The 55,427-nt window shown below is 60.0% G+C and carries 57 protein-coding genes (1 of these 57 only partly in view); 24 read left to right on the forward strand and 33 right to left on the reverse strand.

The window, feature by feature from the left end:
- Positions 1 to 248: 248 nt before the first annotated feature.
- Positions 249 to 704, reverse strand: coding sequence for a GNAT family N-acetyltransferase (locus AGR7B_RS08345; RefSeq protein WP_080856451.1), 456 nt, complete (start codon positions 702 to 704; stop codon positions 249 to 251).
- 105 nt (positions 705 to 809) lie between these two features.
- Here AGR7B_RS08345 and AGR7B_RS08350 point away from each other — a divergent pair, with 105 nt between their 5' ends.
- Positions 810 to 1,229 carry a hypothetical protein gene (locus tag AGR7B_RS08350; protein WP_078052701.1) on the forward strand — a complete coding sequence of 140 codons (420 nt, stop codon included), beginning with the start codon at positions 810 to 812 and terminating at the stop codon, positions 1,227 to 1,229.
- A 223-nt stretch (positions 1,230 to 1,452) separates the two neighbouring features.
- Here AGR7B_RS08350 and AGR7B_RS08355 read toward each other — a convergent pair whose 3' ends face one another.
- The 3 genes from AGR7B_RS08355 to AGR7B_RS08365 form a co-directional block, all read right to left on the reverse strand.
- Positions 1,453 to 2,643 carry a DUF2336 domain-containing protein gene (locus AGR7B_RS08355; RefSeq protein WP_080856452.1) on the reverse strand — a complete coding sequence of 397 codons (1,191 nt, stop codon included), beginning with the start codon at positions 2,641 to 2,643 and terminating at the stop codon, positions 1,453 to 1,455.
- A gap of 69 nt (positions 2,644 to 2,712) precedes the next feature.
- Positions 2,713 to 3,330 carry a flavin reductase family protein gene (locus AGR7B_RS08360; protein WP_080856453.1) on the reverse strand — a complete coding sequence of 206 codons (618 nt, stop codon included), beginning with the start codon at positions 3,328 to 3,330 and terminating at the stop codon, positions 2,713 to 2,715.
- The gene (locus AGR7B_RS08365) at positions 3,330 to 3,911 is read right to left on the reverse strand and encodes a nitroreductase family protein (RefSeq protein ID WP_059760236.1); all 582 of its coding nucleotides are present in this window, start codon (positions 3,909 to 3,911) and stop codon (positions 3,330 to 3,332) included. Before AGR7B_RS08365 ends, AGR7B_RS08360 begins: the two co-directional genes overlap by 1 nt.
- Positions 3,912 to 4,021: 110 nt before the next feature.
- On the opposite strand from AGR7B_RS08365, the gene AGR7B_RS08370 reads away from it, so the two are divergent.
- On the forward strand, positions 4,022 to 5,002 hold the full coding sequence (locus AGR7B_RS08370) for an RgsD C-terminal domain-containing protein (protein WP_003523389.1): 981 nt from the start codon (positions 4,022 to 4,024) through the stop codon (positions 5,000 to 5,002).
- A gap of 215 nt (positions 5,003 to 5,217) precedes the next feature.
- Here the strand turns inward: AGR7B_RS08370 and thrS are convergent, their stop codons facing one another.
- From thrS to AGR7B_RS08390, 4 genes are all read right to left on the reverse strand, one after another.
- The gene (gene thrS / locus AGR7B_RS08375; RefSeq protein WP_080856454.1) at positions 5,218 to 7,221 is read right to left on the reverse strand and encodes a threonine--tRNA ligase; all 2,004 of its coding nucleotides are present in this window, start codon (positions 7,219 to 7,221) and stop codon (positions 5,218 to 5,220) included.
- A 125-nt stretch (positions 7,222 to 7,346) separates the two neighbouring features.
- Positions 7,347 to 7,871 carry a DUF1697 domain-containing protein gene (locus AGR7B_RS08380; RefSeq protein ID WP_065655143.1) on the reverse strand — a complete coding sequence of 175 codons (525 nt, stop codon included), beginning with the start codon at positions 7,869 to 7,871 and terminating at the stop codon, positions 7,347 to 7,349.
- Positions 7,868 to 8,227: a membrane protein insertion efficiency factor YidD gene (yidD, locus tag AGR7B_RS08385; protein ID WP_065655144.1), complete on the reverse strand. Its 360-nt coding sequence runs from the start codon at positions 8,225 to 8,227 to the stop codon at positions 7,868 to 7,870. Before yidD ends, AGR7B_RS08380 begins: the two co-directional genes overlap by 4 nt.
- Positions 8,228 to 8,230: 3 nt before the next feature.
- Entirely contained in the window at positions 8,231 to 8,677 is a 447-nt protein-coding gene (locus AGR7B_RS08390) for an iron-sulfur cluster assembly scaffold protein (RefSeq protein WP_065655145.1), read from the reverse strand.
- 282 nt (positions 8,678 to 8,959) lie between these two features.
- On the opposite strand from AGR7B_RS08390, the gene folE reads away from it, so the two are divergent.
- The 3 genes from folE (at position 8,960) to AGR7B_RS08405 (ending at position 11,200) form a co-directional block, all read left to right on the forward strand.
- On the forward strand, positions 8,960 to 9,586 hold the full coding sequence (gene folE / locus AGR7B_RS08395) for a GTP cyclohydrolase I FolE (protein ID WP_003495569.1): 627 nt from the start codon (positions 8,960 to 8,962) through the stop codon (positions 9,584 to 9,586).
- Positions 9,587 to 9,711: 125 nt separating this feature from the next.
- Positions 9,712 to 10,164 carry a phosphoribosyl-AMP cyclohydrolase gene (hisI, locus tag AGR7B_RS08400; protein WP_065655146.1) on the forward strand — a complete coding sequence of 151 codons (453 nt, stop codon included), beginning with the start codon at positions 9,712 to 9,714 and terminating at the stop codon, positions 10,162 to 10,164.
- A gap of 94 nt (positions 10,165 to 10,258) precedes the next feature.
- Positions 10,259 to 11,200 (forward strand): patatin-like phospholipase family protein, encoded by a 942-nt coding sequence (locus AGR7B_RS08405; RefSeq protein WP_065655147.1) that lies wholly within the window; start codon positions 10,259 to 10,261, stop codon positions 11,198 to 11,200.
- 71 nt (positions 11,201 to 11,271) lie between these two features.
- Here AGR7B_RS08405 and AGR7B_RS08410 read toward each other — a convergent pair whose 3' ends face one another.
- Both AGR7B_RS08410 and AGR7B_RS08415 read right to left on the reverse strand, forming a co-directional pair.
- On the reverse strand, positions 11,272 to 11,706 hold the full coding sequence (locus AGR7B_RS08410) for a CBS domain-containing protein (RefSeq protein WP_003523399.1): 435 nt from the start codon (positions 11,704 to 11,706) through the stop codon (positions 11,272 to 11,274).
- Positions 11,707 to 11,860: 154 nt separating this feature from the next.
- Positions 11,861 to 12,598, reverse strand: coding sequence for a rhomboid family intramembrane serine protease (locus AGR7B_RS08415; RefSeq protein WP_080856455.1), 738 nt, complete (start codon positions 12,596 to 12,598; stop codon positions 11,861 to 11,863).
- Positions 12,599 to 12,952: 354 nt separating this feature from the next.
- Here AGR7B_RS08415 and AGR7B_RS08420 point away from each other — a divergent pair, with 354 nt between their 5' ends.
- The 3 genes from AGR7B_RS08420 to AGR7B_RS08435 all read left to right on the forward strand — a co-directional run bounded on the left by AGR7B_RS08420 (position 12,953) and on the right by AGR7B_RS08435 (position 15,618).
- Positions 12,953 to 13,510, forward strand: coding sequence for a PAS domain-containing protein (locus AGR7B_RS08420; protein WP_162934086.1), 558 nt, complete (start codon positions 12,953 to 12,955; stop codon positions 13,508 to 13,510).
- Between the two features lie 182 nt (positions 13,511 to 13,692).
- On the forward strand, positions 13,693 to 14,310 hold the full coding sequence (locus AGR7B_RS08425) for a PilZ domain-containing protein (RefSeq protein ID WP_080856456.1): 618 nt from the start codon (positions 13,693 to 13,695) through the stop codon (positions 14,308 to 14,310).
- Between the two features lie 699 nt (positions 14,311 to 15,009).
- On the forward strand, positions 15,010 to 15,618 hold the full coding sequence (locus AGR7B_RS08435) for a transglutaminase-like cysteine peptidase (protein ID WP_003523403.1): 609 nt from the start codon (positions 15,010 to 15,012) through the stop codon (positions 15,616 to 15,618).
- A gap of 85 nt (positions 15,619 to 15,703) precedes the next feature.
- On the opposite strand, the gene AGR7B_RS08440 is transcribed toward AGR7B_RS08435, so the two are convergent.
- Together AGR7B_RS08440 and AGR7B_RS08445 are read right to left on the reverse strand one after the other, a co-directional pair.
- Positions 15,704 to 16,138: a DUF1489 family protein gene (locus tag AGR7B_RS08440; RefSeq protein WP_035260632.1), complete on the reverse strand. Its 435-nt coding sequence runs from the start codon at positions 16,136 to 16,138 to the stop codon at positions 15,704 to 15,706.
- Between the two features lie 65 nt (positions 16,139 to 16,203).
- Positions 16,204 to 17,607 (reverse strand): L-serine ammonia-lyase, encoded by a 1,404-nt coding sequence (locus AGR7B_RS08445; RefSeq protein ID WP_080856457.1) that lies wholly within the window; start codon positions 17,605 to 17,607, stop codon positions 16,204 to 16,206.
- On the opposite strand from AGR7B_RS08445, the gene AGR7B_RS25845 reads away from it, so the two are divergent.
- Positions 17,606 to 17,872: a hypothetical protein gene (locus AGR7B_RS25845; protein ID WP_162934087.1), complete on the forward strand. Its 267-nt coding sequence runs from the start codon at positions 17,606 to 17,608 to the stop codon at positions 17,870 to 17,872. The genes AGR7B_RS08445 and AGR7B_RS25845 overlap by 2 nt on opposite strands.
- A gap of 392 nt (positions 17,873 to 18,264) precedes the next feature.
- The gene (locus tag AGR7B_RS08455) at positions 18,265 to 18,615 is read left to right on the forward strand and encodes a hypothetical protein (protein WP_065655212.1); all 351 of its coding nucleotides are present in this window, start codon (positions 18,265 to 18,267) and stop codon (positions 18,613 to 18,615) included.
- A 9-nt stretch (positions 18,616 to 18,624) separates the two neighbouring features.
- Here the strand turns inward: AGR7B_RS08455 and AGR7B_RS08460 are convergent, their stop codons facing one another.
- A complete protein-coding gene (locus tag AGR7B_RS08460) occupies positions 18,625 to 19,389 on the reverse strand; it encodes a phosphodiester glycosidase family protein (RefSeq protein WP_080856458.1) in 765 nt (254 codons plus the stop codon).
- Between the two features lie 106 nt (positions 19,390 to 19,495).
- Complete coding sequence (locus AGR7B_RS08465; protein ID WP_003495552.1) at positions 19,496 to 19,657, reverse strand: entericidin domain-containing protein; 162 nt, start codon at positions 19,655 to 19,657, stop codon at positions 19,496 to 19,498.
- A gap of 192 nt (positions 19,658 to 19,849) precedes the next feature.
- Here AGR7B_RS08465 and AGR7B_RS08470 point away from each other — a divergent pair, with 192 nt between their 5' ends.
- Entirely contained in the window at positions 19,850 to 20,626 is a 777-nt protein-coding gene (locus tag AGR7B_RS08470; RefSeq protein ID WP_080856459.1) for a formyl transferase, read from the forward strand.
- A gap of 91 nt (positions 20,627 to 20,717) precedes the next feature.
- On the forward strand, positions 20,718 to 21,638 hold the full coding sequence (locus AGR7B_RS08475) for a methylenetetrahydrofolate reductase (protein WP_080856460.1): 921 nt from the start codon (positions 20,718 to 20,720) through the stop codon (positions 21,636 to 21,638).
- 53 nt (positions 21,639 to 21,691) lie between these two features.
- On the opposite strand, the gene AGR7B_RS08480 is transcribed toward AGR7B_RS08475, so the two are convergent.
- Positions 21,692 to 22,630, reverse strand: coding sequence for a LysR family transcriptional regulator (locus AGR7B_RS08480; protein WP_020810641.1), 939 nt, complete (start codon positions 22,628 to 22,630; stop codon positions 21,692 to 21,694).
- 126 nt (positions 22,631 to 22,756) lie between these two features.
- On the opposite strand from AGR7B_RS08480, the gene AGR7B_RS26470 reads away from it, so the two are divergent.
- Both AGR7B_RS26470 and AGR7B_RS08490 read left to right on the forward strand, forming a co-directional pair.
- The gene (locus AGR7B_RS26470; protein WP_080856461.1) at positions 22,757 to 22,975 is read left to right on the forward strand and encodes a hypothetical protein; all 219 of its coding nucleotides are present in this window, start codon (positions 22,757 to 22,759) and stop codon (positions 22,973 to 22,975) included.
- Between the two features lie 271 nt (positions 22,976 to 23,246).
- Positions 23,247 to 24,287, forward strand: a complete 1,041-nt coding sequence (locus AGR7B_RS08490; protein WP_065655157.1) for a GlxA family transcriptional regulator — start codon at positions 23,247 to 23,249, stop codon at positions 24,285 to 24,287.
- Between the two features lie 258 nt (positions 24,288 to 24,545).
- On the opposite strand, the gene AGR7B_RS08495 is transcribed toward AGR7B_RS08490, so the two are convergent.
- Positions 24,546 to 26,021 (reverse strand): NAD(P)H-hydrate dehydratase, encoded by a 1,476-nt coding sequence (locus AGR7B_RS08495; protein ID WP_078052689.1) that lies wholly within the window; start codon positions 26,019 to 26,021, stop codon positions 24,546 to 24,548.
- 358 nt (positions 26,022 to 26,379) lie between these two features.
- Here AGR7B_RS08495 and AGR7B_RS08500 point away from each other — a divergent pair, with 358 nt between their 5' ends.
- From AGR7B_RS08500 to hspQ, 4 genes are all read left to right on the forward strand, one after another.
- On the forward strand, positions 26,380 to 26,718 hold the full coding sequence (locus AGR7B_RS08500) for a P-II family nitrogen regulator (protein WP_003515720.1): 339 nt from the start codon (positions 26,380 to 26,382) through the stop codon (positions 26,716 to 26,718).
- 71 nt (positions 26,719 to 26,789) lie between these two features.
- Entirely contained in the window at positions 26,790 to 28,199 is a 1,410-nt protein-coding gene (gene glnA / locus AGR7B_RS08505) for a type I glutamate--ammonia ligase (RefSeq protein WP_003523416.1), read from the forward strand.
- A 100-nt stretch (positions 28,200 to 28,299) separates the two neighbouring features.
- The gene (locus AGR7B_RS08510; protein ID WP_080856462.1) at positions 28,300 to 29,220 is read left to right on the forward strand and encodes a DMT family transporter; all 921 of its coding nucleotides are present in this window, start codon (positions 28,300 to 28,302) and stop codon (positions 29,218 to 29,220) included.
- A gap of 88 nt (positions 29,221 to 29,308) precedes the next feature.
- Positions 29,309 to 29,638, forward strand: a complete 330-nt coding sequence (hspQ, locus tag AGR7B_RS08515) for a heat shock protein HspQ (RefSeq protein WP_003523419.1) — start codon at positions 29,309 to 29,311, stop codon at positions 29,636 to 29,638.
- A gap of 92 nt (positions 29,639 to 29,730) precedes the next feature.
- On the opposite strand, the gene AGR7B_RS08520 is transcribed toward hspQ, so the two are convergent.
- The gene (locus AGR7B_RS08520; protein WP_003523420.1) at positions 29,731 to 30,387 is read right to left on the reverse strand and encodes an invasion associated locus B family protein; all 657 of its coding nucleotides are present in this window, start codon (positions 30,385 to 30,387) and stop codon (positions 29,731 to 29,733) included.
- 307 nt (positions 30,388 to 30,694) lie between these two features.
- On the opposite strand from AGR7B_RS08520, the gene AGR7B_RS08525 reads away from it, so the two are divergent.
- The 3 genes from AGR7B_RS08525 to AGR7B_RS08535 are packed head-to-tail and all read left to right on the forward strand — an operon-like array spanning position 30,695 to position 34,240.
- On the forward strand, positions 30,695 to 32,542 hold the full coding sequence (locus tag AGR7B_RS08525) for an extracellular solute-binding protein (protein WP_080856463.1): 1,848 nt from the start codon (positions 30,695 to 30,697) through the stop codon (positions 32,540 to 32,542).
- Between the two features lie 45 nt (positions 32,543 to 32,587).
- On the forward strand, positions 32,588 to 33,256 hold the full coding sequence (locus tag AGR7B_RS08530; protein ID WP_065655161.1) for a DsbA family oxidoreductase: 669 nt from the start codon (positions 32,588 to 32,590) through the stop codon (positions 33,254 to 33,256).
- A gap of 51 nt (positions 33,257 to 33,307) precedes the next feature.
- A complete protein-coding gene (locus tag AGR7B_RS08535) occupies positions 33,308 to 34,240 on the forward strand; it encodes a DMT family transporter (protein WP_080856464.1) in 933 nt (310 codons plus the stop codon).
- A 58-nt stretch (positions 34,241 to 34,298) separates the two neighbouring features.
- On the opposite strand, the gene AGR7B_RS08540 is transcribed toward AGR7B_RS08535, so the two are convergent.
- From AGR7B_RS08540 to AGR7B_RS08555, 3 genes are all read right to left on the reverse strand, one after another.
- Positions 34,299 to 34,643, reverse strand: a complete 345-nt coding sequence (locus AGR7B_RS08540) for a hypothetical protein (protein WP_078052684.1) — start codon at positions 34,641 to 34,643, stop codon at positions 34,299 to 34,301.
- Between the two features lie 369 nt (positions 34,644 to 35,012).
- Positions 35,013 to 38,510 carry a transcription-repair coupling factor gene (mfd, locus tag AGR7B_RS08550; protein WP_080856465.1) on the reverse strand — a complete coding sequence of 1,166 codons (3,498 nt, stop codon included), beginning with the start codon at positions 38,508 to 38,510 and terminating at the stop codon, positions 35,013 to 35,015.
- 4 nt (positions 38,511 to 38,514) lie between these two features.
- Positions 38,515 to 38,826, reverse strand: a complete 312-nt coding sequence (locus AGR7B_RS08555; protein WP_077982075.1) for an FAD assembly factor SdhE — start codon at positions 38,824 to 38,826, stop codon at positions 38,515 to 38,517.
- A 396-nt stretch (positions 38,827 to 39,222) separates the two neighbouring features.
- Here AGR7B_RS08555 and recG point away from each other — a divergent pair, with 396 nt between their 5' ends.
- Entirely contained in the window at positions 39,223 to 41,328 is a 2,106-nt protein-coding gene (recG, locus tag AGR7B_RS08560) for an ATP-dependent DNA helicase RecG (protein WP_080856466.1), read from the forward strand.
- A 12-nt stretch (positions 41,329 to 41,340) separates the two neighbouring features.
- Positions 41,341 to 41,613, forward strand: coding sequence for a hypothetical protein (locus tag AGR7B_RS08565; RefSeq protein ID WP_065655167.1), 273 nt, complete (start codon positions 41,341 to 41,343; stop codon positions 41,611 to 41,613).
- Positions 41,614 to 41,637: 24 nt separating this feature from the next.
- Here AGR7B_RS08565 and AGR7B_RS08570 read toward each other — a convergent pair whose 3' ends face one another.
- The 12 genes from AGR7B_RS08570 to pcsA form a co-directional block, all read right to left on the reverse strand.
- Entirely contained in the window at positions 41,638 to 41,928 is a 291-nt protein-coding gene (locus AGR7B_RS08570; RefSeq protein WP_065655168.1) for a type II toxin-antitoxin system RelE/ParE family toxin, read from the reverse strand.
- Positions 41,925 to 42,173, reverse strand: coding sequence for a CopG family ribbon-helix-helix protein (locus AGR7B_RS08575; RefSeq protein ID WP_161987887.1), 249 nt, complete (start codon positions 42,171 to 42,173; stop codon positions 41,925 to 41,927). Before AGR7B_RS08575 ends, AGR7B_RS08570 begins: the two co-directional genes overlap by 4 nt.
- A gap of 115 nt (positions 42,174 to 42,288) precedes the next feature.
- Positions 42,289 to 42,957, reverse strand: coding sequence for a DUF502 domain-containing protein (locus AGR7B_RS08580; RefSeq protein WP_059760288.1), 669 nt, complete (start codon positions 42,955 to 42,957; stop codon positions 42,289 to 42,291).
- Positions 42,958 to 42,970: 13 nt separating this feature from the next.
- Positions 42,971 to 43,474, reverse strand: coding sequence for a GNAT family N-acetyltransferase (locus AGR7B_RS08585; protein WP_080856467.1), 504 nt, complete (start codon positions 43,472 to 43,474; stop codon positions 42,971 to 42,973).
- Complete coding sequence (glmS, locus tag AGR7B_RS08590) at positions 43,471 to 45,297, reverse strand: glutamine--fructose-6-phosphate transaminase (isomerizing) (RefSeq protein WP_080856468.1); 1,827 nt, start codon at positions 45,295 to 45,297, stop codon at positions 43,471 to 43,473. The genes AGR7B_RS08585 and glmS overlap by 4 nt, the downstream gene beginning before the upstream one ends.
- A 101-nt stretch (positions 45,298 to 45,398) precedes the next feature.
- A complete protein-coding gene (glmU, locus tag AGR7B_RS08595; protein WP_080856469.1) occupies positions 45,399 to 46,760 on the reverse strand; it encodes a bifunctional UDP-N-acetylglucosamine diphosphorylase/glucosamine-1-phosphate N-acetyltransferase GlmU in 1,362 nt (453 codons plus the stop codon).
- A 223-nt stretch (positions 46,761 to 46,983) separates the two neighbouring features.
- Complete coding sequence (locus AGR7B_RS08600; protein WP_031233913.1) at positions 46,984 to 47,721, reverse strand: FadR/GntR family transcriptional regulator; 738 nt, start codon at positions 47,719 to 47,721, stop codon at positions 46,984 to 46,986.
- 381 nt (positions 47,722 to 48,102) lie between these two features.
- Positions 48,103 to 49,176 (reverse strand): BMP family ABC transporter substrate-binding protein, encoded by a 1,074-nt coding sequence (locus tag AGR7B_RS08605; protein WP_003523439.1) that lies wholly within the window; start codon positions 49,174 to 49,176, stop codon positions 48,103 to 48,105.
- A 35-nt stretch (positions 49,177 to 49,211) separates the two neighbouring features.
- Complete coding sequence (locus AGR7B_RS08610; RefSeq protein WP_162934154.1) at positions 49,212 to 50,132, reverse strand: ABC transporter permease; 921 nt, start codon at positions 50,130 to 50,132, stop codon at positions 49,212 to 49,214.
- The gene (locus AGR7B_RS08615; RefSeq protein ID WP_003523441.1) at positions 50,132 to 51,223 is read right to left on the reverse strand and encodes an ABC transporter permease; all 1,092 of its coding nucleotides are present in this window, start codon (positions 51,221 to 51,223) and stop codon (positions 50,132 to 50,134) included. The genes AGR7B_RS08610 and AGR7B_RS08615 overlap by 1 nt, the downstream gene beginning before the upstream one ends.
- Positions 51,213 to 52,772 (reverse strand): ABC transporter ATP-binding protein, encoded by a 1,560-nt coding sequence (locus AGR7B_RS08620; protein WP_065655174.1) that lies wholly within the window; start codon positions 52,770 to 52,772, stop codon positions 51,213 to 51,215. Before AGR7B_RS08620 ends, AGR7B_RS08615 begins: the two co-directional genes overlap by 11 nt.
- 211 nt (positions 52,773 to 52,983) lie before the next feature.
- Positions 52,984 to 53,709, reverse strand: a complete 726-nt coding sequence (pcsA, locus tag AGR7B_RS08625) for a phosphatidylcholine synthase (RefSeq protein ID WP_035263562.1) — start codon at positions 53,707 to 53,709, stop codon at positions 52,984 to 52,986.
- A 209-nt stretch (positions 53,710 to 53,918) separates the two neighbouring features.
- Here pcsA and AGR7B_RS08630 point away from each other — a divergent pair, with 209 nt between their 5' ends.
- On the forward strand, positions 53,919 to 55,127 hold the full coding sequence (locus tag AGR7B_RS08630; protein WP_080856471.1) for a UbiH/UbiF family hydroxylase: 1,209 nt from the start codon (positions 53,919 to 53,921) through the stop codon (positions 55,125 to 55,127).
- Here AGR7B_RS08630 and AGR7B_RS08635 read toward each other — a convergent pair.
- Positions 55,111 to 55,427, reverse strand: the 3' end of a protein-coding gene (locus tag AGR7B_RS08635) for an AEC family transporter (RefSeq protein WP_065655176.1). It continues 622 nt past the right edge of the window; only the last 317 of its 939 coding nucleotides appear in the window; its start codon lies beyond the right edge, outside the window — the gene reads right to left on this strand; the stop codon is at positions 55,111 to 55,113. The two genes, AGR7B_RS08630 and AGR7B_RS08635, sit on opposite strands and share 17 nt — an antisense overlap.

The raw sequence follows: 55,427 nt of genomic DNA on the forward strand, positions 1-55,427 counted from the left end.
CTTCAAAGATCATGAAAGACGCTATTCTTGTGCCGCACGGTGTTGCTCCTCTTTCGTGTCCGAGATCGTCGCCAAACGCTCGAATACGAGTAGAATCAACACCGTGCGCCATGTCCACCAAATTTAAACCGGACAGCAGTGGGCCTGTCCCGAGCATCTGCCACCGATTGATTCTACGATACGTGATTGGATCCTCGGCACAGGGCCGAGGGATGACGTGCAGGATACGGCAAACTCGCGCCGTAGGCCTAAAGCACCTTCTCCATGAACAGGCTGAGCGGATCCGGCCTGTAGGGTGCAAAGGCCTCGATCTCTACAAACCCCGCCTTGCGGTAAAGACCGATCGCCTCCGGCTGGCTGATGCCGGTTTCGAGGCGGATGGCGGAAAGGCCAAGCTCGGCGCCGCGCGCAACAAGCGTATCCATGATCAGCCTGCCGATCCGCAATCCCCGCGCCTCGGGATCGACGAACATGCGCTTCACCTCCGCCGTGCCGTCACCCGCCTCCACTAGCGCGCCGCAGCCGACGACGCGGCCGTCATGCCGGGCCACGAAAAACGAGACATTGTCCTGCTCGAGCGCGCCGATATCGACCAGATGATTGCTCTCGGCGGGGTAAAGCGAGGCCATATAGGCATTGGAAAGGTCGATGAGGCGCAGAACCGCATCCTGCCGGGGTGTTTCAAGCTTGATTTCGGTGGCCAATGCGATGCCTGCCTTCTCTATAAAATGCGTATTTCGTCGTAATGTCACTGCAATCGGGATAGATGAGTTTCTAGAGCATAATTCCCGACAGAGGCAACACACACCATGAAAACAGCCCTCGTTCTCATGACCTTCCTTGGCTGCGACGACAGCGCCACCGATTGCCATTACCTCGCCACCTCCCAGCAGCGCTGGACGAGCATCGAACTGTGCGACGCCGTGTCGGAAAAGGAGCTGGAGCGTTACGCCAACGCGCCTTACCCAGTAGTAGTAGCCGTATGCCAGACACCGGGCGAACAGGCTCCGCAGACGGCCGGCACGCAACCTCCCGCCTCGGCGCCTGCTACTGCACCGCAGGCAACGGTGGCTGTTACGCCGAAGGAAGAGGAAAGCCTCACCAAACAGGCAATCAGCCGCGTCAGCCGTATCCTGCCTTCCACCGAAGGCATAAAGCATCTTTTGGGGACACCGGTGAGGATGGTTGAAAACAGCTATTCGTGGATCGCCAAGCGGTTCGATAAGTGATTGCGGGAAATGTCACGCCCGCTTTCTTTCCCGCTGCAATGAAGAGGTTTCCTGTGAGAGGAAAGCGCACACTACCCTCATTCCTGTGCTTGTCACAGGAATCCAGTCGACGCACGTCCGCGCGGCGGGAGGAGTCCTTTCAGCCCAAGGACTTGGGCTAGCTGGATTCCTGTGACAAGCACAGGAATGAGGGTGAGAGGATGCACCCGCGGAAACCCGGACGCTACGCCGCCTCGACCGTCAGCGCTTCCGCATAATACCGCGCCTTCTGCCGCTCTTCGGCGATGGCGAGCTTGCGTACGGCATGCAGCAGTTCGAACAGCGTTTCGGAACCGTTGACGTCGCGGAAATGCGCCAGCAGTTCCGCCGAGACGGAGGCCGCCACATCAGAGAGCTGCGAGCGGGCGGCACGGCGCCACATCAGCGTCGCCTCGATGAAGACGTCGACAACATCGCCGAAAAGACCGACCGACTGGAACAGCGCCTTCAAGGCATGCGGCCGCCCCGTCGCCAGAATGGCGCGCACCTTGCGGTCATCGAGACCGGAGAGATTGACCATGGCCGCCGTGAAAAATTCCAGCCGGCCCGAACAGACGGCATGGATGAGCAGCGCCGGCGTCAGTTCCAGCCGCTGGCGCAAATGCTCCACCAGCGCCGGCAGCTCCGGCGAGGAGACACTGGCGGCGATAAGGATGGTGGCGGAATCTTCCGCCTCGCGGAAAAGACTGTCGGCACGGTTGCGTGCGATCATTGCGTGAACCAACGCGGAGCCCGCGAGAGCTTCGCTGATGCGGCCCACCAACAGGTGACGTGCATCGGCGGGCAGCGCCTCGCGGCGGAGCAGGAGGTCGCGAATATCGGCGTCCGAGCCATGGCGCTCGGCGATGCGCCTGAGCGAAAACGGCGTGATGAAAGCATCGTCGTTTTCGAGCAGGATGATGGTTTCCGGCAGGTCGCCGACTTCGGCAAGCGCTGCGCAGACACCGCGCGGCAGGCCCGGCCTTGCGGCGATAAGCGCGCGCGTCAGGCTTTCGCCGCGCCCGGCGAGATCGACCAGATCGGCCTCGCCGAGAACCGGTGAGCGTGCAATGACGGTGCAGGCAATTTCCGGCTGGTCTTCGGCGAGTGAAACGAGAATGGCGCGCGGTGCATCATGGGCATCTGCCAGCGCTTCGGCAAGCGCCAGCCGCACACGCGGCGAAGGATCGTCGAGCAGATAGGTCATCGCCATATAGGCGGCATCGCGGTTCTCGCGCGCCATGTCGGACTGAAGATAGGCACGGCCGAGAGCATTGGCAGCTTTCGCCCGCTCGGTCGATCCAGCCTTTTCAGACCAGCGAAGAAATGCCTGTACGATCACCTGAGCCTCGAAAACATTCGCAACAATGGATGGCGGCATCATCGCCGCCACCATGTATAAAACTCTAGGCGCAAATGGTTTACGTTTGGTTCACCATAAAAATTAACCGCCGCCGAACAAGGACTATATTGACGGCGCAGTAGAGGGGCGCTGCAGCTGGAATACATCGCTGCCGCCATCGCAGTAATCCATATAGCCCATGCGCGCCACGGGTCGCGACAGCCCCATATCGATGCGCCCGTCGCGAATGATCGTTTCATCGATATGGATCGCCATGACCTGTCCGATCACCATCCACGAATCCGCCGGCTGGCCATCCACGTCCTTAAGCTGCTGTATCTGGGTCACGCGGCACTCCAGAACCGCCAGCGCCTCGCCCACGAAAGGCGCATCCACCACCCGCCCGTCAACGGCGGTGAGGCCGGCAAGGGCGAACTCGTCGACATCATAGCCGACGGGTGCCGAAGACGCATTCATCCGCTCCACCAGATGGCGGCTGACGAGATTGGCGGTGAAGACGCCGGTTTCCTCAACATTGCGCAGGCTGTCCTTCCTGCCGCTGGAGGAAAACATCACAAGCTTTGGCCGGTCCGAAATCGCATTGAAGAAGGAATAGGGCGAGAGGTTGAGGGAACCATCCCTGCCCTTCGAGCCGATCCAGCCGATCGGACGCGGTGCGACGATGGCCTTGAACGGATCATGCGGCAGGCCATGCTGGTTGGTGTCCGTGGTGTAGAACATCAAACGTCCCCGACCCAAGTGACGACATCGGCAAGCTCCGGCCGCGGCCGCTCCACCGGCGGGAATGTCGTCGAGCCGATATGAATGAACCCGGCCACCTTCTCTTCCGCACCGACCTCGATTTCCGCGAGAAATGCGGAATCGAAAGCAAACCACTCGGTCAGCCAGTTCGCTGCAAAACCGCTGGCATTGGCGGCGAAGATGAGGTTGAGGCACACCGCACCGGCGGACATGACCTGTTCCCATTCCGGAATCTTGAAATGCGGCTTTGCGGTGCTGATGACGGCGATGACGACGGGCGCGCGGGTGAAGCGGGTGCGTTCCGCTTCCTGCTGCTGCAGGTCCAGTTCCGGGTTCTTTTCAAGCGCAATCCTCAGCGCCGTCTCACCGAGACGCACGCGCTCCTCGCCGCGATAGACGACGAAGCGCCAGGGGGCGAGCTTGCCATGGTCAGGCACACGCACGGCAAGGCGCAGGATGTCCTCGATTTGCCCCTTCGAAGGCCCCGGCTCGGCAAGTTGCAGGGCGGGCGTGGAACGGCGAACCTTGAGATAATCGAGGAGCTTGATATCATTTGTCATGATCAAAAATCTTCCATTCTGCTGTCATCGCAAAAACATGGGCCTTGAAATAGCCACGGCATTGGTTTTGAAGTGATCCGGGAAAATCAAGAAGTCAATCGGTATCGAAAATGTCGGCAATCAAAATCGCGGCACGTCTGACCATTGCATGTGCCGTGCTTGGTCTTTTATCGCAAGCCGCTTTTTCACAGGACGCCTTCAAAGACTTCAAGCAGCTCGGCGGCACGCCGAAAATGCCGAAGCTGAACGCTTTCACCGCCCCTTCCGCGCCCAATGCCCCGGAAAGCACCGCCCGCGATATCAACATGGAAGCCAAGCTGACCAGCGAAGGCGAAGCGGTGAAGGAAGGCCTGTCCTGGCGCGTCTTCAGCCCCATTCCCGGCGCGGACGGCAAGTTGCCGATGCTGGCAAGTTCGGAAGGCGGCTCGGCGGAATTCCATCTGGTGCCGGGCGAATATTTCGTCAACGTCGCCTTCGGCCGCGCGGGCGTTACCAAGAAACTCAATGTCCCGACCTCCGGCAATGTGCAGAAACAGGTGCTGATTCTCGATGCCGGCGGCTTCGTGCTGAATGCGGTTGCGGGCTCCGACAAGCAGATTTCCGGCAACCAGCTCAAATTTTCCGTCTATTCGTCAGACGCCCGCCCCGATGGCGAACGCGGCCTCGTTATGGCCGATATCAAGCCCAACACCATCGTGCGCCTGAATGCCGGCACCTATCACGTGGTTTCCGAATATGGCAACGTCAACGCGGTGGTGCGCGCCGACATCCAGGTGGAAGCCGGCAAGCTGACGGAAGCGACGCTCCAGCACCAGGCTGCCCAGATCACCCTCAAGCTCGTTTCCGAAGAGGGCGGCGAAGCCATTGCCGATACGGCCTGGTCGGTGCTCAACGGCGGCGGCGATGTGGTGAACGAAAGCGTCAGCGCCTTTTCGACCATGGTGCTGGCGGAAGGCGAATATACCGCCATCGCCCGTAACAAGGACAAGGTGTACCAGCGTAACTTCAAGGTCACGTCGGGACGTGATTCCGATGTGGAAGTGCTGATGAAGGATCAGGCGCCGGAAGATATGACCGGGGATTTCGAGTAGGCGTCGCCTACATCTCATACGTCATGCCGGACTTGATCCGGCATCCAGCCACGACGCGTCTGCGTCGTGAAAAGAGTCTTTCGCGATCAAGGACTTGATCGCGCTGGCCCCCGGATCCAGTCCGGGGTGACGGAGGTGAATGCGTCGCCTTTGCCAGTGAAATTACCCGCACATCCCCAAAAACAAAACGGCCCCCTAAGGGGCCGTAACTGTTATTAAGCAACCTGCTTTTTCGCCGCTAGCTTGCGCTTCACATCTGGCGGCGTCGCCTCGTCCACGAGGCTCGTAATCGCATCTTCCAGCGACATCGGCGTCTGGTTCTGCGAACCGAGACGGCGGATGTTGACGGTGCGCTCTTCCGCCTCTTTCCGTCCGCAGACGATGATGACCGGAACCTTGGTCACCGAATGCTCGCGGATCTTGTAGTTGATCTTCTCGTTGCGGAAGTCGGTCTCGACCGCCATGCCCGCTTCGCGCAGCGCTTCGGCGACTTCGCGGCCGTAATCATCGGCATCAGAAGTGATCGTCGCGACCACGACCTGAAGCGGCGCAAACCACAGCGGCATATGGCCGGCGAAGTTCTCGATGAGAATGCCGAGGAAACGCTCCATCGAGCCGCAGATGGCTCGGTGGATCATCACCGGCTGCGTCTTTTCGGAGTTCTGGTCGATGTAGAAGGCACCAAAACGTTCCGGCAGGTTGAAGTCCACCTGCGTCGTGCCGCACTGCCATTCACGGCCGATGGCGTCCTTCAGCGTATATTCGAACTTCGGCCCGTAGAACGCTCCCTCGCCCGGCAGGATGCCGGTCTTGATGCGGCCTTCGGACTGTTCCTCGATGGTCTTCAGAACATCCATCATCACGCTTTCGGCGCGATCCCACAGATCGTCGGAACCGACGCGCTTCTCCGGACGCGTGGAGAGCTTGACGACGACTTCGCTGAAACCGAAATCCTCGTAGACGGACAGGATGAGGTCGTTGATGCGCAGGCATTCCGCCGCCATCTGCTCTTCCGTGCAGAAGACGTGCGCATCGTCCTGCGTGAAGCCGCGAACGCGCATCAGGCCGTGCAAAGCGCCTGAAGCCTCGTAACGATGCACGGTGCCGAATTCCGCAAGGCGGACAGGCATTTCGCGGTAAGACTTCAAGCCATGCTTGAAGATCTGAACGTGACCGGGGCAGTTCATCGGCTTCAAGGCGAAGACGCGCTGATCGGCTTCCTCGTCATCGGGATGGGTGAAGGCATGGGCGGATTTCACCGCGAACATGTTTTCCTGATACCAGCCCCAGTGACCGGAGGTTTCCCAGAGCGACTTGTCCAGCACCTGCGGTGCATTGACTTCCTGATAGGTATTGTCGAGCCGGCGGCGCATATAGGCCGTCAGCGTCTGGAACATGCGCCAGCCCTTGCCGTGCCAGAACACGACGCCCGGGCCTTCTTCCTGGAAATGGAACAGGTCCATTTCGCGGCCGAGGCGGCGGTGGTCGCGCTTTTCGGCTTCCGCCAGCACGTGGAGATAATTGTCCAGCTCTTCCTGCGTCGCCCAGGCGGTGCCGTAGATGCGCGACAGCATCGCATTGTTGCTGTCACCGCGCCAATAGGCCCCGGCCACCTTCATCAGCTTGAAGGCCGTGCCGATCTGCCCCGTGGACGCCATATGCGGACCACGGCAGAGATCGAACCAGTCACCCTGATAATAGATCTTCAGGTCCTGACCTTCCGGAATGGCATCAACCAGCTCGACCTTGTAGTTCTCGCCCTTTGCGGCGAACACTTCCTTGGCCTTCTCGCGCGACCAGACCTCGCGGGTAAACGGCTTGTTGCGCAGAATGATTTCCTTCATGCGCTTTTCGATCTTCGGCAGATCTTCCGGCGTGAAGGGTTCGTTCTTGGCGAAGTCGTAATAAAAGCCGTTCTCGATGACAGGGCCGATCGTCACCTGCGTGCCGGGCCACAGTTCCTGCACGGCTTCGGCCATGACGTGGGCGGCATCGTGGCGGATGAGTTCCAGCGCACGACCGTCTTCACGCGTGACGATCTCGATTTTGCCATCGGTGATGGTCTCGGACAAATCGCGCACGGTGCCGTCAAGCGCAATGGCGACGGCTTTCTTGGCAAGCGATTTGGAAATGGATTCGGCAACCTCGCGGCCGGTCGTACCGGCGGGGTAGCTGCGCACGGATCCATCTGGAAATGTAAGGGAAACAGCTTCAGACATTGTCTAATCTCCTGTCCAGTCCCGCCAACGAATGCGGGTGGTGTTGGAATAATGATTTGCCCGCGACGAGCGGACAGGCAGGCTGATAAAGGCTTTTGCCATTGCAGTCAAAGGCGAAGGATAGCTTAGCGAAGCATTTGCGCGAGACCATTGACCGTATTGGCGTTGCGGGTCGTGCCGATACCGAGCCTTTTGGTGGTCAGCACGGACAGCAGCCTGCTCTCGCTCGGCTTGCCGCAAAAATCGATCCATAGATCGCCGCCGGCAAGAGCGATCTTTTCTCTTTCACGGTATTTCTCCAGCAATTCGAGGACGCCGTTGTCCAGCGGCGCCCGCATCACCCGAACGCAGACATCCGGCGGATTGCCTTGGGCGAAGGGATTGTCCGCCGCCAATTTCAGCCAGTCGCCGCCCGAACGAACGAGAATATCGACATGTTTGCCGAAGCGGTCTTCGAAGGCGCGCTCCAGCCTGTCCTCAATCTCACGAACAGGTGCCGCCCCGGCGCGAAAAACCAGATTTCCAGTCGCGACCAGCGTTCTGCATTCGGCAAATCCCAGCTCTTCCCCCAAGGCCCTGAGATCGGCCATGACGAGCCGCTTGCCCACGCCGAGCACGATGCTGTGCAGCAGGGCCACATAGTCATTCATCGATGCAGGCTCCAGTAACGCCAGGGCATCCACCAGCGCCTGCCGCCATCGAGCGCTTCCGGCACCGGGTCCAGCCCGCTGGTGCCGCCCGGCCCGCAGCGCGCGACGCGAAATAGCGTCATCCACCCGCCGGCCCACAGCCCGTGTCGGGCAATGGCTTCATAGCCATATTCGGAACAGGTGGGGATATGGCGGCAGGAATTCCCGATGAAGCCGGATAGCGTCAGCTGATAAAACCGGATGAAACCGACGCCCAGAAGCCGTCCGGGCGTTTTGGCAAAGCTGCCCGTCCAGTTGCGGGATCGGCCCGCTTTTTCCGCCGTCTGCTGGTGCCGGCAGCCCGGTTCGCCGCACATCGCCTAACCCGCGGCGTTGAGAGCCGGCCGCCCCTCGATCTGGTCGAGCGCATCGACCACCGCTTCGAAGGTCAGCATGGTGGAGGCGTGGCGCGCCTTGAAATCGCGGACGGGCTGAAGCACCCGCATATCCTCGAAACGGCCCGCCGGCCCCTCACCGTCCTGTTTCAGCATGGCGAGCATGTCTTCCCGCGCCTGCCGGATTTCGCCGCTGGAAGCCCCGATGATGTGGTGCGCCATGATGGAGGCGGAGGCCTGGCCGAGCGCGCAGGCGCGAACCTCATGCGAAAACGCCGTCACGATGCCGCCTTCGACCTTCAGATAGACCTTGAGCTTAGAGCCGCACAGCCGGGAGTGTTTCTCGGCGCTGGCGTCGGCATCCTCAAGAACGCCGATGAGCGGAATATTCCCGGCAAAGTCCAGAATGCGATTATTATAGATATCGTCCATCGTCGGTGCCCGGCGCGCTCGAGATTGCCCAAAAACAGGACAGGTCAAATTTTTCAAACACAGCGTTTGTCGCAGTGAAGCTTTCCTGCCCTCCATTCTCATTATATGCTAACGAGCTTTCTGGACATCAAGCCGTGATGAAATTAACGGCTCCGATACCGAAATAACAGCATCGGTCTTGCCAAAATGCTGTAAAACAACCAGATAGCAGCAACTGCGAACATGAGTTCGCGATGAAAAACGAATTCAGGTGCGGCCTTTACCCGCATCGGGAGAGACGGAATGGATGCGATCGTGAAGAATTTCCCCGGCGCTGGCGCAAAACCCGACGTGGCAGAAGCTCGCCCAAGCCAGGCCGAAGCGGAAGAAGCAGTGCGCGTTCTTCTGCGCTGGGCAGGAGAAAATCCCGCCCGCGAAGGACTTCTGGATACGCCGAAGCGCGTCGCCAAGGCCTATCGCGAGCTTTTTGCCGGTTATGAGCTGAACGTTCAGGACGTGCTCGGCACGACCTTCGAGGAAGTCGGCGGTTATGACGATGTTGTGCTGGTGCGCGACATCCCCTTCTTCTCCCATTGCGAACACCATATGGTGCCGATCGTCGGCAAGGCCCATGTCGCCTATCTTCCGGCCGGCCGCGTGCTCGGCCTGTCGAAGATCGCCCGCGTCGTCGAAATCTTCGGCCGCCGCCTGCAGACGCAGGAAAACATGACCGCGCAGATCGCCAGATCGATCGAGGAAACCCTGAAACCGCGCGGCGTGGCCGTCATGATCGACGCCGAACATATGTGCATGTCCATGCGCGGCGTAAACAAGCAGGGGTCGACGACGCTGACCACCAGCTTCACCGGCACGTTCAAGAACGATCCGGCCGAACAGGTGCGCTTCATGACCATGGTGCGGAACCGCTAAGCGCTGGACCGAAAAGTGTAGCGCGGGTTTCCGAGAAGCCCGATGCCCAGACAAATTTTGGAGTGGCGGACTGATTCCATTGCCTCCGCCGCTCTGAAACCTTCCGCTTTTCTCCCGGGGTAGCCATGTCCATTTCGTTTCCGTCCGCACCTGCGGACAAGGAAGTGCTCGAAAACGCAGGTCTTTTTTCGCCGAAATTCGATGCTCACGGCCTCGTCACCGCCGTGGTCACCGATGCCCGTGACGGCGAGTTGCTGATGGTCGCCCATATGAATGCGGAAGCTCTGTCGCTGACGCTGGAGACCGGCATCGCCCACTATTACAGCCGTTCGCGCGACAAGATCTGGAAGAAGGGCGAAACGTCAGGCAATCTGCAGACGGTGAAGGAATTCCGCACCGATTGCGATCAGGACGCCGTGTGGCTGAAGGTCTCCGTCGCCGGCCATGACGCGACCTGCCATACCGGCCGCCGCTCGTGCTTTTATCGCACTGTCGAGCTCTCCAACGGCGATGCGGTGACGAAGATCACCGACGACACCCGCCATTTCGATCCGGCCACAACCTATTCGGACACATAAACGGCCACCTTCCATCGGCCGCACCAATTTGCTACCAATATAGCGGGCTTCAGGGATTTGAGGGGAGCCTGAGGAACTGGCAGGGAGTGCGGTCATGTTGGGATGGGGAAATCGTCACAATCAACTTGCGGCTGGAAATCCCGAAGCCACCGGCAATGAGCCGCCCGTCACCCAGATCGTCGACAAACACCGGATAGCGCTCGCCCTTGGCGGCGGCGCAGCTCGCGGCTGGGCCCATATCGGCGTCCTGCGGGCACTGGACGAGGCTGGCGTGAAGATCGGCATGATTGCGGGCACGTCGATCGGCGCGCTGGTCGGCGGTTGTTATCTCGCCGGCAAGCTCGATGAGCTGGAGGAGTTCGCCCGTTCGCTGACGATGCGCCGCATTGCCGGCCTGCTCGACCTCACCATCGGCGGCGGTGGGCTCTTCGGCGGCATGCGGCTGACCAAACGCATGCAGGAACATCTGGAAGGCCTGCGCGTCGAAAACCTCGACCATCCCTTCATCGCCGTCGCGACGGAACTGCGCACCGGCCACGAGGTGTGGATTCACCAGGGTGATCTCGTCACCGCGCTGCGCTCTTCCTATGCCCTGCCCGGCATCTTCGAACCCGTGCAGTGCAACGGCCGCACGCTGATAGACGGCGCGCTCGTCAACCCCGTGCCGGTTTCGGTCTGCCGGGCCTATGAGCAGGCGCTGGTCGTCGCCGTCAATCTGAATTACGACCTTTTCGGCCGTTCCGCCGTGGTCAAGCACGCCGCCTCGCCATCGCATGGCGGCGCAGCACCGGCGGTGGAAAGCCCGCCGCGTCCCGGCCTGCCGGGCGTCATGGTGCAGGCGTTTAACATTATTCAGGACCGGATTTCGCGCTCGCGCCTGGCGGGCGATCCTCCCGACCTGATGATGCATCCCCGCATCAACGATATCGGCCTCTCGGAATTCCATCGCGCCAGCGAAGCGATCGACCGGGGATATGAGGAAACGCGCTCCCGCATTCCGGAGCTTGAACGCATGCAGCAGGCATTCCGCCGCTGATGCGCGAGACCCTCGCCTCATTCCTGTGCTTGTAACAGGAATGAGGGAAGTAATACGCTTCGCGAACTAACTCACCCGGCAATATAGGCCTTGATGTGCTCCGCTTCGGCTTCGATCTCGCCGATCCGCGCCTTCACCACGTCACCGATGGAAATGATGCCGGCAAGGCGGCCATTCTCTTCAACCGGCACATGCCTGAAGCGTCCGCCCGTCATGATTTCCATCAGCTCATCGGTGGTGGAATTGTGATGACAGCGTATGACATTCTTGGTCATGGCCACCGACACGGATTGCTGGAGGGAAGCGGCACCTTGGCCCGCCACGGCCTTTACGAGATCACGCTCCGTGAAGATGCCGAGAACGACGCCATCGGCGTCGGTCACGACGACGGAACCGATCTTATGCGCGTGCAGCGTTCCCGCCGCCTCACCGATGCTGACCTCCGGACCGACAGTCACGACGTCCCGGCCCTTGCGGTCGAGAAGATCCTTTACGAATGTTGGCATACCTTCCTCCTCTTTTCAGCGATACGCAGCGCCGCGGTCTCCCCCGACGGTTGCAAATCATGGGATATCGTGCGCTGAGGTCCGCATGAATGCAATCCCGGATGGGACGCACGAACGCAAATTTGCGCCACGGCCGACAAGGAGCGTGATCGGCTCAGGCCAGTCGTCGATCGAAAAGCCCGAAGAACAGGAAGCCGAGCAGAAAGCCGAAAACATGCGCATCCCAGGCGATTTCACCGCCGACATCGCCGAACAGCGGCACACCGACAGCGATCAGCACATTGCCGAACAGCCACATCAGCGTGAAGATCAGCACGGTGCGGTTGGAAAGCGCCCCAAGAATGCTCTGCCGCGGCATCAGATGGCCGAAGGAGGCGCTATATCCGCCACGTGCCGGGAAAGCGAAGCGGCAGGCTGCCCCCATCAGCGCCGAAACGACACCCGACGCCCCGATCAGCACCGTCACATCGCCCCAGTTCAGCGCCGCATGGCCGAAGGCGGAAACGGCGGCGGAAATGCACCATAACAGCACGAAGCGCACTGTTCCGATCCGGCGCAGAACCGGCGCGCCGAAGGCCATCAGCCACAATCCGTTAAAGAGAATGTGCTCGATGCCGCCATGCAGGAAAGAATAGGTCACCGGCGTCCAGAGCCATTCCAGCCCCTGCTGGGAAAACGGCACCGCATAACGCAGCGGAATGAAGCCGAAGGTGAAGATGAACCAGCCATTGCCTTCCTCTGACAGAAGATAGGCGGGAACGACATAAGCGACGATCAGCGCGGCCAGAATGCCGACCAGCAGCGATGGCAGGTTGAAGACGGGATTGTTCGTGTCGTCTTTCGGCTCCGGCGTTTCCGAAACCGGCGGCTGTTCGCCGTCCCCATAGGACATGATCCCATCCCTGTCTTGGTCGAATTTTGCGTTCCCCGAGCAATATAGGAAGCCCGAACGAAAAAAAAGCCGTCCCGCCCTTGAAGCGCTCGACGCCCAAACCGCAATCGGCAAGGACGCCGGGCCGCGGGCGGTCCGGCTTGCGGGTCCGCCTTAAAATAACAGGCGACGCCATCGAATTGTGCTGACGGAGCTTTCCCCGACATGGCCGCTCCGATGCCACGACTATCGCCATCGCGCAATATCAACCCTTTGTTAACCTTAATAAATCCACTTGGCACGAAAATCGCTACACCTCCAGATACAGACGTTCGGATGGACATGATGTCCCAAAAACGAACATGGAGAGATGCTATGAAGAGCATGGCCGGACTGGACATATATGCCTATTGGGATGAACTGCGCGGCAAGCGATCGGCCCCGCGACGCGAGGACCTCGATCCAGCGAAGCTGAAACATCACCTTGGCGATCTTTTTATCCTCACGGACAAGGGAGAGAACACGCCGTTCTTCCGCCTTGCCGGTACTCGTCTTTGCGATCTGTTCGGGCGGGAATTGCGGGATCGCCCGTTTTCGGAATTGTGGCAGCCGGCAAATGCCGTCTTCCCCTGCCGCGTCGCGCGCGGCATCCTGCACCACCAGTTACCCGTGGTCTTCGATGTCGAGGCGGAGGACGGCCATGGCGCCGCACCGCTGGCATTCGAAATGCTGCTCCTGCCGCTTCGCACCGATCCCGACGCCGCCCCAAGGTTGCTCGGGGCGCTGCTTGCAGAGCGGCCAAGACACGAATTCGCCGCGCCAATCCAGTGCCTGTCCATAAAAAGCAGCCGCCTGCTGCGCCTGGACATCGCCCCGGCAGGGTTTCCGGTGAACAAGGGGGCCGAGGATACACCGCGCGCCGAAAGCTGCTGACGGACCTGTTCCAACGCTCCCGCCCCTCCGGGAGAGGTCCGACAGCGCCGGAATCTCAAAAAAATACGTCAGAACTGCAACAATATTGCCGATCAGAAAAATTGTAGAGGTTAAACAATACAGTCTGTTAACTCGCGCACGGTAGAAATTTACCGTCATCATTCATTACAATTGCGCTGCCCATGTTTTCGTCCCGCTCGGTCAACACCGCCCAAATCCTGCGTCCGGTTGAGGAAGCTCATCTCGACGACGCCGTCCGTGTGTCCTTCACCGGCCGCCTGATGTTGCCCGACCATGAAGAATATGATTGCACCGCGACCGAGATGACCGCCGAAAGGGCGCAGTTCACCTGCTCGGGCATTGCCCGCCGCGGTGACCGCGTCATCGCCTATCTCCAGCATATCGGCCGGATCGAAGGCACGGTGACATCGCTCACCGCATCGGGCTTCCTCATCGCCATCAACGCGCCGGAGCGCAAGCGGGAAAAACTCACAGCGCAGCTCGCCTGGATCGCCAAGCGTCAATTGCTCGGCCTGCCGGAGGACCGCCGCCACGACCGCCTGACGCCGCGCAATGCGAGAGCCCAGCTCGTTCTGGAAGATGGCGTGCTCGTCGCCTGCCGGCTGATCGACCTTTCCCTGTCGGGTGCCGCAATCGAGATCGAAAACCGGCCGCCGCTCGGAAGCCGGGTCCAGCTCGGCAAGAACATGAGCGGCAAGATCGTGCGCCACTTCATGGAAGGCGTTGCCGTCGAATTCGACCGCGTCCAGTCGCCCGACGCACTGATCGAGTTTCTCTAACTCATTCCACCCGGACACGGCAGGTTTTGCGCCCGTAAGAATGCGTGCAGCATTTTTGGCGCGTTTTGCGCTCGCCCCAATCGCATAATTGCGAAGATTCCCGGACGGCGCCTTGACGGGCTATGTTCTGTCTTCGGCTATATCGGGCCGCTCCTGTCGTCAGGTTCTTCATTCTCATTTCTCGTTACCGAACTTCCATTTTCACGCCCTGACGCCTACGGCAGACCGGCCTGGATCCATCATAGTCGGTAAAAGGGATGAGCGCGGCGGAACATGTTGCGCCATTGGCCAGCTCATCCACGGCGCGAAAACCGCTCCGCAAAACTTTTTTCCAGAAAAAATGCAGTTTTTTTGAAGTTTTTTTGTCGCTTTTTCCGGCCTGTATCAGCCTGAAACAGCCATCCCAAAACGGGAAATCCAGCTCTTCGCCACGCGCCGCAAGCCGGCCGCACACGATCACGGAAACCGCAGCACGCGGAAAATGGCTTTCAATACAGCGGTCTAGATGGCTACCAAAAACCTAAAGCCACGATGCGTAAAATTGTAATAAAATTTGCTTCAAAGACGCATAAAAACTAGTTCGAATACAGTTCAAAACAACGGCTAATTTGCTGAAATTTAAGCTCAAATTGCGCTTCGCAAATTTCCGCCGGGTCAAAATATACCTGCGAATGTCTTCTCACCACGGGGAGACAAGCAATGAACAAGAACAACCGTTTCGTTTTCACTCTGATCGCATTCATCGTCAGCGCCTTCGCGCATCAGGCAAGCGCCTCGCCGGCCGCCGTCATGCGCGTCATCGGCAAGGCCAACCCGCCGATCGGCCACTATGAATTCTGCCAGACCTATCAGAGCGAATGCCAGCCGACCTCGCTGGACAACGGCCCGATGAAGCTGACCGAAGAGCGCTGGAAGACGATGCTCGACGTCAACTACACCGTCAACACCACCATCACGCCGATGACCGACATGGAAATCTATGGCGTTGAAGAACGCTGGGCCTATCCCACCACGGTCGGCGATTGCGAAGACTTCGTGCTCTTGAAGCGCAAGATGCTGATGAACAAGGGCTTCTCCGCCTCCAACCTGTTGATCACCGTGGTTCTGCAGCCGAATGGCGAAGGCCACGCCGTTCTGACCGTCCGCACCGATCGTGGCGATTTCGTTCTCGACAACATGCGCAACAAGGTCATGAACTGGTCTGAAACCGAATATACCTACCTGAAGCGCCAGGACACCGCCAATCCCGGCCGCTGGGTGAAAATTCAGGATGGCCGCGCCACCACTGCGGTCGGCGGCATCAACTGAAGCCAGAAAACGACCCGTCTCCCCCCAAAAGAAAAAGCCGGCTCCGCAAGGATGCCGGCTTTTTCATTGTCAAATCCGTTAAGCGTCAGAGCAGCCCAAGCTCCGCCAGTTCCCGCCTGAGATCGGAAGGCATGTCCTCGCCGCCCGTGCCGCCGCCGAGATCGCGGGGCGCCTCGTCGTCCTTCAAGTAACGCCAGCCCTGAAACGGGCGCTTCGGCGCAGGTGAGGTTTCGATAACCTCCGGGCCGAGAATGAGATCGCAGCGGGAAATACCGTCTTCGCCCTTGAAGGAGCGGATATCGAGAAGTTTCTGCCGCGCCTGCACCTGCCCCTTGATGACCCAGTAGAGCGAACCGCCCTCGAGCAATTCCTCGACACGTTTCGGGATCATCCGGGTTGTGTGGACGCTGTGCGGCTCGAGGCCTGCGGCTATTGCGGTGAGCGCACGATGCGCGACCCAGTCTCTCAAGTCCTGGATTGAATCCGCACCGACGCAAAGTTTGATGAGATGTAAAGGCATGGTTCTATCAATGCCTTTTTGCGGCGGGCGTCAAGCATGGCAACCATGCCTGACGCCCTGCCCGCTCAGCACTCCACAACGTTCACGGCAAGGCCGCCGGTGGAGGTTTCCTTGTATTTCTCGCTCATGTCGTTGCCGGTCTGGCGCATGGTCTCGATACAGGCATCGAGCGGCACGAAATGCTGGCCGTCGCCCTTCAGCGCCAGCGAGGCCGCCGTCACCGCTTTCACCGCGCCCATGGCATTACGTTCGATGCACGGCACCTGCACAAGCCCGGCAATCGGATCGCAGGTCATGCCGAGATGATGCTCGAGCGCGATCTCGGCGGCATTTTCCACCTGTTCCGGGGATCCGCCCATGACCGCGGCAAGGCCTGCCGCCGCCATGGCGGAAGCCGAGCCCACCTCGCCCTGACAGCCCACTTCCGCGCCTGAAATCGAGGCATTGTGCTTGATGATGCCGCCGATGGCGGCCGCCGTCAGCAAAAAGTCGCGCACGTCATCGACGCTCGCATCCTCATGGAAATGCCGGAAATATCTGACGGTGGCAGGAACGACGCCCGCCGCACCGTTGGTCGGCGCAGTCACCACGCGGCCGCCGGCGGCATTTTCCTCGTTCACCGCCATGGCGTAAACGCTCAGCCAGTCATTGGCCATGACCGGGTTCAGCCGGTTGCTGCGCCATTCCGCATTCAGCTTCTCGTAAATCGAACGGGCGCGGCGGCGCACCTTCAGGCCGCCAGGCATGATGCCGTCCACCTTCAGCCCGCGCTCGATGCAGCCGTTCATCGCTTCCCAGATCTGGTCGAGACGCTCGTTCAGCTCCTCGCGGGAAACCACCGTCTCCTCGTTGGCCCGCTTCATCTGGGCGATGGTGCGGCCGGAACGGGCCGCCATATCCAGCATTTCCCGCGCGGTGGCGAAGGGATAAGGCACGCGCGGACCGTTATCGATTGTCTTGCCACGCTGCTTGATCGCCTCGAGCTCCGTATCGGTCACGACGAAACCGCCGCCAACGGAATAATAGATGCGCTTGATGAGCAGCCTGCCCTGATTGTCGAAGGCGGAAAAGATCATGCCGTTGGCATGGCCGGGCAGCGGGTTCTTCTTGTCGAAGACCAGATCTTCGGCCGGGCGGAACACATAGGACGGATGGTCGGGCGGCGTCACGGTGCCAGCCTTTTCCACCGTCTCGATAATGGCGTCCATCGCATCGGGGTCGACAATATCCGGCCGTTCGCCGGTGAGGCCGAGAATGACGGCACGCCCGGTGCCGTGCCCGATGCCGGTAAAGGCGAGCGAGCCATGCAGGCTGACATTCAGCTGCGCAACGGCCGCGCCTGCCGGCCGTGGCCACTCATCGCTAAGGATCAGCGCCAGAAAGCGGTTGGCTGCCGTCATCGGCCCCATCGTATGGGAGCTCGAAGGACCGATACCGATCTTGAAGACGTCAAAGACCGAAAGAAACATGAAGTTCGCCTTGAATGAGAATGGATTCCACCACCATCATATCCAAAGCCAAAACGGATCGCCACAAAAGAGCGTCAGCGGTTTGCGCAGCTGCGACATAATTGCCCTCAAACGAAAACAGCACGGTTTCCAAAGGAAAACCGCGCCGTTTCAAAACCCGTCATTCAGGAGAGATGCTTATGGGCTGCCAAAAATGTACGTCAATGCGAGAAAAGCGGCAAAGCCTGCAAGTGCGCGCAAGGTGACGCCCCAGCAGGATTTCTGAGCGGTTTCTTCCATGATTACTCCAGCTATTCACTCTCCGGGCGGTCTTCAAGACCCGGCCCGTTGAGGCAAGCATTTATTAAAATCTGGCGGCGAAGGCAAATGCAAAAAGCGGCTAAATGAAGGCGTTTTCGACAGGCTGCCATTCGCCCCGCGCATAGGTATGTGAAAAAACAAGGTGTTAGCGTGAGGCCCGTATAAGCGCCATTTGGGGCTTCGCCGCAATTTAGGCTAAAGTGTAACCGTTATTTAAAGCTTTCCTACAAACACCTGTTGAAAACCCCGCCGGCCAAACACCTTACGGTCGAATTTCTTGCGCTGAAGCGTCGCGCCTTGAAAGGGCATGACCTGTGGTTTATCGACGATGGCAACGGCAACGATGCGAGTCACCCCATGCAGCAGGCATCCTCCTTCCCCGATCGCGAAACGGTCGCATCGAAACTCACTTCGCTTGCAAGCGAGGATAAAGCCTGGGTGCTGCTGTTGATGGAAAACGCCCTGCAGGACGAGAACCTGCTGGCTGGCCTCAATCTTTATCTCGACCAGCAGACCAATGCCCGCTTCCTCAACAGCCTGAAGCTGGAAACAACCGGCGAATGGCTTGGCGGCAATGCCCCTGCCCGCCTGCAGATCCGCATCATGGAAACCGCAAGGGCGAGCCAGCACCCCGCTTTTCTCGCCTTCCGCAAGGGACTGACGGCATCGGCCGGTCTCGAAAAAGCCTATCCCAAGGCGCCGATCTGATCGTTCAGGCTAATCCGGCACCCTGTCGACAACAGCGATGATCGGCCCCATCAGGAACAGCGAGTCCCGCCTTTTCATTGCGGGAATATCGACGCTGGATATGGTGCCGTCGAGATAGAGCGCATTCGGCGCGTCCAGCACATCCCTGAACAGCGTGGCGAAATCGTAAAAGCGCACGGTATTTTCCGAAATGGCGAAATGCACCATGCCATCGCGGGAAACGCCGACACCGTTGCGCCGCTTCAGGCTGTCGCTATCGGGCAGAAAGCGCGGATGCGGCTTGCCATCGATGACGAGCATCGGCCCGGACTGCGTGGCGAAGTCCGGCTTGAGATCCGCTGCCAGATAGGCCTGCGTTTCCAGCACGCCGGCCGCCGCCCCCTTCAGATAAAACACGCCATTGGGCAGAAGATGAAAATTGCCCCAGCCGCCGCCGGTGCTGATCGGCGAGCGTTCGATGCCATTTTCGATAAAGAGCCCGACGGGGGAATAGTCCGAATGGTACATGCCGCCGTTCATGGCGAAGACGCTGAACATGTGCTGCCGCCACAGCGCCGACGAGAGAGCGGCGAAGGAGCCATATCCCTGGCCGGAGACATGATCGCGGTCGTATATCCGGATGGTGCTTTTTGCCGGGTCGAAACTGCAGACGGTATAACGATCGCCCGCATGGTCCATGATCCTGCAGAAATCCGCCTGCCCGCCGGCCTGAGCCGAAAATGGCAACAGCAATGGCAACAGCAGCTTCGCCAGTCTTTTCATCGATCCGTTCATGCCCGCCCCGTGATTCTCGTACGGGCACATTCGCAGGAAAATTCGGTCAAAGAAAAGGCGTCACCCGTGTTTCAGGATGACGCCGGACCTTTAAGGGGAGATGTCGTCAGCGACGGGCGGCGCGGTCCACATTGCGGCCGGCATCCTGCGTCGCGTCGACGGCGTTCGCCGTGTCACGACCCATGCCGCGAATGGTGTTACCACAGGAGCTCAGGGTGACAACGGTCAACAAAGCCACGAAAACGGTCGAAAGAATGCGTGTGATCATGTGAAACTACTCCCCTATGACTTGCCGTCCAAAGGCAAGTACCGATGTGATATGCGTCACAATAACGTGAGTCCCAAAAATCCGTTCCAGCGGCATTTCAAAAAATCCTGTCGATGAAAATTAACATGGTTTTGAAGTTCACGCGTGAAACTCGGCGTCTGGATCATGGCTTAGGAAAATCCCGTGGGTGATATGACTGACATCAACAATCGGCTTCTGGTGATGACGGCGGGCGGGATGAACCCCAATGTCATGATCAATGCGCTGGCGGCCCGATTTCCCGACATCCATGTTTTCATGGAGCAACCGGAAAGCAAGTCGGTCATTCTCAGGCGGCGCGCGCGACGGCTCGGCTGGCTTGTCGCTGCGGGCCAGATGGCGACGATGATCGCCTCGCGGCTCGGCAAACGCTTCACGGTTCGCAGAAGCGATGCGATCATCGCCGAATACGGCCTTTCTCCAGATCTCCATCACAGTCTCCCCGTCACCCAATTCGCCTCGCTCAACGATGAGGAATGCCGCAAGGCCGCCAATCTGCTGAAACCGGCGGCAATCTTCACCATTTCCTGCCGCCTGCTGACACCGACCACGCTTCAGGCCCTGCAATGCCCGGTCATCAATTTCCACGCCGGTATCAATCCTGCCTATCGCGGGCAGATGGGCGGATACTGGGCGCTGGTCGAAAAAGACCGCGGTAATTTCGGCGCAACCGTGCATCTGGTCGACAAGGGCGTGGATACCGGCGCCACGCTCTACGAGAAGCGGCTGAAACCATCGCCTTCCGACACAATTGCCACCTACCCGCTGCTTTTGACCGCCGCTTCGGTGGATATCGCCATCAGCGCCATCGAGGACGCCCTTTCCGGCAGCCTTGCGCCGCAGCCGCCCTCACCCGGCAAATCGGTACTGCGCTTCCCGCCGACTATCTGGACATGGCTTTGGAACGGCCTGACGAAACGGATCTGGTGAAGCCACGCGTCAAGGGATTGGGGACGAGCTTCGTCGCAGATGCAAGCCTGTCTTGCCGCAACAGGCACAGACTTCGCCGCAAAATAGGTGCATGATAATAAAAAGGATCACGCACAAATTGCCCGATATCTCCACCGCTTCCATCATTCCCGCCTCCATCGAAGCCTCGCCCGCGCAGGTGCTTGGCTCCACCGACCTTGCCGGTCTCTTTCCGCAGGGTGTGCGCGTCTATCTCACTGACACTGGAGCGGCCTCGCAGGAAAGGCTCGTTGAAGCCGCAGGACATTTGCGCGACCTCGGTTATGAGCCGGTGCCGCATCTTGCAGCGCGGCGCATCCCCTCCCGCGCAGCGTTTGAGGAACAGGTAAAACAGCTTGCCGGAGAAGCGGGCGTAACCGATGTTCTGGTTGTCGGCGGCGGCGTCGACCGCCCGGCCGGTCCCTTCGCATCCAGCATGGACATGCTGTCCACCGGCATTTTCGACCGTTGCGGCATGAGGCAGATCGCCATCGCCGGCCACCCGGAAGGCAGCCCGGATTTCAACGACGAAACGGCGATGGCCGCACTCAGGCTGAAACGCGATTTTGCCGAAAGAAGCGATGCCGTTATGCGCATTGTCACCCAGTTCGGTTTCGATCCCGCGCGTTTCATCGCCTGGGCGGAAGGGTTAGCGGCGTCAGGCATCGAGCTTCCGGTGCATATCGGCGTTTCCGGCCCGGCCAAGATCACGACGCTTTTGAAATATGCCGCGCTTTGCGGCGTCGGCAATTCCATCGCCTATCTCAAGAAGAACGCGCTTTCGCTGACGACGCTTGCCAAGGGCCATTCACCGGAAAGCATCGTCGGGCCGATCGAGCGGCACTGGCAGGCCAATCCGCAGGGGCAGATCCGGCAAATTCACGTCTTCCCCTTCGGAGGATTGCAGAATTCGGCCGACTGGCTGGTCAAGCGCGGAAGCTGGCAAACCGGCGCGGTGGACAGTTCGGCATCGCCGGATTCAATGACCGGCTAAAACCGCGATTCTAACGGCGCGACGGGCCACGGCCGCCGCGCACCTCCAATATCTCAGGCCGCCTTGGCGACTTCGACAAAAGCGTTTCGAATGCTTTCAGCCACGGCAAGAACGGGGCGCGACGCCTTGTCACCCATGATCAGGCGGATATCGAAACAGCCAAGTTCCGGCAGGCCTTCCTTGTCGCCCAGAATGACCATGTCGTTCTGCACATAGGATCGCGGCAGCGGCGCGATGGCGAGATCGGCGGCAATCGCCGCGCGCTGCGCCATGGTATGGCCGCTGAGATAGGCCACGCGGAAATTACGGCCGCGCTTTTCCAGCGAATGGATCGCTTCCGAGCGCCAGATGCAGCCCTCTTCCCAGATGGAGATTGGCAGCGGATCGCGCAGATAGGCCGTGCCACACTTTGCACCCGCCCAGACCAGACGCTCGCGCATCAGCACCTCGCCCGTATCCCGAAGGGGATGGGAGGCACAGTTGACGAGGGCAAGATCGAGCCTCTGCTCATCCATGCGCTTATAAAGATTGGAGCTGGAATCGATGGTGACGTCGATCATGATGCCGGGGAAAGCCTCGGCAAAACGCTTGAGAATGCCCGGCAGCAGGCCACGCTCGCCAATATCCTCCGGCGCACCGAGACGGACGACGCCGGAAAGCTCCGGCATGACGAAACGTGACACAGCCTCGTTGGACAGCGCAATCATGCGCCGCGCATAGGTCAAAAGCGTCTCCCCATGCGCCGTCAATGTCACCGAACGGGCATCGCGCAGGAAAAGCGTCGTTTTCAACTGCTCCTCAAGCTTCTTGATCTGCATGGAAACCGCAGACGGTGTTCTGAACACCACTTCCGCGGCGGTGGAGAAATTTCCCGTTTCCGCGATGGCGACGAAGGTTCTCAATATGTCGTTATCCAGCAACGGCAGCGGTTGGCGGAAAGTCACGGTCATGGCACGCACCTTCAAATATTTTGATTTATAGATGGATATCATTTCGTTTGATTGAATGTCAACAAGCGCGCACCATCCGGGACATCGATTGACGGGGCGGATTTAGCCTCGTCGGCAAGCGCATACCGAAGTCGCAAACAGGATCGTGGTTCAGGAAAGGATCAAGACATGACCATGATACATTATCTCCCGGTGACGAACCGTTCCTCACACCGTCCGTCATCAAGCGGCTGGCTTCATCGCCTGTCCGACCATGTTGCCGCCCGTTACGCCGCATGGCGTCGCGAAAAAATGCTTCGCGCACTGGAAGCATTGCCACCTGAAACATTGAAGGATATCGGATGGCCGACGACGGACAACAGCCGCATAAACGTCATCCGCAGATGACATTCAACCGGTGGCCCGCAACGTTTCCAGACGTGCGAGCCATCCCTGCCCGCCCTTCGGATGGAGGGACAAGGGCGTAAAATAGCGTGCCTGTTTTACATGCGACACGCCGCCTTTTTTAAATGCTTGTCGCAAAATTTGCATATTTCAAAAGCGATTTTTTGACAGCCCCGATTCCACGGCGTATTTTTCGTTAAAGATGTCGTAGACAGGACATCCAGAAGACCAATTCCAAGGGAGGAATTGCGTATTCGCAACGGAGCACGGGCAAATGAGCAGAAACTCCCAGAAGAAGCGCTCAATCGTCTTTTTTCTCATTCCGCAATTTACCATGCTGCCATTCGCCGCAGCGGTTGAAACGCTTCGCATCGCCAACCGAATGTTGGGCTATCAGGCCTATGAGTGGCGTCTCTCCTCGCTCGATGGCCAGAAGGTCATGTCGTCAAGCGGCATCTGTCTTGAGCCCGATACCTGTCTTGCCGATGAGCGGCGCTACGTCAACGGCGAAAACCGCCCGGAAATGGCGATCATCTGTTCGGGCATCGATGTGGATCAACACATCAACAAATCCGTCAATGCCTGGCTGCGCGAAGCCTATAATCGCGGCATCGCCATCGGCAGCCTCTGTACCGCCGCCCATATTCTCGCGCAGGCCGGCCTCTTGAACGGCAAGCGCTGCGCGATCCACTGGGAAAACCTGCCCGGTTTTTCCGAGGCCTTCCCGCAGGTGGAAGTCTATGCCGACCTCTTCGAAGTCGATAGCAACATCTATACATGCGCCGGTGGCACGGCCTCGCTCGACATGATGCTGAGCCTGATCGGTCAGGATTTCGGCGAAAACCTCGTCAACCGCGTCTGCGAACAGCAATTGACCGACCGGGTGCGCAGCCCCAATGACCGCCAGCGCCTGCCGCTGCGCGCCCGCCTCGGCGTGCAGAACAGCAAGGTCCTGTCGATCATTGAATTGATGGAAGGTAATCTTGCCGAACCGCTGTCGCTGCTCGATATCGCCGACGCCGCCGATCTGTCGCGCCGGCAGGTGGAGCGCCTCTTCCGCCAGGAAATGGGTCGCTCACCCGCCCGCTATTATCTCGAAATCCGCCTCGACCGCGCCCGCCACCTGCTGGTGCAATCGGCCATGCCAGTGGTCGAAGTCGCCGTCGCCTGCGGTTTTGTCTCCGCCTCGCATTTTTCCAAGTGTTATCGCGAAATCTACAATCGCACGCCGCAGCAGGAGCGCGCCGAACGCAAACTCCTCATCAGCGCATCGCGAATGGCGATGGCGAGCCAGGCAGGCAAGGCTGCGCATTGAATGCGGGCTAATGCCGCAAACGCGACGGAGCTTGTTTCAGGATAAAAAAACGCTCCTCCCTCATGCCGGTCCCCGGAACAAGCCCGAGGATGATCCGGCATCCAGTCACGGCGCGTCTGCGCCGTGAGAAGAGTCTTTCGCGATCAAGGACTTGATCGCGCTGGACTCCGGATCAAGTCCGGGGTGACTGAGTGGGGATGATGGAACTTTGCTAAACCACCGAATCTGTCAGCTGCTAGCAAACACAATCAGACCACTTCACCCAAACGGCCGAACCGCATGGGCAAGGTCTTCCGCCGTCAAGCCGTCGCCTGCCCGGTGGCCCGCCTCGCCATGCAGCCAGACCCCGGCCGCAGCCGCCTCGAAGGCAGGCGCGCCCTGCGCCAGCAGCGCGCCGATGATACCGGCCAGCACATCGCCTGATCCAGCTGTCGCAAGGCTCGCGGGAGCATTGGTGTTGACCAGCGCCCGGCCATCCGGCGCTGCAATCACCGTATCCGCGCCCTTATAGACCAGCGCGGCGCCGCTGCGGGCCGAGGCGACCTGCGCCTTCTCGACTTTGCTCAGCATCTTGTCGGCGGCAAGATCGGGAAACAGTCGCGCAAATTCGCCCTCATGCGGCGTCAGCACGAATTTGCCTGTGCCCGACGTGACACGCGCAAACAGGGCATCCCTGTGATCCCTGAAAGCCGTGATCGCATCGGCATCCAGCACGACCGCCTTATCTCCAAGCAGAGACACGAAGTGGCGCGCCTTTTCGAGGTCGCCGAAACCCGGGCCGAGAACGAAAGTGCCATGACGCCCATCGTCCAGCCACGACCGCAGATCGTCGGCATCGTCCACCGGTGCGTTCATCACCGCCGTCAGCGTGACGGAGAGCACATCGAGCGCTTGCCTAGGCGCAGCGATGGTGACGATCCCCGCTCCCGCCTTCAGTGCCGAAAGCGCGGTCATGCGGCTTGCGCCCGTCGCATGTGCCGGGCCGGAAAAGACGGTCAGATGCCCGCGACGGAATTTGTGGGTTTCCATATCGGCGTGAGGCAAGGCATCCCGCCAGATCAGCGGATCATTTTCCGCCACCGATCCCGCATGGGCGTCAAGGATGCGGGACGGAATGCCGATATCGAACACCTCGAGCGTTCCACAAAGCTCCCGCCCCGGCATCAGCAGATGACCCGGCTTGCGCGCCATGAAGGTCACCGTCCGCTCCGCCCTGAACGATGCGCCGAGAGGCACGCCCCGCCTGCCGCAGAGGCCCGAGGGCAGGTCGACGGCGAGAACCGGCACCTTCGCCCGCGTGACCGCCTCAATCACTCGAATAAGCTCCTGCGGAACATCGCGGGACAATCCGGCCCCGAACACCGCATCGATCACCACGTCGCCGGCAAGAGGCGCATAGCCATCAAGCGGCAGCGGCGTCACGCCGCTCCGCTCGAATGCCGTCCGTGCATCGCCACTGAGCGCACCGACATCGCCGAGATGATAAACCGCGACGACCGCCCCGCTCTGCAAAAGCGCCCGCGCCGCCACATAACCATCGCCGCCATTGTTGCCGCCGCCACAGAGCACGACAAAACGCTGCGCCTGCGGATAGTGACGCAGCGCCGAGGCCACAACGGCCTGCCCCGCCCGCTCCATCAGGTCATAAAGAGGAATGCCGGATTGCCCGGCCGCCGCATCGATGCGGGCCATGGCAACAGGGTCGATCAGGAAGAGGCGCGGAAGGGATTTCATGTCCCGATCATCCCTTCAAAACGCCGGAAAGGCAATCGATACAAAAATAAGCAAATTGTCATGTCTAAATAATAGACAAATGCATAAAATATAAACAAAAGGCCATTCCCCTGTTCGCACCTTTCCAAATATTCAAATCAACTAAAATAATACAAATTCACAGAAATGCTGATGGATTTTTCGGGTTTCCGCGAGAAATTGGCTGGAAAAGCGCAAAAAGCGAATGCATTTTGTGTCGGAAAGCCGGGGGATCGAAGTTTTTTCTTCAAGCCCGCTTCCGATCTGGCACAATACGTGCATTCTTGTGGCAGAGCGGGAGTTACCTGCTTTAACGGGAGAAGCGGAGAGATATTTTCTCATGAAAAAGATCGAAGCGATCATTAAGCCTTTCAAGCTCGATGAAGTGAAGGAAGCCCTTCAGGAAGTCGGACTTCAGGGAATCACGGTCACGGAAGCAAAAGGCTTTGGTCGTCAGAAGGGCCACACGGAACTCTACCGCGGAGCAGAGTACGTCGTGGACTTTTTGCCGAAAGTGAAAGTCGAAGTCGTATTGGCGGATGAGAATGCGGAAGCCGTCATCGAGGCGATCCGCAATGCGGCGCAGACAGGACGTATCGGCGACGGAAAGATTTTCGTTTCCAATGTCGAGGAAGTCATCCGCATCCGTACCGGTGAAACAGGCGTGGACGCCATATAATCAAGAACGTCCCGAGCCGGGGAGGCTTGGGTTTTCACCTCGTCATCATCACACTCAAGGAAAACGTTTAAATGACGACCGCAAACGATATCTTGAAGCAGATCAAGGATAACGACATCAAGTTCGTGGACCTGCGCTTTACCGACCCCAAGGGCAAGCTGCAGCACGTCACCATGGATGTTGTCTGTGTGGACGAAGACATGTTCGCCGATGGCGTCATGTTCGACGGCTCCTCGATCGCCGGCTGGAAGGCCATCAACGAGTCCGACATGGTGCTGATGCCCGATCCGGCCACCGCCCATATCGACCCGTTCTTCGCCCAGTCCACCCTGGTCGTCCTTTGCGACATCCTCGACCCGGTCTCGGGCGAAGCCTACAACCGCGACCCGCGCGGCACCGCCAAGAAGGCCGAAGCCTACCTTAAAGCTTCCGGTATCGGCGACACCGTTTTCGTCGGCCCCGAGCCGGAATTCTTCGTCTTCGACGACGTGAAGTACAAGGCAGACCCCTACAATACCGGCTTCAAGCTCGACTCCTCGGAACTGCCGTCCAATGACGACACCGACTACGAGACCGGCAACCTCGGCCACCGTCCGCGCGTCAAGGGCGGTTATTTCCCGGTTCCGCCGATCGACAGCCTGCAGGACATGCGCTCTGAAATGCTGACGGTTCTCGCCGAAATGGGCGTGGTCGTCGAAAAGCACCACCACGAAGTGGCTGCCGCACAGCACGAGCTGGGCGTGAAATTCGACACGCTCGTCTCCAGCGCCGACAAGATGCAGATCTACAAGTACGTCGTGCACCAGGTCGCCAATGCCTATGGCAAGACGGCAACCTTCATGCCGAAGCCGATCTTCGGCGACAACGGCTCGGGCATGCACGTTCACCAGTCGATCTGGAAGGGCGGCAAGCCGACCTTCGCGGGTGACGAATATGCCGGTCTTTCCGAGACCTGCCTCTATTACATCGGCGGCATCATCAAGCACGCCAAGGCCATCAACGCCTTCACCAACCCCACCACCAACTCCTACAAGCGTCTGGTGCCGGGTTATGAAGCGCCGGTTCTGCTCGCCTACTCCGCGCGCAACCGTTCCGCCTCGTGCCGTATTCCCTTCGGCTCCAACCCGAAGGCAAAGCGCGTCGAAGTCCGCTTCCCGGACCCGACCCAGAACCCCTATCTCGGTTTTGCGGCCATGCTGATGGCCGGTCTTGATGGCATCAAGAACAAGATCCACCCCGGCAAGCCGATGGACAAGGACCTTTACGACCTTCCCGCCAAGGAACTGAAGAAGATCCCGACCGTCTGCGGTAGCTTGCGCGAAGCGCTGGAAAGCCTCGACAAGGATCGCAAGTTCCTGACCGCCGGCGGCGTGTTCGACGACGACCAGATCGACTCGTTCATCGAGCTGAAGATGCAGGAAGTCATGCGTTTCGAAATGACCCCGCATCCGGTCGAATTCGACATGTACTACTCGGCCTGATCGGCCTTTGGAGCGCTCCCATCGGGGCGCTCCATCCATTCCGGCGGTTTTCCCTGGAAAGCCGCCGTTTTCTTTTTAAGCCCAGCCATCATTGCGAAGAATGTCGAACAAGCCAGCCTCTCAGCAAACGCGCCTCACGGACTGGCTCATCTTTCTGGCGGTGCCGTTCTTTTTCTCCAGCAATGTCATTTTCGGCCGTGGCGTCGTCGGCGAAGTCTCGCCTTTCATCGCCGCCTTCATCCGCTGGATCGGCTCGACCCTCATCATCGCCCCCTTCATGATCGCCGACTGGCGCAACTGCCTTGCCTTCGTGCGGCGGAAAACGCTGCTCTGGCTCGTCCTCGGCATTCTCGGCATGGGCATCTGCGGCGGCGTGGTCTATTGGGGGCTGACCATGACGACGGCCGCCAACGGCACGCTGATCTACACCACGTCCTCGCTGTTCATCATCCTGTTCCAGCGCGTCTTCCAGGGCCGCCCGATCCGGAAGCTGGAAGTGGCGGGCATGGTCATCGCCTTTGCCGGCGTGGCGGCCATCGTGCTCAAGGGCGATATGTCCGCTCTCTGGCACCTGAATTTCAACATTGGCGATTTCGCGATCCTGACGGCGGCCATCGCCTTTGCGGTCTATTCGCTGCTGCTGCGCGATCCTGCCGCACGGCAGATGGCCTCGTTCAGCCTTTTCGGCCTGATCGCCTTTTCCGGCGCGCTCGTGCTTCTGCCGCCGGCGGCTCTGGAACTGGCGCAGGGCGGCATGTTGCCCGCCACGCCAATGGCCTGGGCCAAGATCGGCGGCATCATCCTGTTTGCCTCACTATTGGCCTTTTATTGCTTCACTCATACGGTGCGCGTCTTCGGTCCCGCCACCGCTGGCGTCACGCTTTACATGATGCCGCCGGTCTCGATCCTCATGGCCACGCTGTTTCTGGGGGAGACTTTCGAGACCTATCACGCCGTCGGCATCGTGCTGGTCACCGGCGGCGTCATCATCGCCACCGCGCCCATCGGCATAAGGCGCTGAACGCGGAAGCCAGACCGGCGCCAAAACCGCTAGGTCTTGATATTTCGCATTCCGATACCACCTAGTATTGGGAAAGGAAGTACATGCCATGAAACAAAGAAACGCAAAATTCACGCTTGGCGAAATCGTCCGCCACAAGGTGTTTCCGTTCCGCGGTGTGGTGATCGACGTGGACCCGGAATATGCCAATACCGAGGAATGGTGGAATGCCATCCCTGCGGAAATCAGGCCGGATCGCGACCAGCCCTTCTATCATCTTCTGGCTGAAAACGAGGAGACGGAATATGTCGCCTATGTTTCCGAACAGAACCTCGTCCACGACGAAAACGAGACGCCGCTCCGAAATCCCAATATCGGCCGCATCTTCGACAAGGCGCCGAACGGCGAATGGCGCCCGAAAATGTCGACGGCGCATTGACGCCCGCCAAATTTCTCCCCTACCTCCCAGGGGCATAAAAAAACCGGTCTGTCGCCAGACCGGTTTTCCTGTTTTTGGAGCTTACGCTGCAATCAGGGCTTCGGCGCGCCCTTGGCGGCGTCCTGTGCGGCTTCCAGCTTCTTGCGAGCCTCTTCAGCCTTCTTCTGCATGCCTTCCTGCAGGCTGCGCTGGCTTTCGGCAAGCTGCGACTGGGTGATCGCCGGGCCGTCATAAGCGCCGGTGAAGCCGGAGAGCGCGATCTTGATGGGGTTCGGCGCGCGGCGGAAGTTGATGGAGGTGAAGACCACCTCGCTACCCTTCTTCAGGGAGGCGATCATGGCGTCCGTCAGCGGAACTTCAGCCGTGCACTTGTCAGGAAGGCAAACGGCGTAATCGAGCTTCTGGCCCTTGCCGCCGTCGATCTGCATCATCACGCCCGGAGGAACGAGACGCGCGGTCGGAACGGAGACCTGCAGCAGCTTGCGGTTGACCTTGCCTTCAACGGTGATGAGGCCGACGGCGGTGATCATCTGGCCGTTCTGGGCAAGAACCACGTTCTGCACGACGCAGACATCGTTGTCTTCCTGCTTGGAGCAGGTCTTGAACCAGCCGAGCGGCGGAGCGCCAGCGCCCTGAGCGGCGGGCGCGGCATCCTGCGCCTGCGAGATGGCCGGAGCGGACATTGCGCCGAGAGAAAGGACCAGAGCGGACAGAGCCGTCCGGGTGAATGTGTTTGCCTTGTGCATCATAAGAGTTCCGTCTCCTGAATGTCTGCCAGAACAGAACCGCAAGATCCTGTTCGCCGATGGCGGTATCCTTCTGCCCGTTCAACTGTCGTTTAAATGAGGCAAATGCGTGACCCGTCTCTTCCGGTCCCCCTGTTACATGCCGATCGCGGCGATATCCAGCACTTCTTTAACTTTTTCTTGAGCTGACCCAAGATTTCCCGCCGTTGCATGGGTCATGCAATGTCCGTGTGCTACATATCTGCCAGAATCATGACGATAAACCGGTCAGGTCCACATATCGGACTGATCGTTGAGACAGGATAGTGACATGCGCAACCTTGCGGCCTTCATCCCCGCATTGTTCCTTCTGGGATCATCCCTGCTTCCCGCCGGAACCGCCCTGGCACAGCCGCTTCACGGCATTTCCATGCATGGCACGCCTGCCATGCCGGCAGATTTCCGCCACTTCCCTTACGTCAATCCGGACGTGAAGAAAGGCGGCCGAATCTCCTATGGCGTCGTCGGCACCTTCGACAGCCTCAATCCCTTCGTTCTCAAGGGAATGCGCACTACCGCACGCGGCGTCTGGGACCCGGAATTCGGCAATCTTCTTTACGAACCGCTGATGCTGCGCTCCAGCGACGAGCCTTTCAGCCTTTACGGCCTGCTCGCCGAAACCGCAGAGTGGGATGAGGAGCGCAGCTTCGTCCAGTTCAACCTCAACCCGAAGGCAAAATGGTCCGACGGCGAGCCGGTGACCGCAGATGACGTCATCTTCACCTTCAATCTCCTGAAGGAAAAAGGCCGCCCGCCCTTCAATACCCGTCTGGACGGTGTGGCGAAGCTGGAAAAGATCGGCGATCGCAGCGTACGTTTCACCTTCAATGACAAGGCGAACCGCGAAACGCCGCTCATTCTCGCCTCCTCCACCCCGATCCTGCCGAAACATGCGATCGATCCGGAAAAATTCGAGCAGGCGGGCCTCGGCCCGGTCGTCGGCTCAGGTCCATACCGAATCAAAACCCTGCGGCCGGGCGAACGAATCATCTGGGAGCGGAACCCGGACTATTGGGGCAAGGATATTCCCGGCAAGGTCGGCTTCGATAATTACGACGAGATCAGCGTCACCTATTTCCTTCAGGTCACCACCATGTTCGAGGCCTTCAAGAAGGGTGATATCGACATTTATCCTGAAGGCGACGCCATCAACGGCACTTCCGATACCTCCCACTGGGGACAGGCTTACAATTTCCCGGCCGTCCATCGCGGCGATATCGTCAAGGACGTCTTCCAGCCGCGTCTGCCCACCGGCATGTTCGGCCTCGTTTTCAACACCCGCCGCGCCGTCTTCGCCGACGAAAAGGTGCGCGAGGGCCTGTCCTATGCGCTCGATTTCGAATGGATGAACAAGAACATCCTCGGCGGGTCCTTCAAGCGCACGCAGAGTTATTGGCAGAACTCCCCGCTCGGGGCCTACGGCAATGCCGCAGACGAGCGCGAGCTTGCCCTGCTTGGCGACGCGGCGAAATCCATGCCGCCGGAACTGCTGGCGGGAACCTATGCCATGCCGACCACCGATAGCACCGGCGCGGACCGCAAAGTTCTGAAAATGGCCGTCGACAAGCTGAAAGAGGCTGGCTACAGCATCAAGAACGGCAGGATGTCCGACGCCAACGGCCGTCAGCTTGCCTTCGAAATCATGACCCAGAACCCGGCGCAGGAGCGCATCGCGCTTGCCTATCAGCGTTCGCTCAACCTGATCGGCGTCGCCATGGGCATCCGCTCGGTCGATGACGGGCAATATCAGGCCCGCTCGAACAGCTTCGACTATGACATGATCATCCGCTCCCTGCCCTCCTCGCTCTCACCGGGCATGGAACAGCTCAACCGCTGGAGTTCGCTCTCGCGGGATGCGCAGGGCAGCTTCAACTATGCGGGTGCTGCAAATCCCGATATAGACCGCATGATCGAGGTCCTGCTGCAGGCAAGGTCGACGGAGGATTTTCAGGCGGCGGTGCGCGGTTACGACCGCCTTCTCGTTGCCGGCCACTATGTCATTCCGCTCTATTATATCGGCGCGCAATGGGTGGCCCGCTGGAAATATATCGACCGCCCGGATATGACGCCGATATCCGGCAATCAGAAACAGACCTGGTGGGATGCGCGGGCGCAATAAACCGCACCGCACCCATCCCCGGCAGAGAAAAGGGAAGATAAAACCATGGAACGCATCGTTGTCGACGTCGTATCGGATATGGTCTGCCCGTGGTGTTATCTCGGCAAGGCAAGGCTCGATCTCGCCATTGCCGAGGTGCAGGACGAAATCAGCGTCGACGTGAACTGGCGTCCATACCGCCTCAACCCGGATTACCCGCCTGAAGGCGTCGACCAGAAAGCCGCTCTCGAGGAAAAGCTCGGCAAGGAACGCCTCGAACAGGCGCATGCCACGCTGGTACAGCTCGGCAGGGAAGTCGGCATCAATTATGATTTCGATGCGATCAAGATCGGCCCGAACACGCTCGATGCCCATCGGCTGTCGCTCTGGGCGCATTCCGAAGGCCGCGACGTCCAGGAAAAAGTCGTCACCGCCCTGTTCAAGGCCAATTTCGAGGAAGGGCGCAACATCGGCGATCACGCGGTTCTGACCGATGTGGCCGAAAAATCCGGCATGGACGCCAAGGTCGTGGCGCGGCTTCTTGCCTCCGACGCCGACAAGGACACCGTCATCGCCGAAATCGATGCGGCGCAGCAGATGGGCGTCGCCGGCGTGCCCTTCTTCATCATCGACCAGAAATACGCCATAAGCGGTGCACAAACGCCGGATGTATTGATTGCTGCACTGCGGGATATTGCAAAAATCAAGGCGGACGAGCATAGATCGATGAACTGACGGTCAAACCACCGGCAGTTTTCATCAACTCGATTTTTCGCCGGTGTTTCCGTGTCCGACCAGACCCTGAAAGGCATTCTGCTCGCCTTTGCCGCCTTCGCTGCCTACGCCTGGAGCGATGCAAGCGTTAAACTTATAGAAGGCCAGATTTCACCGATCGAATCGGCCTTCTTCGGCGCCCTTTTCGGCCTCGTCGCCCTTCCCTTCATCCGCAAGCGCAATGATCACTGGGTGGACGTGGTGAAGACGACGAACCGCCCTTTGTGGATCATCCGCTTTTTTGCGGCCGGCACCGGCGCAGTGGGCAGCGTGACCGCTTTCACCCATCTTTCCATGGCGGAAGCCTTCGCGCTGATCTTCCTGCTTCCTTCCTTCGTCACCATCATGTCGGTGGTGTTCCTGAAGGAACAGGTGGGCATCAAGCGCTGGTCGGCCGTCATCATCGGTTTCCTCGGCGTGCTGGTCATCCTGCGTCCGGGCTTCCGCGAACTCGGCATCGGCCACCTCGGCGCCATCATCGGCGGCTTCAGCGGTGCGCTCAGCATCGTCATCTTCCGCGCCATGGGACCGTCGGAAAAGAACGTCTCGCTTTATGGTGCCGGCGTGCTCGGCTGTCTCACCATAAGCGGCATCGCCATGGTGCCGACTTTCGTCATGCCAGCGGGCGAGCAATGGCTGCTGCTGGCGGGATATGGCCTGCTCGGCGCGCTTGGCAACGTGCTGGTCATGTATGCCGCCCAATATGCGCCCGCCGCCATGATCGGCCCGACGCAATATAGCCAGATGCTCTGGGCCATCCTGTTCGGTTACCTGATTTTCGGCGACCGTATCGACGGTTGGATGCTGGTCGGCATCGCCCTCATCGTCGGCTCCGGCCTGTTGACGCTGATCCGCGAGAAGCAGAGAAAGGTGCCGCTGCCCGCTTCGATCGCTGCCACCGACCAGAACGTTGCCGTCGGCATCACGCCGGAAGACGGGCGCTGAAGCCCAACGAATGCGAAGAACCGGCAACGCGTATTCGCGTCGCCGGCATGGCATTCGATCAATCACAAACCCTGACCCGATACATATCGCCCCAGGCGTTCTGCCTCCACGCCACGTGGCAGCGCGGGTAGGCCGGCTGGTAAACAACCGGCGGGCCATAAGCCGGGGAAGCGTAAACAGGCGGACCGTAGTCAGGCGCGTAATAGGCGGGGCCGTAAGCATAACCCGGGTGTCTTGCACCCGCAATCAGCGCTCCGCCAATGATCGTGCCGGCAATGCCGGCGGCAAGGCCGCGGCCGAAATTATTGCGCGCTTCCGCCTGGCTGGTGGTGGCAATTGTGGTGCCCGCAATTGTCAAGGCAACCAGACCAGCGGTGGCAAACCTGTTAATGTTGGTCCACATCGTCCTGCTCCTTCATCACCCGGCGGCATCTACCGATCCGCCGCACCGGGTATGAAGCTTAGACTACGCCCGCGAAGACTACCGGCGCATGTCCGTTTGGTTACATCGTGGTAATTTTTGCTGAGCCTTGCGGGTTGGATTTTTCGGGGATTGGCCATTTGTTAGCAGGCCGAGGGTGGGTGGGGCTTTACCCCCCTCTGCCCTGCCGGGCATCTCCCCCTCAAGGGGGGAGATCGACAGGACGATCTCTCGCCGCTTCATTCTCGACCGTTAAGATAGTCGAAACCCCGCCGCATATCGATCTCCCCCCTTGAGGGGGAGATGCCCGGCAGGGCAGAGGGGGGTAAACCCCACCCACCAACGCTCCCGTCAGGAACGCGCCAGTTCCGCGAGCTGTGTCATGATCATCGCCGCGCCCGTCAGCCGCTTTTCCGGCGTCGGCAGATCGCGTGTCAGGAACAGACTGTGATCGGGGCGGATCTTCGCCATCGAGCCCTGCTTGCCGATATAAGCGACCAACGCTGCCGGATTGGGGAATTCCTTGTTGCGGAACTGCACGACCACGCCCTTCGGCCCGGCATCCACCTTCTCGACATTGGCGATGCGGCAGAGCGACTTGATGTAGACGATCTTGAGGAGATGCTGCACCTCTTTCGGCAGCGGGCCGAAACGGTCGATCATTTCCGCACCGAAACCATCGATCTCGCTGATATCCGCAAGCTCGCCGAGACGGCGGTAAAGACCCATGCGCAGATGCAGATCCGGCACGTAGTCTTCCGGGATCATGACGGAGGTGCCAACCGAGATTTGCGGCGACCAGCCGCTATCCTGCACCTGCTCGTCACCCTTCACTTCTGCAACCGCCTCTTCCAGCATCTGCTGGTAAAGCTCGAAACCAACTTCCTTGATATGGCCGGACTGTTCCTCGCCGAGCAGGTTGCCCGCACCGCGAATATCGAGGTCGTGGCTCGCCAGCTGGAAGCCGGCACCGAGCGTATCGAGCGATTGCAGCACCTTCAGCCGCCGCTCCGCCATCGTCGTCAACACCTTGTTGACCGGCAGGGTGAAGAGCGCGAAGGCGCGCACCTTGGAGCGTCCGACACGGCCGCGCAGCTGGTAAAGTTGGGCAAGGCCGAACATATCGGCACGGTGCACGATCAGCGTATTGGCAGTCGGCACATCAAGGCCGGATTCGACGATGGTGGTCGACAGCAGCACATCATATTTGCCGTCATAAAAGGCATTCATGATGTCTTCGAGTTCGCCGGCCGGCATCTGGCCATGCGCCACCGCTACCTTCAGCTCCGGCACATCCGATTGCAGGAAAGCGTGAATATCGGCAAGATCGGCAAGGCGCGGGCAGACATAGAAACTCTGGCCGCCGCGATAATGTTCGCGCATCAGCGTTTCGCGGATCACCAGCGGATCGAAGGGCGAAATGAAGGTACGAACGGCCATACGGTCCACCGGCGGCGTGGTGATGAGCGACAACTCGCGCACGCCCGTCATGGCCAGCTGCAAGGTGCGCGGAATGGGCGTTGCAGAAAGCGTCAGCACATGCACGTCGCTCTTCAGCTCTTTCAGGCGCTCCTTGTGCTTGACGCCGAAATGCTGCTCTTCATCGATGATCAGCAGGCCGAGATTTGCGAAGCTGATGCCCGCGCCGAGCAGCGCATGGGTGCCGACGACGATATCCGTCTTTCCGTCAGCAACTTCCTTCTTGGTCAGCGCCAGTTCCTTGGAGCCGACGAGACGCGAAGCCTGCTGCACCCGGATCGGCAACCCACGGAAACGTTCCGAGAAGGTGCGGAAATGCTGGCGGGAAAGCAGCGTGGTCGGCACCACCACCGCCACCTGCACGCCGTTCATGGCGGCGAGAAAAGCGGCGCGGAGCGCCACTTCCGTCTTGCCGAAACCGACATCGCCACAGATGAGCCGATCCATCGGTCGGCCGGCGCCCAAATCCTCGCGGATCGACTCAATCGCGTTAAGCTGGTCTTCCGTCTCGTCATAGGGGAAACGGGCGGCGAATTCGTCGTAAAGCCCGTCGGGGGCTGTCAGCACCGGCGCATGGCGCACCAGGCGCGCGGCGGCAATGCGGATAAGCTCGTCTGCCATGTCCAGCAGGCGCTTCTTGAGCTTGGCCTTGCGCATCTGCCATGCGCCGCCGCCAAGCTTGTCCAGCTGCGCCTCCGCCGCATCCGAACCGTAACGGGACAGAAGATCGATGTTTTCAACGGGCAGGAACAGCTTGGCGTCATCGGCATAATGCAGTTCCAGACAGGCCCGCGGCGCACCCGCCGCCTCGATGGTCCGCAGGCCGACGAAACGGCCGATGCCATGTTCGGCATGGACGACCAGCGAGCCCTCATCCAGCCCCGCCACTTCCGAGATGAAATCCGCACCGCGCTTGCGACGCTTGGAGCGGCGTACCATGCGGTCGCCGAGAATATCCTGCTCGCCGATAACGGCCAGCGTTCCGGTCTCGAACCCGGCCTCAAGGCTGAGAACCGCCGAGGCCGCCTCGCCCTTGCCGAGCTTCTCCACCTCTTTCAGCGAGGTGACCGGCTTGATCTTCTCAAGCCCGTGCTCGTTCAGCACCTGCAACAACCGGTCGAGCGAACCTTCCGACCAGCCGGTGATCAGCACCTTCCAGCCCTTGGCGCGGCGTTCGGCAATGTGCTTCACGGCCAGATCGAAAACATTGACCCGTTCTTCGCTCTCGCCTTCGGTTGGCGGACGCGCCCAGCGCGGCCCGACATGGGCGTCGAGCGTCGCGACTGGGCGGCCTTCGCTGTCCTGCTCGTTGAAGGGCGTCAGGCGTACCGCATTGACGGCAGCCAGTGCGGCATCGAAACTCTTGCCATCGAGATAGAGTTGGCCGGGCGAAACCGGCTTATAGGGCGCGCCCTGCGTCGAGCCCTTGGTTTCGCCGGAACTGCGGCGCGCATCGTAATAATCGAGCACCAGCTTGGAGCGTTCTTTCGCCGCCTCCCGCGCCGTATGGTCGGTGACGATGCGGAAGCCCTTCAGATAATCGAAGGCGGTTTCCAGCTGCTCGTAAAACAGCGGCAGCCAGTGCTCCATGCCGGCATAACGGCGGCCTTCGGAGACGGCCTGATAAAGCGCATCGTCTCGCGTCGCCGCGCCGAACAGCGACAGGTAATTCTTGCGGAACCGGCTGATCGTATCCGGCGTCAGCGTCACTTCGCTCATCGGGTTCAGATCGAGCGAGCGCGCCTGACCGATGGTGCGCTGGCTGGCCGGATCAAAGGTGCGGATGCTTTCCAGCGTATCGCCGAAGAAATCGAGCCGCACCGGCTCTTCGGTGCCCGGCACGAAGACGTCGAGAATGCCGCCGCGCACGGCAAATTCACCCACTTCGCGCACCGTCGCCACCCGGTCGAAACCGTTGCGCTCCAGCCGCGCGGCAATCTCCTCCATGCGGATCTGATTGCCGGGTTTGGCAGAAAAGCCGAGACTCTCAATAATGTCGCACGGCGCCATCTTCTGCAGCATGGCGTTGACGGTGACGAGCACGATGGCCGGATGCGGTTTCTTCGCATGGGCGATGAGACCGGCAAGCGCCGCCAGCCGGCGCGCTGAGGTGTCAGCGCTCGGTGATACGCGGTCATAGGGAAGGCAGTCCCAGGCGGGAAGCGTCATCACCGGAATATCAGGTGCGACGAAACCGAGGATCTGTTCGAGATCGGCGACCCGCTGGCCATCCGACATTACATAGGCGACCGACGTGCCGGCCCGCGCCATATCGGCAAGCAAAAGGGCTTCCATGCCGGAAGGCACGTTTCCGATGGTCAGCGGCGTATCGGCCGACGACACCAGCTTTGCATCGAATCCGGCTATCATATTCTCACGCTTTCAGGGTGTCAGTGGTAACGAGATCGAAATCGGGACGGTAGGAGGCGATCTTCTCGAACAGCGGGGTCTGAAATTTTTCCGGTATGGCAAGGGCGCCGGTCACCATCTTGACGAGGTCGTTATCCTCTTCCGCCATGATGACTTCCAACTCGTCGAGCTGCTCATCGGAAAGCCCGGCAATATTGTCTTCCGCGAATTGCCCGAGCACCAGATCCATCTCGCGAATGCCCCGATGCCAGCAGCGGTAAAGAATCCGCCGGCGTCTCGGATCGAGGTCGGCACTCGTGCGCACCAGTCCAGTCATCGCATTTTCCTTCCCGTATCGGTTTGCAGCACATGATTTCACCTGACACGCCATCCACCCCCTCATTCCTGTGCTCGTCACAGGAATCCAGCCGACGCGCGTCGGCGCGGCGGAGAGACTCCTTTCAGCCCAAGGACTTGGGCTGACTGGATCCCTGTGACAAGCACAGGGATGAGGAGAGGTGAGCGTCACGGAAAACAGCAGGCTTCGAACTTGCAGCCTGCTGCTCAATCTTTGTGCCGTCCATTACGACCTCCTATAGAACAGGAGGCGAACGCTTGGGAACCGGTTTTTATCGAAATAATGCCACGGCGGTGAAAATCTGCCGGTGATAACCCGCCTTTGTGGCCAGCGAAGTCTTGCATAAGCCGCCCCCTTCCCCGATTTTGCTGACCCATGCGCCCGGCCATTCTTGATCCGCTGTTTGCCTCCGTCTCCACCCTTGCCGGTGTGGGGCCGAAACTTGCCGATCTTCTGGCCAAGCTGCTCAGCCGGGAAAGCGCCGACGACACCCGCGTCATCGATCTCCTCTTCCACGCGCCATCCAACGTCATCGACCGCCGCAACCGCCCCGGCATTGCGCTGGCAGCACCCGGCGCCATTGTCACCATTCAGGGACGCATCGACCGCCACCAGCCGCCACCGCCGGGAAACCGCAACGCGCCCTATCGCGTTTTTCTGCATGACGAAACCGGTGAACTGGCGCTGACCTTCTTCCGCGCCAAGGGCGACTGGCTGTCCAAGGCCCTGCCCGTTGATGAAGAAGTTCTCGTCAGCGGCAAGGTGGACTGGTTCAACGGCCGCGCCTCCATGGTGCATCCGGATTTCATGGTAAAGCTTTCCGAGGCGGAAAACCTGCCTTCGGTGGAAGCCGTTTATCCCATGACCGCCGGGCTGTCTGCCAAGGTGCTGCGCAAGGCAATCGAAGGCGGGCTTTCAAAGCTGCCGGTTTTTCCTGAATGGATCGATGAGACGCTCAAGACCCGCCAGGGATTCGGCGATGTGGCCTCGAGCTTCCGCGAGCTGCATGATCCGCGCGACAGCGCCGATATCGAGCCGCAGGCACCGGCGCGCAGGCGGCTTGCCTATGACGAATTTCTGGCCGGACAATTGTCACTGGCGCTGGTGCGCCAGCGGCTACGCAAGGTGGCGGGCCAGCCGATCCGCGCCAAGGGTGATATCGCCGCCAAAATCCTGTCGCAACTGCCCTTCTCGCTGACGGCGACCCAGAGCGCTGCGGTGAAAGATATCCTGACCGACATGGCCGGCGAAGACCGCATGTTACGCCTGCTGCAGGGCGATGTCGGCGCCGGCAAGACGCTGGTGGCGCTGATGGCGATGGCAACGGCCGTGGAAGCCGGCGGACAGGCGGTGCTGATGGCGCCGACCGAAATCCTTGCCCGGCAGCATTACGCCACCATCTCCAAACTCGCTCAGGCAGCAGGCATCACCGTCGAAGTGCTGACCGGCCGCACCAAGGGCAAGGAGCGCCGCGAGATCGAGGAGCGCGTCGCTTCCGGCGAAGCGCAGATCGTCATCGGCACCCATGCGCTGTTTCAGGACAGCGTGAGTTACAGGAATCTCGTGCTGGCAGTGGTGGACGAGCAGCATCGCTTCGGTGTGCACCAGCGCCTGCGCCTCACCGCCAAGGGCATCACGCCGCATATGCTGGTCATGACAGCCACGCCCATTCCACGCACGCTGGTTCTGGCTGCTTTCGGGGACATGGATGTCTCCAAGCTCACCGAAAAACCGGCGGGCCGCAAACCCATCCAGACCGTGACGATCCCCACCGAACGGATAGGCGATATTGTCGAGCGACTGCGCGCGGCACTGAAGGAAGGCAAGAAGGCCTACTGGATCTGCCCGTTGGTGGAGGAAACGGAAGAATCCGACCTGATGTCGGCGGAAGAACGGCACGCGGTTCTCTCGCAGATGCTCGGCGCCAATATCGGCCTCATCCACGGACGCATGAGCGGCCCGGAGAAGGACGCCGCCATGCTCGCCTTCAAGAACGGCGAAACCCGGCTGCTGGTAGCGACGACCGTGGTGGAAGTGGGCGTCGACGTGCCGGACGCGACGATCATGGTCATCGAACACGCCGAGCGTTTCGGCCTCGCCCAGCTTCACCAGCTGCGCGGCCGTGTGGGGCGCGGCGACGAGGCCTCCACCTGCATCCTGCTCTATAAAGGCCCGCTCAGCGAAAACGGTCGTGCCCGGCTCTCCATCCTGCGCGACAGTGAAGACGGCTTCCTGATCGCCGAGGAGGATTTGAAGCTGCGCGGTGAAGGCGAGCTGCTCGGCACCCGCCAGTCCGGCACGCCGGGCTTCCGCATCGCAAGCCTCGAAGCCCATGCCGACCTTCTGGAAATCGCCCGCAAGGACGCAGCCTACGTCATTGAGCGTGACCCCGAACTGACAGGTCCACGCGGCAATGCGCTACGTACCCTGCTCTATTTGCACCGCCGCGACGAAGCGATCCGCTTCCTGCACGCCGGCTGAAAGTGAACCGCCATGAACATGATCGACCCACGCCGCCCGCCACCCGCCTTCCGCAAGGGCTACGCGCTCTGTTCACCGCAGAATATCCTGCAGCCCGAGACATTTGCGAAGAGTGCGAAAAAGGCGATCGGCAAGGCGTTCAAGAAGCCCGGCCGCAAGAAGGCCTGGAGGCAGGCGCTGGAAGAAGGCTGGAGCGTGCGACTGGTCTATATGCGGCTTTTCGTTCCCGTGTTCCACGCCACGACAACCGGAACAGAGGTGGATGATCTGGATGACGAGGACTGACCATAAAGTCCGGAGACTGTTGGGCTAAAGCGCCGAAGGCCACCGCTGCGATGTGTGGATGATCGTCAAAATTTCGATATCCTCGTCCACACGATAGGCAATGATGTAGGAAATGTCGGGAAGCACGGCTTCCCGTGTTCCTCTGATGCGTCCGACCCGCCCCATGGCTGGCTGTTCCACCAACATATCAACCGCTGAAACAATGCGGGAAATTACCCGGGCCGCAGCCGCTGGATTATCCTTTTCAATATGCGCACCAATTTCATCGAGCCGTCGCAGCGCCCGTAAGGTCCAACGAATTCGCCGGTCACTCATGACGGCCGGGCGGATTTTACATATTTCCCGACAATGTTTGCGAGATCCTCAGCTGTCCCGAACTCGCCGCGATCGGCTTCCGCCACACCCGCCTCGATCTCGGCAAGCTGCCACTCCTCGCGGGCGATAAAGTCCTCAATCGCCCGCGCCGCCATGTAGGATCGCGACCGGTCAAGTTTTTCCGCCAATTGGTCGAGTTTGTCGGCAACCTCATCAGGTAGACGCACAGTAAATGCAGTCATAATCGCAACCCTTGTTGGTTCACTGTGATTATTGGTGAACCACATTGGTTCGTCAACCGTATGGCTTTACCTCGCTCCGTGAGAATGGAGGAAGGAATCTAGCGCCTTGCGAATGCGTTCAAACCGGCGCAATCATCTTCGGCGGCTTGAAATCCGGGGCCACCAGACCGCCGGATATCAGCAGTTTCGCCGCATCTTCCGGCGTCATATCCAGCATCACGATCTTGTCTTTCGGCACGAACAGCAGAAAACCGGCTGTCGGCACCGGTGTCGGCGGCAGGAAGACGGCGACCATCTGCTGCCCCATTTCATTGAAACGATGGGCAAGCTCGCCCTTGGCCTCGGAGGCAACGAACACCATCGCCCAGGTGCCGGATGACGGAAACTCGATCAGGCCGACCTTTTTGAAGGAGTTCGAATGCTCTTTCAGAACGGATTCGAACAGCTGCTTGATGCTCTTGTAGATCGGCCGCACCAGCGGCATGCGGTTGAGGATGGATTCGCCGACGCCGAAAATCCATTTACCGATGAGGTTATTGCCGAGAAAGCCGATGAGGGTGATGCCGATGACGGCGATCAGCAGGCCGAAACCGGGAATAGCCACATCGAAATATTGCTCGGGATCATAACGGGCGGGAATATAGGGCTTCACCCAGCTATCGGCCCATTGCAGGAAGCTCCACACCAGCCACATGGTGATGGTGACGGGCGCGAGGATCAGAACGCCCGTGAGGAAACTATTGCGCAGCCGGGCTGCGAATGAAATTTTGACTGGAATATCGGTCATTTACCGTTCGGAATTAAGCGTTGTCGCCATCGAAACCCGGATGAAAACCGACAATGCCGGATGGAGTTCCACCATGCAAGCGAAGAACTGTGAAATATTCGTCAGGAATCCCTTCCGCCTTCACCCCTTCGACATGGCGAAAACCGAAGCGGCCATAGTAGTCCGGATCGCCCGCGACGACCACGCCGGAAGCATTCAGACGCTCCAGAACGGCAAGCCCGTCCCGCACCAGCCTGGAGCCGACGCCCTGCCCCTGCCGTTCCGGCGTTACGGAAAGGGGCGCGAGGCAGAACCAGCCGGTCTCGCCGCTGGTCAGCGTCACCGGCGAAAAACCGACATGGCCGATGATGCCTTCGCTATCCTCGGCAACCAGTGAAACGGTGAGCGCGCCCGCCCTGCGCAACCGCTCGACGATCAGATGTTCCGTCTTGTCGCTGTAATCGACGTTACGGAAAGCATCTTCCGTAACGCGAGCAATCGCCTCTTCATCGCCCTGACGCTCAGGCCGGATGATCATTCCACAGTTACCGATTTAGCCAGATTGCGCGGCTGGTCCACATCCGTGCCCATGAAGACGGCGGTGTGATAGGCGAGCAGCTGGATCGGCAGCGAGAACACCATCGGCGCAATAAGCTCATCGACATTGGGCAGCGTGATCGTCGCCATGGTGTCGAGCTTGGATGCGGCGGCGCCCTTCTCATCGGTGATGAAGATGATGCGGCCGCCGCGCGCGGCGACCTCCTGCATGTTCGAAACGGTCTTTTCGAAGAAACGGTCATGCGGCGCGATGACGATGACGGGCATGTTCTCGTCAATCAGCGCGATAGGCCCATGCTTCAGCTCGCCGGCGGCATAACCTTCGGCGTGGATATAGGAGATTTCCTTGAGCTTCAGCGCGCCTTCCAGCGCCAGCGGGAAGCTGGTGCCGCGGCCCAGATAAAGCACGTCCTTGAAACGCGACAGATCGCGTGACAGCGCTTCGATCTGCGGCTGGATGCTGTTGAGAACCTTGCTCATGATGCGCGGCATCTCGGTGAGATGGCGAACCAGTTCGGTTTCCTGCTGGGCCGTGACCGTACCGCGCGCTTTTCCGGCGGCAACGGCGAGCGAAGCGAGCACGGCAAGCTGGCAGGTGAAGGCCTTGGTGGAGGCGACGCCGATTTCCGGACCGGCAAGGATCGGGAAGATCGCATCGGATTCGCGTGCCATGGTGGATTCACGCGTGTTGACCACCGCGCCGATCTTCAGCCCTTCCTGCTGGCAATAACGCAGGGCCGCCAGCGTATCGGCGGTTTCGCCCGATTGCGAAATGAACAGCGCAGCCTGCGTGGGAACGAGCGGGATTTCGCGGTAACGGAATTCCGAGGCGACATCGATTTCCACCGGCAGACGGGCATAACGCTCGAACCAGTATTTGCCGATCAGGCCGGACAGATAGGCCGTGCCGCAGGCGGAAATGGCAAGGCCGGAAAGCTTGGCGAAATCGATGGCCGTGTCCGCCTGCTTCACGGTCTTGGAAGCGAAATCCACATAGTGGCTGAGCGCATGGGAAATGACTTCCGGCTGCTCGTAGATTTCCTTTTCCATGAAGTGGCGATGGTTGCCCTTATCGACCACATAGGCCGTCGCCTGCGAGATTTGACGCTCGCGCTTCACCGGCTTGCCGGCGAAATCGATGATTTCCGCACCCTGCCGGGTCACGATGGCGCAGTCGCCATCCACCAGATAGGTGATCTCGTTGGTGAAGGGCGACAGCGCGATGGCGTCGGAACCAAGGAACATTTCGCCCCGCCCGTAACCGACGGCAAGCGGCGGGCCGGAGCGCGCCGAAAGCAGCGTGCCGGGATCGTCCTTGAACATGACGACCAGCGCATAGGCGCCGGTCACGCGGTTCAGCATCTTCAGCATCGCCTCGCGATGGCCAAGACCCTCGCGGGTATATTTCGCCAGAAGCTGCGCCACCACTTCGGTATCGGTCTGGGTGGTGAAGCTTGCGCCCCCGGCGGTCAGCTCTTCACGCAGTTCGGCGAAGTTTTCGATGATGCCGTTATGCACGACGGCAACGCCATCGACGAAATGCGGATGGGCATTGGTTTCGTTGGGAACACCGTGCGTCGCCCAGCGGGTGTGAGCGATGCCGACCACGCCCGGCAGCGGCTCTTCCGAAAGTCTCTTCTCCAGGTTGAACAGCTTGCCTTCCGCCCGGCGACGGTCCATCGCGCCATTGTCGATGGTGGCGACACCAGCCGAATCGTAACCGCGATATTCGAGACGCTTCAGCGCATCGACAAGCCGTTCAGCAACGGGCTGGGTTCCGACAATTCCGACAATTCCGCACATATATTTCTCCACCGGCGATCTCTTCGCCGAAACTACTAACCGTTCCCGAACAATCCGCAATTATGGCGCCGGTCACTTTCGGTATCGTTTGGTAACGTCCGTCAGGACGACTTTTTCTTCGCTTCCTTCAACGCCTTCGCCCGCTCGCGCACCACCGTCGCGCGACCGGGTTTCACCTCCTGGCGTGCGCGCCCGAAAGCCAGCGCATCTTCAGGCACGTCATCGGTAATGACGCTGCCGGAAGCGATATAGGCACCCTTGCCAATGGTGACAGGTGCAACCAGCGACGAGTTCGAGCCAATGAAGCTGTTGGCGCCAATGCGCGTCTCAGCCTTGTTGTAGCCGTCGTAATTGCAGGTGATGGTGCCCGCACCGATATTGCTGCCCGCGCCGATGAATGCATCGCCGATATAGGTCAGATGGTTGACCTTGGCGCCCTCACCGATCTCCGCCTTCTTGACCTCGCAGAAATTGCCCACCTTGGCATTGGCATGAAGGTTCGCGCCCGGACGCAGCCGCGCATAGGGGCCGACGGCCGCACCTTCGGCGACATGCGCCCCTTCCAGATACGAAAACGCATGGATGATGGCGCCCGGCTCGATGGTGACGCCGGGACCGATGACGACATTCGGTTCGATCAAAACGTCCTGGCCGATCTTGGTGTCATAGGAGAGGAAGACGGTTTCGGGTGCAACCATCGAAACGCCATCCACCATCAGTTCGTGGCGGCGGCGCTCCTGCCAGAGCTTCTCGATAAAGGCCAGTTCGGCGCGGTTGTTGCAGCCGACCAGTTCCGTTTCGGGCGCATCGATGGCGACGGCGCGGCGGCCGAGGGAACGGGCGATCTCGACCACGTCGGTCAGATAATATTCGCCTTTCACATTGCTGTTGCCGATCCGGTCGAGCAGGTCCAGCGCGTTGCGGCCGTTGATGGCCATCAATCCGCTATTGCACCAGGTGACCTTACGCTCCGCATCGGTCGCGTCCTTCTCCTCGCGGATAGCGACAAGTTCGCCATCCTTGACCAGAAGCCGGCCGTAACCGGTCGGGCGGTCGGTATGGAAACCGATGACAGCGACATCGGCGCCGGCGGCAATCGCCTCACGCGCCCGGTCGAGCGTTGCGGACGTGATGAGCGGGACATCGCCATAGGCAACGATGAGATCGTCGAAACCGCGCTCGATGGCTGCGCGTGCGGCAAGAACCGCATGGCCGGTGCCCTTGCGTTCCGTCTGCAGGAAAGCTTCGACCTGAAGACCCTTCATGCTTGCGGCGGCAGCGACGTTGTCGGCATCGCGCCCGACCACCAGCGCCACCGTGCCGACGCCAGATCCAGCCACCGCCTCAACCACATGGCTGATCATCGGACGCCCGGCGACCGGATGCAGCACCTTGGATTTCGACGATTTCATGCGCGTGCTGTCGCCCGCTGCGAGAATAACGGCTAGAGAGCTGCGCTCCATAAGACCTCCAACACCCTGTCACCGGCCGCGTCGCGGCCAGGACGGCGGCATATGTTTGACTTCACGCCGTCCGGCAAAACGAACGGGCGCATCGGTAATTTCATTCCGGAATTGCTATAACGGCGGCCCACTTAAGAAACCATGCAAATCTGCACCAAATTTCCGCACCGATTTTCATCAAACGTGATTGGAACGGGATCGCGTCCCGTTCCCGCGGTGTGATTTATCGCCGGGGGTTACGGGCAGTGAATTCCAGCACCTGCTGGCGGCCGTTTTCGATCAGCCTTTCCATCTCGCGGCGCGCTGCGGCCTCATCGCGCAGGCGAAACGCCTCCACGAGCCGCAGGTGGGAGGCGGAGACGTCGGAAATCTCATTGGGATCGGTTTCCGGGTTGCTCATCCGGAAAATGCCCACCAGAGCCGCCTTTATCAGCGAACCGACGGTGCGCATGAACGGATTGCCGGACATTTCGGTGATGAGGACATGGAAATTCATATCCGCAAGCGCGCGCTTTTCCTTTGAATAGGCCGTATTGCCCATCTCGTTGGCATAAGCGGCGAGCTTGGCGATATCCGCGTCCTTTGCCCGCGTCGCGGCAAGCCCTGCACCATATGGCTCGAAGGCCTGACGGATATCGTAAAGATGCAGCAGAAATTCGTCGCTGACGCCCGCCTCGAAATGCCAGAGCAGCACTTCGCTGTCGAACATGTTCCAGCTTTCGCGCTCCGTCACCCGGGTGCCGATACGCGCCTTGGGGGAAATCATGCCCTTGGCGGTCAGCGTCTTCATCGCTTCGCGCAGCACTGTGCGTGATACTTTCAGCCGCTCCATCAGCTCGGCATCGCCCGGCAGGATATCACCCGTCTTGAAGGTGCCGGACACGATATCGAGACCGAGCTTGTGAACGACCTGTGCATGATTTGTCCGCAGCTTTCGAAAACCGATAGCCGCATCGAGCATTCCGCGCTGCAAGTGCCATGTCCTTCCGTTCGGTTGGCGATCTTAAAAATCGCGCCAGACGTGTATATCTCAAGTCAGAATATAGTGAAAAACATCAAGTCGCCTGAAAAGCAAAGGCAAACTTCGTCCACGGCGTAAAACATATGAAAATAACAAAGGCCGCACATGAATTTCATGCGCGGCCTCATTTGTGACAACAGGCGTCAAATCTCTCCTCCGTCATGCCGGACTAGATCCGGCATCCAGCCACGGCGCGTCTGCGCCGTGAGAAATGAGTCTTTCGCGATCAAGGACTTGATCGCACTGGACCCCGGATCAAGTCCGGGGTGACGAAGTGCGGATGCGACGCAAACTGCAAGCCAAAAGTGCCAGCAAATCCCGTTATTGCGGCAGCTTGTCGTCCACGCCGGCAACGTAGAAGTTGAGGCCGAGCAGAACGCCGTCCTCGGCCTTTTCACCCGCCTTCAGCCATTCCGAACCGTCCTGCTTCTTCACCGGGCCGGTGAAAGGGTGCAGCTCGCCCGACTTGATCTTGGCTTCGGTATCCTCGGCCATCTTCTTCACGTCGTCAGGCATGTTGGTATAGGGCGCCATTGTCAGGATGCCGTCCTTCAGGCCGTCCCAGACGGATTCGGACTTCCAGGTACCATCGAGAAGAGCCTGCGTGCGCTTGATGTAATAGGCGCCCCAGGTGTCCTTGATGGCGGTAAGCTGCGTCTTCGGACCGGCCGCGATCATGTCGGAAGCCTGACCGAAGGCCTTGATGCCGCGTTCTGCCGCAACCTGCATCGGCGCAGTGGTGTCGGTGTGCTGGGTCAGAATGTCGACGCCCTGGTCGATCAGCGCCTTGGCGGCATCGGCTTCCTTGCCGGGGTCGAACCAGGTGTTGGCCCAGACGACCTTCACCTTGAAGTCGGGATTGACGGACTGCGCGCCGAGCACGAAGGCGTCGATGCCCATCACCACTTCCGGGATCGGGAAGGAGGCGATGTAGCCGGCGAGACCCTTCTGCGACATCTTCGCGGCGATCTGGCCCTGAATGTAGCGGCCTTCATAGAAGCGCGAATTGTAGGTCGCGACATTTTCGGCGGTCTTGAAGCCGGTGGCGTGTTCGAACTTCACCTTGGGGAACTTCTGGGCGACCTTCACGGTCGCATCCATGAAGCCGAAGGAAGTGGTGAACACCAGTTCGCAACCCGAGCGGGCCATGCGCTCGATGGCGCGTTCGGCATCCGGACCTTCCGGAACGCTTTCGAGGAACGGCGTTTCGATCTTGTCGCCGAAATGCGCCTGCAGTTCCTGGCGGCCGATATCATGCGCCTGCGTCCAGCCGCCGTCGGTCTTTGAACCGACATAGATGAAGCAGACCTTCTTGGCGTCGGCGGCTTCCGCCGAAGAAACGACGCCGCCGAGAGCCGCAACCGAAGCGGCGAGTGCGATGACCAGTTTTTTCATTTTTACCCCTGTTGGTTTGGAGACGTGAGAATGCTTCACCTGTCCGGCACGAAGGATTTGCCAAGCGAGGCCGGCGTGTTGATCAAGGTCGTGCGGCGATTATGCGAGATGATGACCAGCACGACAATAGTTGCAAGGTAAGGTAGTGCCGAAAGCAGTTGCGATGGCACCCCGATGCCGAAGGCCTGCGCGTGCAATTGGCCGATGGTGACGGCGCCGAACAGGTAACCGCCCGCCAGCACCCGCCATGGGCGCCAGGAGGCGAAGACGACGAGCGCCAGCGCAATCCAGCCGCGCCCGGCCGACATGTTTTCCACCCATTGCGGCGTATAGACCAGCGACAGCTGCGCACCCGCAAGACCCGCGCAGGCGCCGCCGAACATGACAGCGAGATAACGGGTGCGGATGACATTGATGCCGAGCGCATGGGCCGAGGCGTGACTGTCGCCGATGGCGCGGATTTTCAGGCCCGTGCGGCTCTTGAACAGAAACCAGCCAATGCCGGCGACAAGCGCGATGGAGAGGTAGAAGATCAAATCCTGCCGGAACAGCAGCGGACCGAAGAAGGGAATGTCCGACAGCAGCGGAAAGACGATGGGCTGCAGTTTCACACCCGGCAGGCCGACGAAACTTTCACCCAGCATGCCCGAGACGCCGAGGCCGAGAATGGTGAGCGCAAGGCCCGTCGCCACCTGATTGGCAACGAGCGTCAGCGTCAGGAAACCGAAGAGCAGCGAGAAAACCGCACCCGAGGCAACGCCGGCCAGAATGCCGAGATAGGGAGACCCGGTCATATGCGCGGCCGCGAAAGCGCAGACCGCACCCATGATCATCATGCCCTCGACACCGAGATTGAGCACACCGGAGCGCTCCGTCACCAGCTCGCCGGAAGCGGCGATGACAAGCGGCGTGGCGGCGGTGATGACGGTGAGAAGAATGGCCTGAAGCATATCCATCATGCCGCTCCTTCTTTACGATGCGCCTTGCCGGAAAAGACCACCCTGATGCGATAGAAAATCAGCGTATCGCAGGACAGCACGAAGAACAGCATCAGCCCCTGAAACACGCGCGTCACCTTATCGGAGACGCCAATCGACAGCTGCGCCGCCTCGCCGCCCAGATAGGTCAGCGCCAGCACCAGCCCGGAAAGGATGATGCCGAGCGGATTGAGACGGCCGAGAAAGGCGACGATGATGGCGGTAAAGCCGTAACCCGGCGAAATGCTGGGCTGGAGATGGCCAATGGAACCGGAAGCCTCCGATATGCCCGCAAGCCCCGCCAGCGCACCGGAGAGCAGCAGCGAAAACCACACCATGCGGCTGGAGGAAAAACCGGCAAAGCGCCCTGCCCGCGCCGATTGGCCAAGCACGGTGACCTCGAAGCCCTTCAGCATGTAGCGCATCATGAACCACAGCGCGATGGCCGCGACGATGGCGAAAACGAAACCCCAATGCGCACGGCCCGATGCCAGCATTTCCGGCAGAACGGCGCTGTCGTTGAACGGCTTGGTCTGCGGGAAGTTGTAACCGCCCGGATCGCGCCAGATGCCGCGCGTCAGCCAGTCGAGGAAAAGCTGCGCGACATAGACCAGCATCAGGCTGACGAGGATTTCGTTGGTGTTGAACTTCGTCTTCAAAAGTGCGGGAATACCGGCATAAAGCGCGCCGCCCACGGCGCCCATCACCAGCATCAAAGGCAAAAGCAGCGGCGAATGCCAGTCCGGATAAAGCACCGGCAGGATGGAGCCGGTGATCGCGCCGATGGTGAACTGCCCCTCCGCGCCAATATTCCAGTTATTGGAGCGATAACAGATCGACAGGCCGACTCCGATCAGGATCAGCGGCGCGGCCTTGATCGCCAGCTCATGCAGCGACCAGACTTCCAGCAGCGGCTCGACGAAAAAGGCGTAAAGCGCGTGAGCCGGATTTTTGCCGAGCATGGCGAACATGACCGCGCCGACAAGCAGCGTCAGCGTGAGCGCCAGAAGCGGGGAAAGCAGGGTGAAAAGCTTCGAAACCCCCGCGCGTTTTTCAAGCTCAATGCGCATGCTGGGCGGCTCCCGAATGTGACGTGTGAATGCCGCCCATCAAAAGGCCGATCTTTTCAAGCGTCATCTCTTCCACCGGATGGGCATCGGAGAGCTTGCCGTCTGAAATGACCGCGATATTGGTGGCGACTTCGAATATTTCATCGAGATCCTGGCTGATGACGATGACGGCCGAACCCGCTTTGGCAAGATCGACAAGCGCCTGGCGAATGCGGCTTGCCGCACCCGCATCCACGCCCCAGGTCGGCTGATTGACCACCAGCACGGCAGGCTGGCGGTCAAGCTCGCGCCCGACGATGAATTTCTGCAGGTTGCCGCCGGATAGCGACCCGGCCAGCGGGTCTGCCCCACTCTTGCGCACATCCATGGTTTCCGAAATACGCCGCGCCGCCGCCTTAATGACTGAGCCACGCACGATGCGCAGGAAACCGCCGGTCAGAAACGCCTTGCGGTCGGAACGCGCCCGCGCCAGCAGCAGATTGTCGGAAAGGCTCATGCCGGGAACGGCGGCGTGGCCATGGCGCTCTTCCGGCACAAAACCCGCACCCATCAGCCGGCGACCATTGATGCCGATACGGCCGACCGGCTTGCCCCGCAGATGGATCGCATCGTTATTATAGACCGGATATTCGCCCGAAAGCGCATCGAACAACTCGCCCTGCCCGTTTCCGGCAACGCCGGCAATCGCCAGCACCTCGCCGGCGCGTACGGTCATGGAAATCGATTTCAACGCCACGGCAAAAGGCGTGCGCGGCGCGACCGAAAGCCCCATGACCTCGATCTGCGGCGCACCCAACGCCTCGCCCGTGGCCCGCGAAACGCTTGCGACATCGCTGCCCACCATCATGCGCGCCAGCGATGCAGGCGTTTCCCTGCGCGGATCGCAGGCGCCCGTCACCTTGCCGTGACGCAGAACGGTGGCGCGGTCGCAGATGCGCTGCACCTCTTCGAGACGATGGCTGATATAAAGCACGGAACGGCCTTCGGCTTTCAGCTTCTCCAGCGTCTCGAACAGCTTGTCGGCCTCCTGCGGCGTCAGCACCGAGGTCGGCTCATCGAGAATGATCAGGCGCGGATTCTGTAGAAGCGCTCGGACGATTTCGATGCGCTGGCGCTCGCCGACCGAAAGATCGGCCACATGCGCATTGGGATCGAGCGGCAGGCCATAGGCGCGCGACAGCTTTTCCGCTTGCCCGGCGATTTCCTTCAATGAAATTTTCGGATCGAGCGACAGGGCGATGTTTTCAGCAACCGTCAGCGCCTCGAACAGCGAAAAATGCTGGAAGACCATGCCGATGCCGAGCCGGCGAGCCTCACTGGGTGAGCCTACGGAAACCGGCTGGCCCTGCCAGATAATATCGCCCTCGGTCGGTGCGAGAACGCCGAACAGCATCTTGACGAGCGTGGATTTGCCCGCGCCGTTTTCACCCAGAAGCGCGTGGATTTCGCCCGGCGCAATATCGAGATCGATGCCGTTGCAGGCGGCAAAATTGCCGAACAGCTTGGTCAGCTTGCGAACGGACAGGAGAGGCACGGCCTCCGGCGCCAAAGTTCCAGTCACGAGTTCCCTCTCTCACCAACCGTCATGCCTTCTGCGAGGCGTTTCAAACGGTTGCGGTCATTGTTCCCAATCCCGCACCAAAAAGTATGCAATGATACGCGATCAGAACTTATTGATAACGGTTTTGCTGCTGCGCACAACTGAAAAAGAAGCCGCTTAAATGCAATTTGCACAAGCAATAAACGGCTTTACCCTTTTCTCATTTCGCGCCGAGCGAGGGGAAAAACTGCAATATTCCACCGATGCAATAAAGATAGATGCCGCTCGCCACGAAGCCGATCACGGCCCAGGTCGGGGTTTCGAAATGCATCAGCAGCGAATAACCGCCAAGCGCGCACCAGATGAAGACCACAGCGAGATTGAGCGGCCGCAATCGCTTCACCCGCACTGGATGCAGGAAGTTGATCGGCAGGAATGTCAAAAACACCGAAACGGTAACGACAATCATCGCCGTGGTGGCGCTGGCGTCCATGACGAACAGGGTGAACACCACCATGTTCCACACTACCGGAAAGCCGGAGAAGAAATATTCGTCCGTCTTCATGCCCATGTCGGCATAATAAATGGCGCTCGACACCACGATCATGCCGGCGGCCACGAAGGACAGCGGCTCGCCGATCATGCCCTTCTGATAAAGCGCAAAGGCGGGCAGCAGCACATAGGTAACATAGTCGATGATATTATCGAGCGTATCGCCAGACCAGTTGGGCAGCACTTCCTTAACCCTGACCTTGCGGGCGATGGGACCGTCGATGCCATCCACCAGAAGCGCAAGCCCCAGCCACCAGAACATGTCGACGAAACGGTGTTCGGCTGCGGCGACCACGCCGAGAAAAGCCAGGAACGAGCCGGAGGCCGTGAGCATATGGACGGAAAAGGCGCGGATTTCCGCGTAGGGAACACGCTTATAGTTGAAAATTTTCATAGTCAGCGTCTGTGCCCCGTTTTTTCATCCGCCTGTTCATTCCGGTATGCGGCCATTCACCACGCTTTGCAACCGGCTCAATCCGCTTATCCTAAGACTAATATCGCGGCACAACCAACGAATCTTCACAACCGGATGTTCCGGGACCGAAGTGGATTTACCCGACCAAAGCCTTTATGATGCTTTGGAAATAACAACGGATCAGGACCATGAGACACTTCGATATCGCCATCACCGGTGCGGGACTTGCGGGCCAGATCGCGGCCATCGCGCTGGCGCGGGCGGGCCGCCACGTGGCGCTCGTTGCACCTTCCAGCGACAGGAAGGACCAGCGCACCACGGCGCTGATGGACCAGTCCATCCGCTTCATGGACCGTCTCGGCCTGTGGTCGCGCATCGCGCCTTCGGCCGCACGCCTTTCCACCATGCAGATCATCGACGGCACCGAGCGCCTGCTGCGTGCACCCACCGTGCAGTTCCGCTCCTCCGAAATCGGACTGGATGCCTTTGGCTGGAACATCCCCAACGAGGCTTTGCTCGGCGTTCTGAGCGAAGCGGTCGAGCAGGAACACAATATTACCCGCCTCGATGCCACAGCCGAGACAATCGACATCGGCAACGACCGTGTATCGGTGACGCTTGGCGACGGCGAAACGCTCTCCGCCGATTTCCTCATCGGTGCGGATGGCCGCAAATCCATTGTGCGGGATGCTGCCGGCATCGGCGTCAAATCCTGGTCCTATCCGCAGACGGCCATTGTTTTGAACTTCGGCCATAGCCGGTCGCATGGCAATGTCTCGACGGAATTCCACACCCCCACCGGCCCTTTCACCCAGGTTCCCCTGCCCGGCAACCGCTCCAGCCTCGTCTGGGTCGTCACCCCGCAACGGGCGGAGGAATTGACGGCGCTGCCGCTGGAAGCGCTCAGCCTCCGGGTCGAGGAGCGAATGCAGTCCATGCTGGGAGCCGTCACCGTCGAGGACAGCGTGCAGGCATGGCCGCTCTCTTCCATGACCGCACACCGCTTCGGTAAGGGCCGCGTCGCCCTGATCGGCGAGGCCGCACATGGTTTTCCGCCCATCGGCGCGCAGGGGCTGAACCTCAGCCTGCGCGACATCATCGCACTGACGGAATTGCTGAGCGCCGTCTCCGACCGGCCGGTTGCGGCCGATGCCGGCAGCAGCTTCGACCGCAGGCGGCGGGCGGATGTCTACAGCCGCACGCTGAGCGTCGATCTCCTGAACCGCTCGCTGCTTTCCGATCTCCTGCCGGTGCAGATGGCGCGCGCGGCGGGCCTGCACGTGCTTTCCGGCATCGGCACGCTTAGAAGCATGGTCATGCGCGAGGGCATCGAACCCGGTCGTGGGCTGAAGGCCCTGCCCTCGCTGCTGTTCGGCAGCTTCAGAAAGGCTGGATGAAATACACCACGCCGGTCAGCGTGAGGACCGAAAGCACCGTCGAAATCAGGATCGTTGCCGACGCCCGCTCCTGCCAGACGTGATATTGCTGGCCGATGACGAAAACATTCGTCGCGGTCGGCAGCGCGGCCAAAAGAACGGCCGAATAGATCCACACCGGCTCGAACCGCCCGAGCGACGAGAGCACGAGATAAGCGGCGAGCGGATGCAGGATCAGCTTTGCCGGCACGATATAGCTGATTTCCACCGGCACCCGTTTCATCGGCCGAAGCGCCAGCGTCACGCCCATGGCAAACAATG

The organism is Agrobacterium deltaense RV3 (assembly GCF_900013505.1).
GTDB classification, from domain to species: Bacteria; Pseudomonadota; Alphaproteobacteria; order Rhizobiales; family Rhizobiaceae; genus Agrobacterium; species Agrobacterium leguminum.

Bases quoted from the DNA above. Each gene is read 5' to 3' on its own strand.
- AGR7B_RS08350 (WP_078052701.1), top strand. From the start codon at position 810: ATGAAAACAGCCCTCGTTCTCATGACCTTCCTTGGCTGCGACGACAGC.
- AGR7B_RS08355 (WP_080856452.1), bottom strand. From the start codon at position 2,643: ATGGTGGCGGCGATGATGCCGCCATCCATTGTTGCGAATGTTTTCGAG.
- AGR7B_RS08360 (WP_080856453.1), bottom strand. From the start codon at position 3,330: ATGTTCTACACCACGGACACCAACCAGCATGGCCTGCCGCATGATCCG.
- AGR7B_RS08365 (WP_059760236.1), bottom strand. From the start codon at position 3,911: ATGACAAATGATATCAAGCTCCTCGATTATCTCAAGGTTCGCCGTTCC.
- AGR7B_RS08370 (WP_003523389.1), top strand. From the start codon at position 4,022: ATGTCGGCAATCAAAATCGCGGCACGTCTGACCATTGCATGTGCCGTG.
- thrS (WP_080856454.1), bottom strand. From the start codon at position 7,221: ATGTCTGAAGCTGTTTCCCTTACATTTCCAGATGGATCCGTGCGCAGC.
- AGR7B_RS08380 (WP_065655143.1), bottom strand. From the start codon at position 7,871: ATGAATGACTATGTGGCCCTGCTGCACAGCATCGTGCTCGGCGTGGGC.
- yidD (WP_065655144.1), bottom strand. From the start codon at position 8,227: ATGTGCGGCGAACCGGGCTGCCGGCACCAGCAGACGGCGGAAAAAGCG.
- AGR7B_RS08390 (WP_065655145.1), bottom strand. From the start codon at position 8,677: ATGGACGATATCTATAATAATCGCATTCTGGACTTTGCCGGGAATATT.
- folE (WP_003495569.1), top strand. From the start codon at position 8,960: ATGGATGCGATCGTGAAGAATTTCCCCGGCGCTGGCGCAAAACCCGAC.
- hisI (WP_065655146.1), top strand. From the start codon at position 9,712: ATGTCCATTTCGTTTCCGTCCGCACCTGCGGACAAGGAAGTGCTCGAA.
- AGR7B_RS08405 (WP_065655147.1), top strand. From the start codon at position 10,259: ATGTTGGGATGGGGAAATCGTCACAATCAACTTGCGGCTGGAAATCCC.
- AGR7B_RS08410 (WP_003523399.1), bottom strand. From the start codon at position 11,706: ATGCCAACATTCGTAAAGGATCTTCTCGACCGCAAGGGCCGGGACGTC.
- AGR7B_RS08415 (WP_080856455.1), bottom strand. From the start codon at position 12,598: ATGTCCTATGGGGACGGCGAACAGCCGCCGGTTTCGGAAACGCCGGAG.
- AGR7B_RS08420 (WP_162934086.1), top strand. From the start codon at position 12,953: ATGAAGAGCATGGCCGGACTGGACATATATGCCTATTGGGATGAACTG.
- AGR7B_RS08425 (WP_080856456.1), top strand. From the start codon at position 13,693: ATGTTTTCGTCCCGCTCGGTCAACACCGCCCAAATCCTGCGTCCGGTT.
- AGR7B_RS08435 (WP_003523403.1), top strand. From the start codon at position 15,010: ATGAACAAGAACAACCGTTTCGTTTTCACTCTGATCGCATTCATCGTC.
- AGR7B_RS08440 (WP_035260632.1), bottom strand. From the start codon at position 16,138: ATGCCTTTACATCTCATCAAACTTTGCGTCGGTGCGGATTCAATCCAG.
- AGR7B_RS25845 (WP_162934087.1), top strand. From the start codon at position 17,606: ATGAAGTTCGCCTTGAATGAGAATGGATTCCACCACCATCATATCCAA.
- AGR7B_RS08445 (WP_080856457.1), bottom strand. From the start codon at position 17,607: ATGTTTCTTTCGGTCTTTGACGTCTTCAAGATCGGTATCGGTCCTTCG.
- AGR7B_RS08455 (WP_065655212.1), top strand. From the start codon at position 18,265: ATGCAGCAGGCATCCTCCTTCCCCGATCGCGAAACGGTCGCATCGAAA.
- AGR7B_RS08460 (WP_080856458.1), bottom strand. From the start codon at position 19,389: ATGAACGGATCGATGAAAAGACTGGCGAAGCTGCTGTTGCCATTGCTG.
- AGR7B_RS08465 (WP_003495552.1), bottom strand. From the start codon at position 19,657: ATGATCACACGCATTCTTTCGACCGTTTTCGTGGCTTTGTTGACCGTT.
- AGR7B_RS08470 (WP_080856459.1), top strand. From the start codon at position 19,850: ATGACTGACATCAACAATCGGCTTCTGGTGATGACGGCGGGCGGGATG.
- AGR7B_RS08475 (WP_080856460.1), top strand. From the start codon at position 20,718: ATGATAATAAAAAGGATCACGCACAAATTGCCCGATATCTCCACCGCT.
- AGR7B_RS08480 (WP_020810641.1), bottom strand. From the start codon at position 22,630: ATGATATCCATCTATAAATCAAAATATTTGAAGGTGCGTGCCATGACC.
- AGR7B_RS26470 (WP_080856461.1), top strand. From the start codon at position 22,757: ATGACCATGATACATTATCTCCCGGTGACGAACCGTTCCTCACACCGT.
- AGR7B_RS08490 (WP_065655157.1), top strand. From the start codon at position 23,247: ATGAGCAGAAACTCCCAGAAGAAGCGCTCAATCGTCTTTTTTCTCATT.
- AGR7B_RS08495 (WP_078052689.1), bottom strand. From the start codon at position 26,021: ATGAAATCCCTTCCGCGCCTCTTCCTGATCGACCCTGTTGCCATGGCC.
- AGR7B_RS08500 (WP_003515720.1), top strand. From the start codon at position 26,380: ATGAAAAAGATCGAAGCGATCATTAAGCCTTTCAAGCTCGATGAAGTG.
- glnA (WP_003523416.1), top strand. From the start codon at position 26,790: ATGACGACCGCAAACGATATCTTGAAGCAGATCAAGGATAACGACATC.
- AGR7B_RS08510 (WP_080856462.1), top strand. From the start codon at position 28,300: ATGTCGAACAAGCCAGCCTCTCAGCAAACGCGCCTCACGGACTGGCTC.
- hspQ (WP_003523419.1), top strand. From the start codon at position 29,309: ATGAAACAAAGAAACGCAAAATTCACGCTTGGCGAAATCGTCCGCCAC.
- AGR7B_RS08520 (WP_003523420.1), bottom strand. From the start codon at position 30,387: ATGATGCACAAGGCAAACACATTCACCCGGACGGCTCTGTCCGCTCTG.
- AGR7B_RS08525 (WP_080856463.1), top strand. From the start codon at position 30,695: ATGCGCAACCTTGCGGCCTTCATCCCCGCATTGTTCCTTCTGGGATCA.
- AGR7B_RS08530 (WP_065655161.1), top strand. From the start codon at position 32,588: ATGGAACGCATCGTTGTCGACGTCGTATCGGATATGGTCTGCCCGTGG.
- AGR7B_RS08540 (WP_078052684.1), bottom strand. From the start codon at position 34,643: ATGTGGACCAACATTAACAGGTTTGCCACCGCTGGTCTGGTTGCCTTG.
- mfd (WP_080856465.1), bottom strand. From the start codon at position 38,510: ATGATAGCCGGATTCGATGCAAAGCTGGTGTCGTCGGCCGATACGCCG.
- AGR7B_RS08555 (WP_077982075.1), bottom strand. From the start codon at position 38,826: ATGACTGGACTGGTGCGCACGAGTGCCGACCTCGATCCGAGACGCCGG.
- recG (WP_080856466.1), top strand. From the start codon at position 39,223: ATGCGCCCGGCCATTCTTGATCCGCTGTTTGCCTCCGTCTCCACCCTT.
- AGR7B_RS08565 (WP_065655167.1), top strand. From the start codon at position 41,341: ATGAACATGATCGACCCACGCCGCCCGCCACCCGCCTTCCGCAAGGGC.
- AGR7B_RS08570 (WP_065655168.1), bottom strand. From the start codon at position 41,928: ATGAGTGACCGGCGAATTCGTTGGACCTTACGGGCGCTGCGACGGCTC.
- AGR7B_RS08580 (WP_059760288.1), bottom strand. From the start codon at position 42,957: ATGACCGATATTCCAGTCAAAATTTCATTCGCAGCCCGGCTGCGCAAT.
- AGR7B_RS08585 (WP_080856467.1), bottom strand. From the start codon at position 43,474: ATGATCATCCGGCCTGAGCGTCAGGGCGATGAAGAGGCGATTGCTCGC.
- glmS (WP_080856468.1), bottom strand. From the start codon at position 45,297: ATGTGCGGAATTGTCGGAATTGTCGGAACCCAGCCCGTTGCTGAACGG.
- glmU (WP_080856469.1), bottom strand. From the start codon at position 46,760: ATGGAGCGCAGCTCTCTAGCCGTTATTCTCGCAGCGGGCGACAGCACG.
- AGR7B_RS08600 (WP_031233913.1), bottom strand. From the start codon at position 47,721: ATGCTCGATGCGGCTATCGGTTTTCGAAAGCTGCGGACAAATCATGCA.
- AGR7B_RS08605 (WP_003523439.1), bottom strand. From the start codon at position 49,176: ATGAAAAAACTGGTCATCGCACTCGCCGCTTCGGTTGCGGCTCTCGGC.
- AGR7B_RS08610 (WP_162934154.1), bottom strand. From the start codon at position 50,132: ATGGATATGCTTCAGGCCATTCTTCTCACCGTCATCACCGCCGCCACG.
- AGR7B_RS08615 (WP_003523441.1), bottom strand. From the start codon at position 51,223: ATGCGCATTGAGCTTGAAAAACGCGCGGGGGTTTCGAAGCTTTTCACC.
- pcsA (WP_035263562.1), bottom strand. From the start codon at position 53,709: ATGAAAATTTTCAACTATAAGCGTGTTCCCTACGCGGAAATCCGCGCC.
- AGR7B_RS08630 (WP_080856471.1), top strand. From the start codon at position 53,919: ATGAGACACTTCGATATCGCCATCACCGGTGCGGGACTTGCGGGCCAG.